This is a genomic window from Arthrobacter sp. 2MCAF14 (assembly GCF_052115645.1).
Lineage (GTDB): Bacteria > Actinomycetota > Actinomycetes > Actinomycetales > Micrococcaceae > Arthrobacter.
Map to the genome: position 1 here is coordinate 1 of NZ_JBFRHB010000019.1, position 56971 is coordinate 56971.

The following is a 56971-nucleotide window of genomic DNA, read 5'->3' on the forward strand; positions in this document are numbered from 1 at the left end:
GTGGGCTTGGTTCTGGAACCAAGCCCACGGGCCACACCCACGTTCTCAAGCAAAAATAAGGTCACTCCACCTAGTCAGCCAGCCACGACCGCAGCGCGCGGAGGCATTCACGGATGGCGTCGGCGTCGACGTGTTCGTTGTCTTTGTGCGCCAGAAGCGGATCGCCCGGCCCGAAGTTGACCGCGGGAACACCCAGCCCGCTGAAGCGCGCGACGTCGGTCCAACCGTATTTGGGTTTGGGTTCAGCACCGACGGCGGCAACGAACGACGCCGCAGCCGGGTGATTGAGGCCTGGCCGCGCTCCAGCGGCAGCATCGGTGCGGACGACGTCGAAGCCGTCCAACAGTTCGCGGACATGGGCTTCGGCCTGGTCCGGGGTCTTGTCCGGCGCGAAGCGGTAGTTGATCTCCACGACGCAGCGGTCCGGGATCACGTTGCCCGCGGTGCCGCCGTTGATCTTCACGGCATTGAGGCTTTCCCGGTAATCCAGCCCGTCCACGTTGACTGTGCGCGGTTCGTAGGCTGCCAAGCGACCCAGGATGGGTGCGGCTGCGTGAATGGCGTTGCTGCCCATCCATGCCCGGGCGGAGTGCGCCGCTTCACCGGTGGTTGTGGCCTCGAAGCGGCTGGTGCCGTTGCACCCGCCTTCCACCGTACCGTCGGTGGGTTCGAGCAGGATCGCGAAGTCCCCCTCCAGGAGATGGCCATGGTTCCGGACCAATCGGCCGAGGCCGCTCTTGACCGCTTCAACTTCCTCATGGTCGTAGAAGACGAAGGTGACGTCTTTGCCCGGCTCGGCGCCGCCGTCGAACATTGTCGCGGCGAGCGCAAGCTGAACCGCGACCCCACCCTTCATGTCCGTGGCTCCGCGTCCATAGAGGTTTCCCGTCCCGGGGACGCCGGACTCCCATGTGGACGGCACGGTGCCGAGTGAACCTTCCACAGTGGGCAACGGCACGGTGTCGAGGTGGCCGGCCAGGATCACCCGCTCAGGGCGTCCGAGCTCGGTCCGGGCAATGATGGCGTCGCCGTCCCGCACAAGCTGCAGGCCCGGGATGGTGCGAAGGGCGGATTCAACGGCGTCTGCAAGCGCGGCTTCGTTGCCGGACACGCTGTTGATGTCCATCAGCGCGGCGGTCAGCAGCGCAACGTCTTGCCTGATGTCAAGAAGGATTGGGGTAGTTTCAACGGTCACCTCTCCACTGTATCCGAGCCAATTGCGACCCCTTCGGTCCACACACGGTTTCAAGGGAAGCAGTGGCTCTCGATAGACTTGCGCCATGACTGAAACCGCTGCCTCTGCCGCTCTCGATAGCGCTTCTGACAACGATCGCTCCGCCCATGGCTTTGGCCTGGCCACCATCGCCACCTCCGACGCCGGCGAAGCGACAGTGCTGGACGTATGGTTTCCGGCACCGGCGCTGGGCGAAGCTGCCGCATCCCTGCGGACGGTGGAGCACGCCGACGGGTCGCTGACCGCTCTCGCGGCTGAAAGCCACGACCCCGACCGCCGGACCGAACAGAAGGTGGTCTTTGCCCAGATCAACCTGGACGAGGCCCCCGCGGACACGGTGGACGCCTACCTGCGCCTGCATTTGCTTTCGCACCGGCTGGTCAAGCCCAACAGCATCAACCTTGACGGCATCTTCGGCAAGCTCCCCAACGTTGTGTGGACGAACTTCGGCCCCGCCGCAGTGGACGGCTTCGAACTGACCCGTGCACGCCTGCGCAAGCGCGGCGCCGTCACGGTCTACGGAGTAGACAAGTTCCCGCGCATGGTGGACTACGTCGTCCCCACCGGCGTCAGGATCGCCGACGCCGACCGGGTCCGCTTGGGCGCCTACCTCTCCGAAGGCACCACGGTCATGCACGAGGGCTTCGTGAACTTCAACGCCGGCACGCTCGGCACGTCCATGGTGGAAGGCCGCATCTCGGCGGGCGTCGTTGCCGGTGACGGCACCGACGTCGGTGGCGGCGCGTCCATCATGGGCACCCTCTCCGGTGGCGGCAAGGAAAAGATCGCCCTGGGTGAGCGCGTGCTCCTGGGCGCCAACTCCGGCGTCGGCATTAGCATCGGCGACGACTCCGTGGTTGAAGCAGGCCTCTATGTCACGGCTGGAACCCGCGTGCGCATCCCGGGCCCGAAGGACGACAACGGTGAGGACACCAGCAGCATCATCAAGGCTGTTGAACTCTCCGGCGTGCCGAACCTGCTGTTCCGCCGCAACTCCACCACTGGTGAAGTCGAGGTCCTCCCCCGCAAGGGCCAGACGGTGGAACTCAACGAAGCCCTCCACGCCAACTAGCTGATACCTGGATGCGCCGTCTCCGACGCACCATCATCTTGTTGCTGGCGCTTGCCTTGGTGGCCGGCGCAATCTACGCCGTGGTGACCGTACTGCAGCGCTCCGAAACCTTGGTTACGGAGCGCTGCGTCGCCGTCGTCGGCTCCGACTCCTACGAGCTGGCGACGGACCAGGCCACGAACGCCGCCCTCATCACCGCCATTGCGGTACAGCGGGGGCTGCCTCCGCGCGCAGCCACGATCGCTGTGGCCACCGCCATGCAGGAATCCAAGCTTCGCAATATCGGCCACGGTGACGAAGTCGGCCCCGATTCGAGGGGATTGTTCCAGCAGCGCCCCTCCCAGGGCTGGGGCACCGAAGCCGAGGTCATGGATCCCGTCTACGCGACAAACGCTTTCTATGACCACCTGGTGAAAATACCCGGCTACGAAACCATGGCGATCACTGATGCCGCGCAAGCGGTCCAGCATTCCGCATACCCGCAGGCATACGCGCAGCAGGAACCCATGGGCCGGGCGTATGCCTCGGCGCTGACGGGACATTCCGAACGGGCTCTCGACTGCACGCTCCGGGCCGCGGACACTGCCGGTGACCCGAACGCCGTTGTAGCGGCCATGACGACGGCGTTCGGGTCCCTGCCGGCCGCGGCGCAGGGACGCGCGGTCCAGTTGAACGCGACGGGTGCGCAGGCGTGGGCTGTAGCCCAGTGGGCCGTGGCGAATGCCCAGGACCTCTCCGTGACGCAGGTCGACGTGGCCGGCGCCACCTGGAACCGGCAGGACCACAAGGGCTGGCAGGATTCAGCGGCGGCATCGGGAACCGTGACCATTACTGTTTCGGCTCCGAAGACGTAGTCCCTGGCTGGGGTTCAGACCGCGCGCCTCAGCCTGCGGGCCGCATACCGCGTGCGTCAGACCAGTAGTTCAACCACCGGCTGGACGTAGCTGCGGAAGACGTCGGGCTCGGACAGGAGCTGGTGGCTCATGATCATCTTGTCCGGTTCCAAGTACCAGGCCCTTGGCTCGCTGAGCGGTAGCTCGATGATCGTCAGCTCGAAGTCTCTGGAGCTCCGTCCGACTTCCAGCAGGCGGTCCTCCACCATGTCTCCGAGAAGTAGCATGGCGCCGCTGGCTACGCGCTCCGCTTCGAGCTTTTCGTAATCTTCAACGCGTTCACGCGCCCAACTCAGGGCGGCACCGAAATGGGCCTGCATCACCCGCCGTAGGGCAGGCGAGTTCCCGAACGCATTGAAGCCAGGCGGCGACAACTCGGGCGCGGCTTCCGGATATGCCCTCAGCAACTGCTCCCACCAGGCTTCCCACTCCGTCTTGAGCGCATTCACGCCACCCACCTCGGCAGTGAGATGCGTGTGGTCGGCATGCCTGACTTTGGGTGTGGCGTGGGACAGGGCTGGCGTTCCGGCTCCGTCCAGTCCAGCAACGTCTCTCAGATACAAGGCAATGAGCATCGGCCCGGAGGTGTCCATTGTGATCCGCCACCCCTGACCGCCTGTGTCATGCATCCGATTGCCTCCCTTGGCAGGTGCCCACTCAGAGTTCCAGTCTATTCCCGATGAGCCTTGACGTTAACGGTTGGACGGGAGCGCAACAAGAGTATCCAGATGCGCGGTCAGAACGTCACGGCAAACCTCCGCCGTCATCCACTCGGGCTGCAGGAGGGCATGCATGCACAGCCCGTCGAGGGTCGCCAGGAGGCGCTCGGCTTCGGTCACCAGACGCTCCTGGCCGGATCCGCCGTCGGGGATCAGCCGCATCACCAGGCGGCCGACGACGGCGGCCACGGCTCGGTGGCTGCGCGCGGCTTCGTGTTCGAGTACCGGCCGGATCCGGGCCGCGTGCCGGAATGCCATCCACACGCAGGCGTCGACGGCCAGTTCCTCGTCGAGCGGCAGGAATTGGCCCAGCAGGGTTAACACGGCGGCATCGTGTTCCGCGGAGCCCGGAGCCAAGGATTCGACGACGGCGAACGCTTCCTCAAGCCGCCCGGCGATCCTGTCGATGACCACCGCAAAGGAATGAACCAGCAGTTCGTCGCTGCTGGCAAAGTAGTGGCGGACCGAGCCAACGGCGAGAGCGGCTTCGTCGGCCACCTCCCGCAAGGAGGCGCGTTCCAGGCCATCCGAGGCGATGATCCTGAAGACGGCTTCGACTACTTCCTGGCGCCGGGCTTCGGCATCAACAATCTTGGGCACAAGTCTTTTTAGCACAAACGTGCTTGAACCGTCCCGTCCGGCGCACGGGACCACGTGACTGTGGCGTACGCAACACTGAGCGGGCAGGGACCAAGTTCGGATAGCGTTGCTTGCATGAGAATTCTTGTCACGGGTGGCACCGGCTACATCGGATCGCACACCGTCCTGTCCCTGTTGGAAACCGGACACGAAGTGGTCGTGGTGGACAACCTCGTGAATTCAAGCGAAGAATCCCTGCGCCGCGTTGGTGAATTGGCGGGAAAGACCGCAGAGTTCCATCAGGTGGACCTGGTGGACGAGGCCGCGCTTGAGGCCGTGTTCGACCAGCACAGCATCGACGCCGTCATCCATTTCGCCGGGCTCAAGGCGGTTGGGGAATCCGTCGAGGAACCCCTGAACTACTACTACAACAACATCGTGGGCACGTTGAACCTGCTGCGGGCCATGGACAAGCACGGAGTCCGCTCGATCGTTTTCAGTTCCTCCGCAACGGTATACGGCGAGCACAATCCCATCCCGTACATCGAGAAGATGGAGATCGGGGCGAACAACCCCTACGGCCGCACCAAGGAGCAGATCGAGGACATCCTCACGGACCTGGGAGCCGCCGACGAGCGCTGGCACATCGCCTTGTTGCGCTACTTCAACCCGGTGGGCGCACACCCCTCCGGCAGGATCGGCGAGGACCCGCAGGGTATCCCCAACAACCTGGTTCCGTACATCGCCCAGGTTGCCGTCGGCCGCCGCGAAAAGCTCATGGTCTTCGGTGGAGACTACGACACCCCGGACGGCACCTGCCTGCGGGACTACATCCACGTCGTCGACCTCGCCGATGGCCACGTCGCCGCCCTGGACTATGTTGCCGAGCGCCCCGGCGTGCACCGCTGGAACCTTGGCTCCGGAAAGGGCACGTCCGTGCTGGAGATGCTCCACGCCTTCGAACAAGCCGTGGGCCACCCCCTGCCGTACGAGATCACGGGACGCCGCGCCGGAGACCTGCCCGCGTTCTGGGCGGATGCCTCCTCCGCCCTCGCTGACCTGAGCTGGTCCACCACGAAGACCGTGGACCAGATGTGTGAAGACCACTGGCGCTGGCAGAAGAACAACCCGCTCGGCTACAGCTCTTAAAAGCAACGCGGGGTCACTTACGGCCCATGATGTCCCTTGGGACGGACCGTAAGTGACCCCGCGTTGGCAGGTTAGACCGCCGGGTAGTCGCGCTCCGGCTCTCCTGTGTAAAGCTGCCGCGGACGGCCGATCTTCGTCTGGGGATCGTTGATCATTTCGCGCCATTGGGCGATCCAGCCGGGGAGTCGGCCGATCGCGAACAGCACGGTGAACATCTTCTCCGGGAAGCCCATGGCCTTGTAGATCAGACCGGTGTAGAAGTCGACGTTCGGGTAGAGCTTGCGCTGGATGAAGTAGTCATCGGCCAGGGCCTTCTCTTCGAGGCGCATCGCGATGTCCAGGAGCTCGTCGTTGCCGCCGAGCTTGCCCAGGATCTCGTGTGCCGTCGCCTTGATGATCTTCGCGCGGGGGTCGTAGTTCTTGTAGACCCGGTGTCCGAAGCCCATGAGGCGGACGCCGTCCTCCTTGTTCTTGACCTTCTCCATGTATTCCTCGGGCTTGATGCCGTCGGCCTGGATCTGGCGCAGCATCTTCAGCACCGCTTCGTTGGCCCCACCGTGGGCGGGACCGAAGAGGGCGTTGATGCCTGCGGAAACGGAAGCGAAGAGGTTCGCGTTCGAGGAGCCCACAAGGCGGACGGTCGACGTCGAACAGTTCTGCTCGTGGTCCGCGTGCAGGATGAGCAGCAGGTCCAGCGCCTTGACGACGACGGGGTCCAGCTCGTACTGCTCTGCCGGCAGGCCGAAGCTCAGGCGCAGGAAGTTCTCCACGAGGTTCATGGAGTTGTCCGGGTACAGCATGGGCTGGCCGATGGACTTCTTGTGGGCGTAGGCCGCGATGACCGGGAGCTTCGCCATGAGGCGGATAGTGGAAACTTCCACGTGCTCCGGGTTGAAGGGGTCCAAGGAGTCCTGGTAGAACGTGGAGAGCGCGGAGACAGCCGAGGAAAGCACCGGCATCGGGTGCGCGTCGCGCGGGAAACCGCCGAAGAAGCCCTTGAGCTCTTCGTGGAGCAACGTGTGGTGGCGGATCCGCTGGTCAAACGCGTCCAGCTCGGTGGGCGTGGGAAGGTTGCCGTAGATCAGCAGGTAGGAAACTTCCAGGAAGCTTGAGTGCTGGGCAAGCTGCTCGATCGGGTAGCCGCGGTACCGCAGGATACCGGCGTCGCCATCGATGTAAGTGATCGCCGATGTGGTGGCGGCGGTGTTCATGAAGCCGGGGTCATAGGCGACGGCGCCCGTCTGCTTCAGCAGCTTGGAAACGTCGTATCCTTCGTTCCCTTCTACAACCTTTATCCGCGGGAGCTCGAGCTCTCCGCCGGCATGGCGCAGGGTAGCACTGGTGGTCTCAGTCATGGAGTCCCCTTCATGAGGCTCTTGGCCTCGGTCGAAAGCTTGATCCAACCAACATCTGGTGACTCCAGCCAGGAGTCTGCAGGTGCAGACACCATTGGCCGAACTGCCTTCGTGGAGAAAGCCACCATTGATAGTCAGTTAAAAGCTACCGCCAGTAAGCGGGACAAACTAATCCACAAGCTACGGTTACTGGCGGAATGACGCACCCTGTGCGGCAAGTCACAGGATTGTTACCGAGCGGTGTTCAAGCGTTCCACGGCCGCATCGATGCGTTCGTCCGTGCCCGTGAGCGCCACCCGGATAAAACCATTGCCGGCGTCTCCATAGAACACTCCGGGCCCGACGACGATCCCCAGGTCAGCGAAACGCTGGACCGTGTCCCACGTCGCCTCCCCTGCGGTGGACCATAAGTACAGGCCTGCTTTGGACTCCTGGATCTCCAGGCCGAAGTTTTGCAGTGCCGGCAGGAGTCGCTCACGGCGGCCGCGGTAGAGATCCTTCTGGGCGAGCACATGGCCGGCATCGCCCAGCGCGACCCGCATGGCTTCCTGGACCGGGTAAGGCACGATCATGCCTGCGTGCTTGCGGCTGTTGACCAGATTCGCCACGATCGACGGGTCGCCGGCAACGAAAGCAGCACGGTAGCCGGCCAGGTTCGACTGCTTGCTGAGGGAGTAGACGCACAACAGGCCATCCGTGGACCCTCCCGTGACACGCGGGTCAAGGACGCTCGGCACTGCCTCGCCGCCACGCTGGGCATCCCATTCGCCCCAGCCGAGCTCGGCATAGCATTCGTCCGACGCCACGACCGCGCCGGTTTCACGCGCCTGGGCCACGATCTGCCTGAGGGATTCGACGTCACGGACGCTGCCCGTGGGATTGCCCGGGGAATTGATCCAGATGAGCCGGACCCTGGAGTGGGTGGCCGAATCCAATTCGTCCAGGTTGTCCGCGGCGACAGCAGTGGCTCCTGCGAGCATGGCGCCGATGTCGTAGGTCGGGTATGCCACGGTGGGGCGGACTACGACGTCGCCTGCGCTGAGTCCCAGCAGGAACGGCAGCCAGGCCACCAATTCCTTGGAGCCGACGGTCGGCAGGACGTCCCTCGGGTCGATCCCCGGCACACCGCGGCGGCTAGCGAACCAGTTGGATACGGCCTCGCGAAGACCTTCCGTGCCGTGGACCGTCGGGTAACCATGGGCGTCAGCTGCCCGGGCGAGCGCCTCGCGGATCAGCTGCGGCGTAGGATCCACGGGGGTTCCGATGGAGAGATTGACTGCCCCGCCCGGGTGTTCTGAAGCCTTGGCCACGTACGGCGCCATCGCTTCCCAAGGGTAGTCGGGCAGGTTGAGGCCGAAAGCAGGAGCCGCAGAAATCAAAGGAAGCAACCGTTCTTAGTGGTCTTGGTTCTGTGGAGGCAGCGCGGCGATGAAGGGGTGGTCCTTGCCGGTGTTGCCGATCTTGGCAGCTCCGCCAGGGGAACCAAGGTCATCGAAGAACTCGACGTTGGCCTTGTAGTAGTCGGCCCATTCTTCCGGGGTGTCGTCCTCGTAGTAGATCGCTTCCACCGGGCACACGGGTTCGCAAGCCCCGCAGTCCACGCACTCATCCGGGTGGATATAGAGGGAACGCTCGCCTTCGTAGATGCAGTCAACAGGGCATTCTTCAATACACGCCTTGTCCTTGACGTCCACACACGGCTGCGCGATTACGTAGGTCACGTCCCTTGCCTCTCCACAGTTGTCCCGGACAAATTCCGGGTTGTACCACCGACCCTATGGCCGGTACATCGAATTCTGAGCCTATTATCCCCCAGCCGGAACTCAGCCACCTAGCCGGGCGTCATACTATGAACTGGTGAATCTGCCCCGGCCCCAGGATTTCCTGCTCAATACCGTACCCGGAACACGGGTAGTTGTCCGATACCGCCTGGACGACGGCTTCATCGATGCCCTCGGCTACCTGCTCTCCGTCAGCGACGGTGCGTGCACCATCCGCACCCGACAGTCCGACGTCGAGATCCCGCTGTCCCTTGTAGTGGCGGCAAAGGAGGTCCCCCCTCCGCCCCCACGCCGGGGTACTCGCGCAACCCGCGAGTAACCCCGCGCTCCCCTGCCTGCGCCCCCACTGGACATGCCCCCTGCCCACTCGAACCACAGGACATGCCCCCTGCCCACTCGAACCAATGGACATAATGCCAATATGCCCATTTCTGGTTCTCAGGGCAGAGCATGTCCCTCGGCGGCGCAGGCCCGTGAGAGGGGCATGTCCGTTCCAGATGAGCAGCGATGGGCATGTCCCTTCGGACACGAGCGGACTGTTGGCCTACGCGGAGGTCACGCGGCTCGGTCGAGAGACCTCAGAGTGTCCCGGACCATCGCCACAAATTCCCGGGGCCTGTTCTTCACCATCGAATAGCTCACAACCAAGGTGGGGACACCCAACCTGGTGGTGACATTCCACCGACGGCGGTCCTTTTCGAAGCTCGGCTTGTCCATGTGGAAACCTGCTCCGTCGGTTTCAATCCCCAGTCTTCCGTCCACCATCAGGTCCAGATGCCCCTTGCCCGGTATGTTCACTTGTGATTCAACGTGGAAGCCTGCTTCGCGCAGGAGGTACCGGGCGATGCACTCAATGATCGACTGTGACTGGGGAACGATCCGTGACACGAGCCTCCGCTCCCGTGCGTCGTTCCGCCCGCTCAGGCTCATCCTGATGGCCGTGAGCGGTAACCTGCCAAGGGCCACGGCAGATTCAGCGATGACCAAGCCATCCAGATCCGGCAGGCAACGCAGGGACTGAATGACTGAATCCATCAAGGTGGGCGGGGCTGCGGATCTGTGGCTGACAAAACCCTCGTACTTTCGGCTGTGAGGGACCGCTGCGTGGGGAAATTGAGGGGCGTCCATGACCCACAACCCGGACAGCTCGGCCGCGGAGAATCCGACCGCTCGCCAACGCCGACTTCAACTGGAAATGCGACACCCCAGCCGCAGCGAGATGCTTGGCCCGCGCCACGCCGTCGTACGCTGAAATGACGTCACTGATGTTCACCATGCGCCCCATCGTTCCGGCGAAAGCGGGAGGTGCGGAAGGGCAAACATTCGCTATGTGGAAAACATCCGGTCCACCCTTGCGGTCGAACATTGGACATGCGCCCCCAGCACCGCAGAGCATGCGCCACGTTGGGACCAAGGAATGAGCATGTTGCCATTATGTCCAGTGCTTCGGGCCAAGGCGGGGCATGTCCAGGGAGGGTCAGGCGCCGTGCACCTCGTCCGGTAGCCTGCGCATTCCCCACAGCGGGGAGAAGAGCACAGGCGCAACAAAAACAATGCTTCCGCCCAAGCCGATCCAGAGTGTCGGGACGAGGCCAAAGTTCTCGGCTAGGAGGCCCGAGGCAAGGGCTGCGATCGGCATGACTCCCCACACCACGAAGCGAATGGACGCATTCATGCGCCCCAGGAGCCGGGGCGGACACACGCGCTGCCTCATGCTCAACTGCATGATGTTGTACACCAGTACTCCGAAAGCGAACCCGAACTCGGAGACGATGAGCATCACGAGGGACATCCATCGTTCCGGGGCGAGCACGCACAACGGAACCAGGAGGAGGAAAAGCGAGCTGATCATCGACGCCACGGGAATGACAGTCCCCTCGCCGATCCAGGCCGCGAACCTGGGCGCGGCAATCGCCCCGATCAGTCCGCCGACCGCACCGACCGCCATGATGAGGCCCATGCCCTCTGGACCGAGTTGCAATTCACGAAGCACCAACACCGGCATCAGAGTAAAGGCAAGCGTGGTGAAGAAGTTGACCCCGCCCGTGCACGCCACAATCCTGCTGATCAACGGATGCCTGACCACGAAGACCAGGCCCTCCTTGATTTCGCTTGCAAGCGGCTGCCGATCCTTCGCGGGCACGGGCCGTTCCGCATCGCGTGTCCTGAGCAGGAAAAGGGCCGACAGCAGATACCCGATCGCTTCCCCGACGAAAAGCACCGGGGCCGACACAACAGTGAGCAACCCACCGCCCGCGGCAGGACCCCCGATCCGCGCGATCTGGGAGGTGGCTTCCAACTTGGAGTTGGCCTGCGGCACTTTCGGCGCATCCACGAGAACAGGCACGTAGCTCTGGTAGGAAACGTCGAAGAAGACCGTTGCGGCCCCGACGACGGCGGACACGGCGTACAGGTGCCAGATCTGCAGGATGCCGGACCACCAGAGGATTGGTACGGTAGCCATCGCCGCGGTCCGGACCAGGTCCGCCACAATCATAGTGCGGCGCTTGAGCCAGCGGTCAACCCACGCTCCCGCCGGCAGACCGATCAGCAGGAAAGCAGCAAGGCCTGCGGCATTGAGTGCCCCGACTTCGAACTCGCTGGCGCCCAGCAAAGTTACCGCGAGGACGGGAAACGCCAATTGCCCCAGCTGCGCCCCGAGCTGGCTGACGGCTTGGCCCGACCAAAAGGTGATGAAGTTCCGGTCCCGCCACAGCGAGGCCGATTGCTGGGCTGGCTCAGTCTGCTGGGCATTGTCTGTGGTCCCGGCATTCACCCGCCCAGTTTCCTTCAGTGATTGGTATATGTCAATCACTCAGGGATGGCTACACTGGCCACCATGACGGAACACGAGCGGGAGGACAGTGACCTGGTTGCCAAGGGCCGCGCCTTGAGCTCACCCCTGCGCCTGAGGATTCTCCGGCTCTGCCTGCACCACGCGCGCACCAACAAAGAGATTGCCGGGCTGTTGGGCATCAACCCGGCGTCGAGCCTGCACCATGTGAGGACCCTGGTGCGCACCGGTTTTCTCGTGCCGCAGGAAGGCCGGAAGGGGAAAAGGGGCGCCAAGGAGGTGCCATATATCGCCACCCGCACCTCGTGGAGCACTCCCGTGGACGATATTTCCCCGGTCCTGATCGAAACATTCGTCCAGGAAACCCGCGGGCTCGCGCCCGAGGACATCGACGTCTGGCGGCTTGGCGTGAAGTTCAATGCTGCACGGCAGCAGGAGATGATGGGCAAGCTGCGGGCGGTCATCGAGGAATACATGCGCCTTCCGGCAGACGACGACGGCGAGGCCACCTCGCTCTTGATCGCCCACCACCGGGACCCGAGCGCAGACTAGCTAGCCGCGCGGTGGACGCCCGTAGCGCCGGCACCACAAGAGCATCACGAAGGTAATGCCCGCACTCCCGTAGACCCAGACATTTCCAGGCACATCCGCGACGATCAGCTGCTTGCCCGTTCCGCCCGTCGAGAGCAGGCCTATGGTGGCGTAACAAACAATGCCCAATACCGCCGTCGGGATCAAAGACCGCGACCACGCACCCAGCAGAAGCTGGAGCGATGCGAGCAGGAGCAATGCCGCTGCGGTGCCCCAATAGACGTCGACGCCGGCAATGAGGAGCACCTGCCGGTGCAGTGCGGTGCCCGCAAGGGCAGCAAAAAGAGCCACCGGAACAGCAACGGCAATGCCGCGTGCTGTTCCGGTGGCTCCCTTATTCAATGCGTTGTCCGTTCAGCGCGTCAGTACGCGATCAGCGCAGGATCAGACTTTGGCGCGTGCGCGGGTAGCCTTGGCGCGCTCGTTGGCGTCCAGGATCAGCTTGCGGATACGGATGGACTCCGGGGTCACCTCAACGCACTCGTCTTCACGGGCGAATTCGAGGGACTCTTCGAGGGTCAGGTCGCGCGGCGGCGTCAAGTTCTCGAAGGTGTCGGAGGAAGCGGCACGCATGTTGGTGAGCTTCTTTTCCTTCGTGATGTTGACGTCCATGTCGTCGGCGCGCGAGTTCTCGCCGACGATCATGCCTTCGTAGACCTCGGACGTGGGCTTCACGAAGAAGGAGCCGCGTTCCTGCAGGTTGATCATGGCGAAGGGGGTGACGACGCCGGCGCGGTCGGCAACCATCGAACCGTTGGTGCGGTATTCGATGGGGCCGGCCCACGGCTCGTAGCCTTCGGAGATCGAAGAGGCGATGCCGGCGCCACGGGTGTCCGTGAGGAACTTGGTGCGGAAGCCGATGAGGCCACGTGCCGGAACGATGAATTCCATGCGGCACCAGCCCGTACCGTGGTTGGCCATGTTGGTCATGCGGCCCTTGCGGGCGGCCATGAGCTGCGTGACCGCGCCGAGGTACTCTTCAGGCACGTCGATGGTCATGTGTTCCATCGGCTCGTGGATCTTGCCGTCGATGGTCCGGGTGACAACCTGCGGCTTGCCGACCGTCAGTTCGAAGCCTTCGCGTCGCATCTGCTCCACGAGGATGGCCAGTGCGAGCTCGCCACGGCCCTGGACTTCCCAGGCATCCGGACGCTCGGTGGGCAGAACCTTGATGGAGACGTTACCGATCAGTTCCTTGTCCAGGCGATCCTTCACCTGGCGGGCCGTGACCTTGGCGCCCTTGACCTTGCCGGCCAGCGGGGAGGTGTTGATACCGATGGTCATGGAGATCGCGGGGTCATCCACCGTGATGAGGGGCAGCGGCTGCGGGTTCTCGGCGTCGGTCAGGGTCTCACCAATGGTGATTTCCTCGATGCCGGCAACAGCAACGATCTCGCCCGGGCCGGCCGAGTCGGTCGGAACTCGGTCGAGGGCCTTGGTGGCGAGGAGCTCGGTGATCTTCACGTTCTTCAGTTCGCCGTTGGCGCGCGCCCAAGCGACGGTCTGGCCCTTGCGGAGGGTGCCGTTGTAGATGCGCAGGAGGGCGAGGCGGCCGAGGAACGGGGAAGCGTCCAGGTTGGTGACGTGCGCCTGCAGGACACCGTTCGGGTTGTAGGTCGGCGCAGGGATGTGCTCGATGATCGTCTTGAAGAGAGGTTCGAGATCTTCGTTGTCCGGTGCCGAGCCATCAGCCGGCTGGTCCAGGGACGCACGCCCGACCTTGGCTGCGGCGTAGACCACGGGAACTTCCAGGATCTTGTCCAGGTCCAGGTCCGGAACTTCGTCCGCGAGGTCGGAGGCCAGGCCAAGGAGCAGGTCCATGGACTCGTGGACAACCTCTTCGATGCGGGCGTCGGGGCGGTCGGTCTTGTTGACCAGCAGGATGACGGGCAGGTGTGCGGCAAGGGCCTTGCGGAGCACGAAGCGGGTCTGCGGCAGCGGACCTTCGGAAGCGTCGACGAGGAGGACCACGCCGTCAACCATGGACAGGCCTCGCTCCACCTCGCCACCGAAGTCGGCGTGGCCGGGGGTGTCGATCACGTTGATGGTGATGGTTTCGCCGTTGGACGACGGGCCGTTGTAGGCAACCGTGGTGTTCTTGGCGAGGATGGTGATGCCCTTTTCGCGCTCCAGGTCACCGGAGTCCATGACGCGGTCTTCCAGGTGGTTGTGCTCGGCGAAGGAGTTGGTCTGCTTGAGCATGGCGTCGACCAGGGTGGTCTTGCCGTGGTCAACGTGGGCCACAATCGCGACGTTGCGCAGATCACTGCGCGATGCAGTGGCCGCGGCGGTGTTGGTGGTGGTTTCAGACATGCGTAATGGCTCGATTCAGTGGTGAAGTCAGCTGTTGTATCGCGACATTTCCAACCGGAACGCACGACGGATTAGCCCCTTTGACACAGGGCACCTTCCTAGAGTCTAAGCGCTGTGGTATTTATTGGCCTAAAAATCACCCTCCAGGCCGCCGAATTGTGCCCTTCATCACAATCGGCAGCGAACTCCGGGACGAGCCGGGAACAGCAAAAGAGCCGGGACCACTTCCCCCCACGGAAGTGGTACCGGCTCTTCTGCCCGCCAAGCTGGCACTCAGCGGACGGGCGTCAAGCCCGTCAAGCCACCACAGGCGGCAGCATGAGGCTGGCACCCGGGATCGCGTGAAGCAGGGCCTTGGTGTAGTCCTGCTGCGGCGAATCGAACACGTCATCAGTGCTGCCCGTTTCCACGAGCTTGCCCTTCTGCATGACGCAAACGTGGTCGGCGATCTGCCGTACGACGGCGAGGTCGTGCGTGATGAACAAGTACGTCAGTCCAAGATTGGACTGGAGGTCGGCCAGGAGGTTCAGTACCTGGGCCTGCACCAAAACGTCCAGGGCGGAAACCGCCTCGTCGCAGATGATCACTTCGGGGTCGAGGGCCAGGGCCCGCGCGATCGCGACGCGCTGCCTTTGCCCGCCGGAGAGCTCGTTCGGGTACCGCTGCATGGTGGACTGCGGCAGCGCCACCTGGTCCAGGAGTTCCCGGACCTTCTTCTCGCGGCTGGCCTTGTCACCGATCTTGTGGGTCCGGAGCGGTTCCTCGATGGTCCTGAAGATGTTGTACATCGGGTCGAGTGAACCGTACGGGTCCTGGAAAATCGGCTGGACGCGGCGCCGGAATTTGAAGATCTCCCGGCTGTTCAGGGTCGAGGTGTCCACACCGTCGAACACGATCCGTCCCGACGTCGGCGCGAGCAGGTTGAGGACCATCTGGGCCACTGTTGACTTGCCGGAACCCGACTCCCCCACGATCGCCGTCGTCGTCCCGCGTTTGACGTTGAACGAGACGTTGTCCACCGCTTTGAAGTCCGTTGCCTTGCCTATTCCGGAGCGCAGCTTGAAGACCTTGCTGAGGCTCTCGACCTTCAGAACGTCCTCCGCCAATGCCTTTTCGACCACAGCTTCGGTGGGCGCCAGGAGTTCTTCCGTCTGGATTCCTTCGGCCTTGGCGGCCTGGATCCTCCGGGAAGCGAGGGATGGCGCCGAGGCGACCAACCGCTGGGTGTACGGGTGTTGCGGGTTACGGAGCAATTCGAGCGAAGGGCCGGCCTCCACCACGTTGCCGCGGTACATGACCACCACTTTGTCCGCACGCTCGGCAGCCAGGCCAAGATCGTGGGTGATGAGCAAGACCGCCGTGCCGAGCTCCGCCGTCATGGTTTCGAGGTGGTCCAGGATCTGCCGCTGCACCGTGACGTCCAGGGCCGACGTCGGCTCGTCGGCGATCAGGAGCCGCGGCTGGCAAGACAGGCCGATGGCGATCAGGGCCCGCTGGCGCATGCCGCCGGAGAATTCGTGCGGGTACTGCTTGGCACGGCGTGCGGAGTCCGGCAGGCCGGCTTCCCCGAGGACGCGGGCGACGTCGTCAGGACCGCTGGGCTTGCCGTTGGCGCGCAGTGTCTCGCGGACCTGGTAGCCGATCTTCCAGACCGGGTTGAGGTTGGACATCGGATCCTGCGGAACCATGCCGATCGTGTTGCCGCGCAGCTCGATCATGCGCCGTTCCGGAGCATGCGAGATGTCCTCGCCGTCGAGCAGGATCTGGCCGCCGGAGACCCTGCCGTTCTCCGGGAGGAGACCAATCGCGGCAAGCGCCGTCGTCGACTTGCCCGAACCGGACTCGCCCACAATGGCGACAGTCTCACCGGGCATGATGGTCAGGTGGGCGTTCTTGACGGCCTGGAATTCGCCGCTCGCAGTCTGGAAGGAGATGGCGAGATCGCGGATTTCCAGGAGCGGACGCTCTTCGGATCCGGCTTCGTCGATGGTGATGTTGGACGTTGTCATGATTGCCTCCTTCATCGCTTGCGGCTCTTGGGATCAAGGGCGTCACGCAGCGCGTCGCCAAGCATGATGAAGCTCAGGACCGTGATGGACAGTGCTGTTGCGGGGAACATCAGCACCTCGGGGTTGGTGCGCAACGTGTCTTTCGCCGCGGAAATGTCGTTACCCCAGGACATGATGCTGCCGGGCAGCCCGATGCCAAGGAAGGAAAGCGTTGCTTCCGTCACGATAAAGACGCCAAGCTCCATGGTGGCCAGGACGATGATCGGCGCGAGCGCGTTCGGAACGACGTGCCGGACCAGCGTGCCGATCTTGGAGACACCGAGCGAGCGTGCGGCGGTGACGAAATCCGCGTTGCGGACCTCGATCACGGCACCGCGGGTGATGCGGGCCATTTGCGGCCAGCCGAGCATCACGATGACCATGACCACCGTGAACACGCTCTTGTTCTCGCGGAAGAAGGGGAGCTGGGTGACAACCAGCGCACCGAGGACCAAGGGCAACGCGAAGAAGATGTCGCCGATGCGGGCAATGATGGTGTCAACCCAGCCGCCGAAGAAGCCTGCCAGCGCACCGAGGGTGACCCCGATGATCAGGACGAAGATGACGGAGACGACGCCGACAGTCAAAGATGCCTGCGTGCCGTGGATGACGCGGGAGTAGATGTCACAGCCCTGGAAGGTGAATCCCAGGGGGTGGCCGGCCGAGGGGCCCGCGAGGGAGTCGCCCAGTTGGCAGTTGTCGTTCGGTGCTGTCTGTGTGAACAGGCCAGGGAAGAACGCGACCACGAGGAGCAGCAGAATCATGAGCGCCGAGATGATGAAGAGCGGCCGACGGCGGAGCTTCCGCCAAGCATCCGCCCACAGGCTCAGGGGTGCTGCGTCGACCTTGAGGGTATCGGTCGCCAGCAGCGGTGTCTCGTCGATGGGGGCAACAAAGTGCTCGATCTGACGGTTACTTTTCATAACGGATCTACTTTTCATAGCGAATCCTGGGGTCAAGCCAGGCGTAAAGGAGGTCCACCAAAAGGTTGGCGGCAACGAAGACCAGTACCAGCACGCTCACAATGGCGACGACGGTGGGGCCTTCGCTGCGGATCACGGCTTGGTAGAGCTTCTGGCCGACGCCGGGCACGTTGAAAATGCCTTCGGTGACGATCGCGCCGCCCATCAAGCCACCCAGGTTCGCGCCCAGGTAGGTGACCACGGGAATCATGGAGTTTCGCAGGATGTGGGCCAGCACCACGCGGGGGCGGGAGAGGCCTTTCGCGGTTGCGGTCCGGACGTAGTCGGCGTTCATGTTTTCAATGACCGAGGCGCGGGTCAGGCGCAGCACGTAGGCAAAGGACACGAGGCCAAGGACCGTGGCCGGAAGGATCAGGGTGCCCCAATCCGCGTTGGATCCAACGGTCGGCTTCGCCCAGCCGAGCTGTACGCCAACGACGAGCTGAAGGACGAAGCCCAGGACGAACGTCGGGACGGCAATGACCACGAGGGAGGCGACCAGCACGGTGGAGTCGAAGATCTTCCCCTTGCGCAGGCCGGCAATCAGGCCGAAGGCCACACCGAAGACAGCCTGGATGGCCAGGGCCTCGACGGCGAGCATGGCGGTGACCGGGAAAACCCGGCCAAGGGTGGCTGCGATTGGCTGGCCGGTGAAGTCCACCCCGAGGTTGAACGTGAAGAGGTTCTTGAGGAACAGGCCGTACTGGACCCAGAACGGCTGGTCGAGGTTGTATTGCTGGCGCAGCGCCGCAATGACGGACTCGCTGGGCGGTCGGTCGCCGAACAGGGCGCGGATGGGGTCGCCCGGGAGGGCAAAGACCATGAAGTACACGAGCAGGGTGGTTCCCAGGAACACGGGAATGACCTGCAGCAAACGCCGGAGGATGTACTGGGTCACAGCAACGGTTCCTTAGCGCTCATGAAAATGTGGGGATTCATTAGGGACAGCTTTCGTGCCGAATCAAGGCATGGGGGCCCGGTTTTTGGCCGGACCCCCATACGCTAACGAGCTTGGAACAAGTCCAGTAGGACTACTTTGCGGTGATGTTGTAGTACAGCAGGACGCCGTTCCAGCCGGAGTCAACGTTGCTAACGTTCTGGCTCCATACAGCCTGGCGTGCCTGGTACCACAGGGGCAGGTTCGGAAGGTCCTTGAAGAGGATTTCCTGCGCCTGGGTGAACTTCTTGTTGGCGTCGTCCGTGGACTTGGAAGCCAAGCCCTCGGTCAGCAGCTTGTCGAACTCAGGGTTGCTGTAACCCTCGTAGTTGGCGCTGGCTCCGGTCTTCAGCAGCGGGCCGAGGAAGTTGAACAGCGACGGGTAGTCTGCCTGCCAACCGGCGCGGGTGAAGCCCGGAAGGGTCTTGGCCGTGCGGAGGTTCAGGATCTCGGCGAACTTGGCGAACGGCTGGCCTTCTGCCTTGATGCCGAGGTTGTTCTTCAGATTGTTGGCAACGGCGTCAATCCATTCCTTGTTGCCACCATCGGTGTTGTACGCGAGCTGAAGAACCTTGTCGGCGGGCCACGGGCTCATGGCGTTTGCCTTGGTCCAGAGGTCCTTGGCCTTCGCGGCGTCGAACTTCAGAACGTCCGAGCCGGTCACGTTGGCGTTGTAGCCATCGATGGACGGGGACGTGAAGTCCTTCGCAGGAATGCGCGTGCCGTTGAAGACAACCTTGGTGATCTCATCGCGGTTGATCGCCATGGAGATGGCCTGGCGGCGCAGCTGGCCGGCGGGTCCCTGGAACTCAGGCAGGTAGTTCGGGATGTTCAGGGTTGCGTTGCCGGCGTAAGCCTTGTTGAGGCTGTGGTCCGGGAAGTCCGTGGTGTAGGTCTTCAGCGCGTTCGTCGGCAGGACGTCGGTAACGTCAAGGTTGTTGGCCTGGACGTCCGTGTAAGCCGGAGCCGGGTCGGTGTAGAACTTGAAGGTCACGCCGCCGTTCTTGGCCATACGCGTGCCCTGGTAGTCCGGGTTCTTGACGAGGGCGATCTGGCTGTCGTGCTGCCAGGCACCCTTGGCGGCCATCTTGTACGGGCCGTTGCCGATCGGGTTTTCGCCGAAGGCCTTCGGGTCCTTGAGGGCGTCGGCCGGAAGCGGCATGAAGGCGGAGTAGCCGAGGCGCTGCGGCCAGTCGGCCTCCGGCTGGGCCAGCTTGACCGTGATGGTCGAGTCGTCCTTCAGCACCAGGCCGGACATGGTCTGGGCGGTCGGGGCGGGAGTCGACGTTGACTTTCCGTCCGCGCCCTTGGTCTTCGTAACGGCGCTGACTGCGTCGTAGCCTTCGATGGATTCGAAGAAGCTGCTGCTGGACTGGGCGTTCGTGCTCAGTGCGGCGAAGTTCCAAGCATCAACGAAGCTCTTGGCGGTGACTGCCTCGCCGTTGGTGAACTTGGCGCCCTTCTTGACCTTGATGGTGTAGTTCTGGCCGTCGCTCGTGTCAATGGATTCCGCGAGTGCGTTCACGGATTTGCCATTGGCGTCGTAGCTGGTCAAGCCTTCGAACAGGAGGTCGACAACGCGGCCACCGTACACCTCGTTGGTGTTGGAAGGGATCAGGGGGTGCTGGGGTTCATTGCTGTATGCGGTGATGATTTTGTTCGGATCGCCGGCAGCGGTCGGGCCACTGCTTCCGGAGCCAGAGCTGCCGCATCCGGTGAGGGCAAGTGCGGCGACTGCCAGCAAGCCAAGAGCTTTGGAAGTGCGCGAAAAACGCATTCCGCCTCCTATGGATTCAGGGGGATGGGTCGGGGCAACTCTTAGCTGCCCCCGGGGCCGGACACAGAATTATCCTGTGACGCGGCCTACATGGATGTGTAATCCTAACCACACCTTGTCCGAAATATGGAATCCCATTGGCATGAACAGCGAAGTGTGCACTTGACAGTTTCAGTAATGAAGCAGTCATTTCAAGTAAATGAAGCAGTCATTTCACGCAATGGGCGTTCCCTTGCTACACTCGACATACCTGTCCCCTATCTTTCCCCGGAATGTAGGGATATTTCTGGCACCCCAAAGGGGTACAACAGACACACCCGGCGCCTCAAACAACCACGAAAACAACCACGAAAAAGAGCCCCCGCCGGCCAATGGCCACAGGGACTCTTTTGCGGTTGCGGCAGCCGCCGCGAACTGCTCCGGGCTGCTACTCGATGCCGGCGGCCATGAGCTGGGCGCGCAGTTCCCGACGCTCGCGCTGCTTCTCGGGGTCCGGAAGCGGCACCGCTGCCAGCAGCCTCTGCGTGTATGGCTCCTGCGGATTGCGAAGGATCTGCTCCCGGGTCCCCTGCTCCACGATCCGGCCCCGCTGCATCACGCAGATCCTGTCTGCGAGCACATCAACCACGGCGAGGTCGTGCGTGACGAACAGGCACGCGAATCCCAGCTCCCTCTGCAGGTTCTGGAAGAGTTCCAGGACCTTTGCCTGCACCGAAACGTCGAGCGCCGACGTCGGCTCATCCGCGACCATGAGCTTGGGCTGCAGGGACAGCGCCCGGGCAATGCCGACGCGCTGCTTCTGGCCACCTGACAATTCATGCGGATACCGGTTGCGGTAGCCACGCGGCAGTTCCACCTGGTCCAGGAGGGTCTCAATCCGTTTCTGCAGATCGACGCCCTTGGCGACCCCGGCGAGGTACATCGGTTCGCCGATGCTTTCGCCGATGGGCAGTCGCGGGTTCAACGACGACGACGGGTCCTGGAACACCATGCCGATGTCCCGCCGCACTTCGTGCAGTTGCTTTCCGTTCCGCTTCGCGGCGGAAATGTCCTGCCCCACCACACGCATGCTGCCCGCGGCTACAGGCAAGAGCCCGACGGCGGCGCGTCCAATGGTCGTTTTGCCCGACCCGGACTCGCCGACTAGGCCTACCACCTGGCCGGGGTAGATCACGAGGTTGGCTCCCTCGACAGCGCGGAACGCGGGAACCCGGCCCTGCTTGGGGTACTCGATGGCGACGTCGACCAGCTCAAGCACCGGCTCACCCTTGGGCTTGGCTGCTTCTTCCGCCGCCGCCTTCAGAGCGGCCTGGTTCTCAAGTTCCCGGCGAACCAGCTCATCGTGATCGACCGATTCCAGCTCGGAGTGGGTAGCGGCAGCCAATGCCGCGGTGACGTCGACGTCGGCGCTGTCAGCACCCTGTCCCAAGTGGGGAACAGCAGCGAGAAGAGCTTGCGTGTATTCGTGCTGCGGGTTACTGAAGATCTGCTGGGCAGTGCCGCTCTCCACGATGACGCCCTGGCGCATCACGGCAATTCGATCGGCGAGGTCGGCCACAACGCCCATGTCGTGCGTGATCAGCACGATAGCGCTGTCCAGCTTGTTGCGCAGGTTCCGCATCAGATCCAGGATTTCAGCCTGGACAGTCACATCCAAGGCAGTGGTGGGTTCGTCTGCGATCAGGAGTTTGGGATCACAGGACAATGACTGCGCGATCATGGCTCGCTGCCGCTGGCCGCCGGAGAGCTGGTGCGGATACGACTTGAACGCCTTCTCCGGGTCCGGCAGCTCCACCAGCTCGAGCATGCGCAAGGCCCGCTGCCTGGCTTCATCGGGGGAAATCGAGTTGTGCAGCCGTATCGTCTCCACTATCTGTGTACCCACGGTGTACACAGGGTTGAGCGCCGTCATGGGCTCCTGAAAGATGACCGCGACATCCTTGCCGCGGACTTCCCGGATGTTGCCTGACTTCTCACCCAGCAGCTCCTTGCCCGAGAGCTTGACGCTCCCCCGGACACGGCTGTTGCTGGGCAACAAGCCAAGCAGTGCCATGGAGCTTGCGCTCTTGCCGGAACCGGACTCACCGACGATCGCGAGGACCTCGCCGGCCCTGACCTCGTAGTTCAGTCCAATGGCGGCAGGGACCCATTTCTTGTCCACGCCGAAGTCGACGCTGAGGTCCCGTACTTCCAGGACCATGGCCCCGCGCGCGCTCTTATCCGACTCGGTCTCGAGGTGGGTGGCCTCCGGTTCGGGGCTGGCGTTGTCAGTCATGTTGGGTCTTCCCTTCCGACCGGGCCACCCTCCAAGGGGTGATTAGTGAAGTAGCCCGGAATCCTGAATTATTAGGGGCATGAGCAGAGCGCCGTATGCCGGAAATGTAGAAATCTTCAAGGCCCGCACCAGCAAGATTTTTGCTTGGATCTGCTGGGCAGTTGCCGTTTTCGGAGTGGTCATTACTCTCGTGGCAGCCGGACCGCGAGCCCTTCCCGGAACCACTCCCCTGCTCTTCGTAGCGTTTCTTGGCTGGTTGCTCTTCTGGCGCCCGGTTGTGGTGGTACGGGATTCCGGCGTCGCGCTGGAGAATCCCTTCCGGACCATCGATGTTCCGTGGGATGCCCTGGTGCAGGTTGATACCCGCTATGCCCTCACTCTGGTGACACCCCGTAAGAAGTATCCTGCGTGGGCTGCTCCCGCGCCGGGAATCTGGGGCGGGCGCAATGCCCGCCCAGAGCACCTCAAAGGACTTCCGGGCACCACCTACGGCCCCAGCAGCTCGGTTCGCCCCGGAGATCTCAAGAACACCGATTCCGGCGCCGCGGCGATCCTCGTGCGCACCCGTTGGCAGGACCTCGTAGAGGCCGGACGCGTGGAACCCGGACGGGCTGAAGACGCTTCGGTGACCGTTGCCATCGGATGGTTCCGGATAGCAGCCACGGTAGTCTTGGCCGCGGCCAGTTACTGGGCGGTCTTCATCTAGGAGGTTTCCCTGGACGGGTAGCACTCAGCTGCCCTTCGAGGCGTCGGCAAGCGGCGCCGTCGTGCTCGAGTGGCGCGTGGTTTCGACGGCGGTCTTGGCTTTGAACTTCTTCTGCCGCGGATCGAAGGCGTCCCGCAGGCCGTCTCCGATGAAGTTGATGCTCAAGCAGATGAGGATGATGAATAGGCCTGGGAACCAGAACAGCCACGGCCGTGTGGCGAACGCTTCTTGGTTCTGGGCAACCAGCAGTCCGAGCGAGGTGTCGGGAGCCTTCACGCCGAGGCCCAGGTAGCTGAGTGCCGTCTCGAGCAGGATCGCAGCCGACATGGTCAGCGTCACGTTGACGATCAGCACACCGACGGCGTTGGGGAGGATGTGCTTGAAGATGATCCTTGCGTTGGACGCTCCGGAGATCCTGGCTGCGTCTACGAACTCCCGCTCGCGCAGGGTCAGGAACTCACCGCGGACCAGGCGGGCGAGGCCCACCCAGCTCACAAAGCCGAGAAAGATGCCGAGGACGACGACGCCGTTGTTGGCGGCAAATCCGGTCAGCCAGCTTCCCTCATCCCTGCGGTTGGCTATCTGGCCAACAACGGCCGCGAGGAGCAGCAACGGAATGATGATGATGACATCGGTGAGGCGCATGAGGATGGCTTCGACCCAGCCGCGGAAATAGCCGGCGAGTCCCCCGACGATTGCGCCGACCGCGCCCGCGATGCCGCCGATCAGGACCATGACCGTAATGGACTGTTGCGCACCGCGCATGGTCATGGCAAACAGATCGCGTCCAATGCGGTCCTGGCCAAAGGGGTGCTCTCCCCAAGCGAGCGGCCAAAACGAGGAGGTGGGGACGCCGTCATTGACCAAGGGCGAAACATCCACATGGTTGTACTTCCACCATCCGGGAATCCCGAATGCGCCTACCGAGGTGAAAGCGAGCAGGAAGATCACTGCAAAAACCGCGAGCCCGATCAGGGCGCCGGTGTGGCCGAAGAACCTCTTGCGGACAATCTGGCCTTGGCTCAGGCCGCTGGTAACTTCGCTGCTTGCGTGGGTGGCTGCAGCTTCGGCAAGCGCCTGTTGCGCGAGGAGTTCTTCCTCTTGAGTTGGCTGGCTCATGCTTTGATCCTTACGCGTGGGTCGAGCGCGGAGTACGCGAGGTCCGCTATCAGGTTGAAGACCATGGCGGTGATTGCAACACAAAGGAACACGCCCATGACCGGGTTCGGGTCCGTGTGCAGCAATCCGTCGATGAACAGGAAACCCATGCCCCGAACGGAGAAGACCGTTTCCGTGATGACGGCACCACCGATCAACGCACCGATGTCAAAGGCAACGATCGTTGCAATCGGGATCAGGGCGTTCCGGAAGGCGTGGCCCATGATCACGGAGCGTTCGCTCAGGCCCTTTGCCCGCGCAGTCCGGATGTAGTCCATGTTCATGATTTCGAGCATCGACGAGCGTGTGAACCGGGTGTAGCTGGCCAACGACACAAGGATCAGGGCAATCGTCGGCAAGATGAGGTGGGTCAAGGTGTCTGTCGACATGATCCAGAAATCGCCCTGGATGTTCGGGGTTCCGGCCCCGATCGTGGCGATCGGACGCCCGCGCACCCGGCTGTTGTTGAAGTAGGACGGCCAAGCCTGCATGAATTTGTCCACGACCACCAGGAACCCGACCAGGAAGGCGGTCAGTCCTGCCGCGCGCATGGACTGGCCGCGGTCGTAACCGCCCATAAAGTACCCCACCGCGACGCCAACCAAGATGGTGGCGATTGCCAGGATGAAGATCATCAGCCCGGTCGCGTCATTGAGCAGCGGTTGCACAGCGAAGTAGGCAACCACGCCGATGCCCACCACGATAAGGCTCGATTGCAGGGCCTTGCGGTTTTTGAGTCCGGAAACCAATATCGTGATTCCGAAGGCGATTCCCACGCCCATGATGGCGATGATGACCGGCCCCAGACCCGGATTGCGGAACCATTGGGTAAGCGAGAAGTAGAAGAGAATAAGCGAAACGGCCACAAAGACCGAGCCTCCGACGATCAGTCGACGCTTCACCGCGCCGCCGACGACGACGGCCCCGATGACGCCCAGGACGGCCCCGATTCCAAGAGCCACGGCCGGCGGTATTTCCGGATTTCGCAGGAAATCATTAAAGCCGATGGCACCGAATTCCTTGAGGAGAACGGCTACCCAGAAGATCGGCAAGGAGAAGAAGAGGAACGCCATGAAGGTTACGCCATAGTCCAACGCGCTGTACTGGCGGAGTGCCGTCACGATGCCGAGCGAAATGCCGATGAGGATCGCAAGAATTGTCGCACCGGTAACGAGCGTCAGGGTTTGGACCAGCGCGAAGCCGAGCGCCTCCGTGATTGGCTGCCCAGCGATGTTCTTACCGAGATTGCAGGCGTTGCCGAAGGGAACCAGACACTGGGCGGCGCCTCCCAACCACTTGAAATAGCGCAGCGGCGCCGGTGTGTCGAGATCTAGGAGATTGATTCGCGCATCCATCAGTGCTTGCCGGTTCGGCGCGCTGCTGGTGCGAAGCTCTTCCAAGGGGTCTCCGGACAACGCCGTCAGGAGATACACCAGGAAGGATGCTCCAAGGAGTATGAATGCGGCGGTTACGAGCCGCCGGACGATATAGGTCACCATGGTGAAGAACCTCGAAATCCAGGCCCGGGGTCTCCGGCGCCTATCGCAGAATCGTGCCCCTTCCCTGCTTGAGGTCGGTGGGGAAGCAGACAATGTGCCGGTTCGCCAACCCGAAGGCGCCGGGACCATGTTACGTCGGTCCCGGCGCCTCGGCTGGCGATATTGCGCGCTAGTTGGGCCTTACTTCTGAGCCCACTCCCAGAAGTTCCACCAAACGCCAGTCTGGTTCGGCATGAGCTTCACACCGGTGATGCGGTCGCTGTAGGCGTCCACGTTCACGGACTGGAAGAGCGGCACACCGTAAGAGCTGTCCCAGATCTTCTTGTCGATCTGCTTTTGGAGATCGTCCTGCTTGCTGCGGTCGGTGGTGACCACGAGTTCTTCCATCAACTTGTCAGCGTCAGTGTTGCTGAACTGGTTGAAGTTGTTGCCACCAGCGGTCTTGAAGATCTGCGGAACGCCGGAGACACCGACGCCCGGGTTGATCCAACCGAAGATGGTGGCATCGTAGCCGCCCTTGCCCAAGGCCTTGCCCCAGTCGGACTTGCCCAGGCCGCCGTCGACGATCTTGAAGCCCGCCTTGGTGGCGGATTCGCGGATCAGCGAGAAAGCGTCAACACGGTTGGGGTTGTCCTTGTTGTACATGATGCGGATTTCCGGAGTAGCGCCGTTCAGGAGCTTCTTGGCGCCATCAATGTCCACGTCCTGGTAGGCCGAGGAGCCATTGTTCTTGGCGGAGTCAGCGTAGGCAGCCTGCTGGGGAACGAAGATCTGCGAGTCCAGCGGCTTCGCGTTCGGGTCAAGCTTGCCGATGATCTTGCTGACGATGTCCTTGCGGGGCACCGTCTTCATGAAGGCGGTACGTACGTTTTGGTCGGCCAGCGGACCCGAGAAGTTCAAGTCCAAGTGGTCGAAGGCCAGCTGGTTGCCCTGATCGACAGTGACGCCCTGGCTGGAGAGTGCCTTCAACTGTTCGAGAGTGTCCGCGGAAGCCTGCGGGGCAATGATGTCCGCCTCGCCGTTCTTGAGGGCCTGCACTTGGGCAGGTGCCGAACCGATGTACCTGACGGTGATTTCGTCAAGGTTTGGAGTCGGTCCCCAGTTGTAGTCCTTGTTGCGGACCATCGTGAGGGACTGGTCCTGGTTCATGCTCTTGACGATGTAAGGACCGTTTGAGAGGAACAGGGTCGGGTCAGCGGGAAGCGTCTTCGTGTCGAAGCCGGTGTTCCACATGTCCGACATTGCCTTCAGCTTCGCGTCGGCGGGAAGCGGGGCCTTGGAGTCTCCGCGCGGCTTGCTCTTGAAGAAGTCAATCAAGGCCTGGGTGTCCTTCAGGCCGGCCTTCTGCGCGAGGACGTGGGCAGGAACGTCAATGCCGGGACCACCAAGCACGATCTCCCAGTCAGCGAACGGCTTGGAGTACTTGAGCGTGAGGGTCTTGTTGTTGTTACTGATCTCCGGGAAGTCCGTCAGGCTGAGGCCCGTGTTGTCACCAGCATAGGAGAAATAGGACGTACCCGTCTTTGCCTTGGGATCGGCGTCGTCGTAGTAGCCGGAGAAGGCCGCCCACTGGAGGAGGAGGTCAGCTGCGGAGACCGGGGTGCCGTCAGACCACTTCACACCATCGTTGATGGTGTACTTGACGGTCAGCGGGTTGTCCGAGACCTTCTCCATCTTGCCGAACTTGTCGTTGTGAACGACGTTCAGCTTATTGTCGATGTAGTAGAAGCCCGAGTGCGTTGCGTAACTGACCTTGGAGTTGATGTCAGTGTTGCCGTCGGCTGTGTTGGGGTTGAACGTGTTGAAAGCGTTGACCTCGACCACAGTGGCCGTGCCACCCGTCTTGGCTGCTCCGGTGGATGGGGTATTGCCACCGGAATTGCCGGCACAGGCGCTCAGTGCGATCGCGGCGATTGCCGCAATACCCACTGCTTTGGAAGTACGTCCGAAACGCATTCCGCCTCCTATTTTTTTGAGTGGAAAAAGCCGGCGCTGTTGACTCCGGCAGACTGCCACAACCCCCTCAGCAGGCTTGTGGCTCGTCTCACATGAGCAGTAGCCTAGCGCCCGGAACGGATCTTTGGGTCTAAAGTTTCCCGCCGGTAAAGTTTGTTATCGAGATGCAATCATTGAAGGACGTCCTAGTGGTTCCGTGATCCGCGCCAATATGAGAAGAGCCCCGATTGACGGCGAATCGGGGCTCTTGTCAGTTAATTCCCCATCACTGAAGCGTGTTTGGCGCGAGCTCCGGCCCGGGGCCGCCTGCCGCGCTAGCCGATCCAGGTCCCTCGAGTGGAGGACCAATAAACGGTCCCATGGTCAAAAGATTGGGCCCAGACTCCGAATCCGGAATAATATTCGCCCGTTCGAGGCAGTCCCAACCGTCCGTTAGGCCCGCCGTTGTTCCACCAAGCGGAGCCGATGCCACCGTCCACACCGAATGCGTTGCCCACCGCACCGTTCCACACGACGGTGCCGGCCTCGAAAAGCTGGTAGGTGCCACCGGGCGTCCAGATTTCTTCGGTCCGCGGATATCCGTACTGGTAGAGGCCACCCATGGCGTCCCAGCGTCCGAGGATGCCACCCCGCACTGAATGTGTTCCTGTTCCGGCAGACCAGTAGTAGTATCCCCGCTGGAACTTCTGGCTCGCGCCGTTGCGGTATGCGTAGCCTTCTGCTTCCAGGGGATAGCCGAGGGCTGACGATGGACCGCCCGCATTCCACCATGAACCGGCGATGCCACCGCGGACCGGGTGGGCGCCCGACCATGGCGACCAAAGGATCCAGCCACTGGTGAAGTCCTGGACGCGGCCGCCAGGAACGTCGTGCTCCTCGGTCTTCGGCAGGCCTGCGTGCGCAAAGTAGGCGCCTCCATCCCCGCTCCAGTCCTGGTAAATGGCTCCCCGCACGCCGTACGTCCCGAACCGCGGGCTCCAGACGATCGTGCCCTGCTCGAAGTCCTGGGCGCTCCAGCCGCTTCCGTCCCAGGCGCCGTACTCGGAGTTTGTCGGCTGACCGTACCAGTACCAGCCCGAGTTCGTGTTCCAGTAGTCTCCAATGGCGCCGCTCGGGCCGTAGATAGATGCGGCCACCTGGGCATTACGTGACGCTTCGACGGATTGCGGAGGCGCTGCCTGCGCTTCCGACCCGACGAGCGCCAGCGCTAACGTGACTGCCGCAGCGATTACTGTCGATTTCAGCTTCATGAAGTTGTCCCCCTATTTGATTTTTCGGATCATTCCGGCCGGCTCGAGCTTCGTCGCGCGGCCTGCAAAATGGCGGCACGATTGCTCGCGTCAAGCCATCCTTGGCAAACGATAATCGAAACTGGCGGTGGTGGCCCGGTTTGACCCGCCACGGGGTATCCACGCATCGGATTGGGGTCTACGTTGGGGTTTATGGGCGAAAAATTCACGTATGAGGGCGGTCCCCGCGACAAAGAACGCAGCGAGGGCGAGGTATCGGACTTCCCTGAGATTCTCCCCGGCGGAGAGTACCAATGGTCTGGTTTGACGCATGGCCAACCGCTAACCGACGAACCTGCTATTGAGTCCGATGACGGCGAGCCCGCGACCGTAGTCTGGTACCCGAAAACCGACTAACCCGGCCTGTGTGTGGACTTCTATAGGCGCCGTTTCAGCCCTACGTGGGCGGTCCGATATCCGAGGCGGGTGTAGAAGGCTCGAGCCTGTTCCCGCGCTTCGTCGGTTGTCACCTGTGCCAGTTGCGCCCCGCGCGCACGTCCAAAATTGTGTGCCCACTCAAGCATCGCGGTGCCCAAGCCATGTGAACGCTCCGCGGCCGCAACTCGCAGTCCCTCGATCTGCAGCCGGGAAGAACCACCGCGGGAAAGACCTGGGATGACGGTCAATTGCATCGTGGCAACTATGCGATCGGAATCATTGCGGACAACCCCCAGATAATTGGATTTGTCGCGAGCAACCAGGTTGTAGGCCGCCTCATATTGTTCGAGCTTGACGCACTCGCGGTCGGGACCGAACTGATCATCCGACAGCAGCGCGGCGATGGCCTCAACATCATCGCGACTCGCCCGTTCCAGCCTGAAGGTTCGGCCCGCCACCCGCAGCAGTCCTCGAACCGATGACCGCGCATCTGCCTGCAAACGAGCGACCAGCAGATCAAGCCATCCTCCGACGTTGGCTCGAGCCTCAACGGTGTCGGGATAACGGCATCTCAAGTGCAGGCCGGACTCGTCCAGGATGAACCAAAGCATGACGCCGTCGGTGTCGATTGTCGCGCTCACATATTGGGCGTCGAGTCCCACGGAGTCGATTCGCACCGGGAGTCTGCGCAGGTCCAGCCAGGAGATAGCGAACATACCGGGAGCTACGGGCATGCCGCCCCATGGAGCCAGCACGTCCGCGAGCGGCCACGAGCCAAGCTGCACAGCCTCTTTTACCGCGGCAGCTGCAGCGCGCGGCTCGGCGACCGCGGACTCAAGCACCGAATTAGTAATGAACCAACCAACCGAATCATGCCATTTGTCGTCGAAGCGGCTGTGCACGGGAAAAACGGCCCGAAGCGAGGTTCCCGCCAACTCGCGGGTCACTGCTGTCATCGCCACAACGGCGAGTGCGAGAGTTGAGACACCCTCGTTTCGGGCCTGTGCTGCAAATGCTGCCCCGTCGTCGAGGTCGAACACATCGCGAACTTCCACACGCTCGCGCTGCGGATCGGGCGCACCCAGGGGCAGCGGGAATTGCGGCATGACGCCGCCGCTGTCCCCGATGATTTGTTCCCACCGGTGGCGCACGTGGTCCGGCGCCGCATTCCGATCCTGCAATGCTTGCGTGTGTTCAACAAATGCCGGCGCCGGCTCGGGCAACGGTTCACGGCCTGCCTTCCCAGCATCGAGCGCCGACAGCAGGTCCCGCGCGATCACCAGCATCGACCACATGTCGACGTGTGCGTGGTCGGCTGCAATCACAACCGTGAGTCCAGCAGCAGTCTCCAATACGCACAGCCGGTGTGAGGGCTGTTGGTATGGCGAACATGCGGCGTCGAGAATGTCCCGCACGGCGTCATTGACCGCCTGGCCAGGAGACACCTGATGCTCCACCCAGGTTCCAGGAGCAATATCAATTTCGTGAAGCTCCGGATCACCATCCGCACCGGGCACGAAGGCGGTTCGCAGTGTGCCGTGACGGGCGATGACAGCCAGCCAGGCTTCGGCAATTGACTCGCGACGAGTTGGCGTAGGCAGTCGAAAGGACATTGCCATCCAGGAGCCGGGCCGGGAGCCCGCTCCCACATGGAGCCGCTGGTCAAAGGACACCGGAAGACGATGGCCGAGCGCCGACACACTGATGTCGTAGCCCCAAAGTCGTCCGAATGGTAGGCGCAGGTGCGTGACGTTGGTCAGCCGCATGGCAGCATCCTATCGCCCCCGATAGCCTGAATGTTCAACGCGACCGCTCGACAGGACGCGGTCAGTCACGAAACGAGGAGCCTGATGCCCACTTTCGAGGTTCCCGGAGCCGAGCTTGCGGTTGCGTTGAGCGACGAAGGCGGACACCCGGTTGTCCAACTGCATGGCCTCACCTCAAGCCGGGCGCACGATCGGCTGCTCAACCTCGACCTCGGCCGAGGGCTCAGCGGAACTCGACTGCTGCGGTACGACGCACGCGGCCATGGCCGGTCCACGGGCCGGAAGGTTCCTGACGAATATCAATGGCAAAACCTCGCCGACGACCTCCTGCGGCTGCTCGACCACTGGTTCCCTGGCGAACGTGTCCACGGAGTCGGTCCCTCCATGGGTACAGGCACACTCTTGCACGCCGCTTCCCGCGAGCCAGACCGCTTTACCGGGCTCACGCTCATGGTGCCACCCACCGCGTGGGAAACCCGAGCTGCACAGGCCGCAAACTACCGGGTTGCCGCGGCGCTCATCGAGTCTGTTGGTGTCGAGGCATTCCTCGCCACCACCCGCGGTGCAACTCCGCCGCCGGCCACAATCGGTGCGCCGGAGACGCGGCCCGACGTCGGTGACGCCCTCTTGCCGTCGGTGTTTCGAGGCGCAGCACTCAGCGATCTTCCTGCCCGTGAGGACGTCGCGCGAATCGACGTACCGACGACGATCCTGGCGTGGGTCGATGATCCGGGCCACCCGCTGTCAACCGCGGAATCCCTTGCCGCACTGCTCCCCCAAGCAACACTGACGGTGGCCCGCACCCCGGGAGATGTCGAAACCTGGCCTAATATCCTGAGCCAGGATGTCGCCGGTTCGGGTTAAGACAGGATGATAGTTACCCGATCAGGTAGACCATGCCGCGCCCCTCGTCGGCGAGATTGGTGGCGAAGACCCGAGCCCGTCGAAGATAGCCAACGGCATACTCGACGTCAAGGTCCCGATCGACACATGGCGAATCCGGCAACCGCAGCCTCACCTCCGCATCAGAGATATCGTCCAAGTCCTGAGCAATCGCCAAAACCTCGGACGGAGTCAAGGCCCTTACCCACGGATCCCAACCTTCGCCATGCATGGTCACGTTGCCTTCAAACATACGAAAAGCGGGTCGCGCCGCCATGGCCGCCCCCAATGGGGCCGTGAGAACCTGCAGATGCCGCCATGCCTTGTCCAGATAGAGCATGTCGCGCTCAGATATCAATTGCTCGAACGTGGTACCACTGGACCCGACACCAGGGTCAAGGCCCCAAGCATCAGCAAGCGGATCGACCGACACGAAGGTCATCGGGTCGGAAAGCACCTGTTCAGTGAGGTCGCCGTCGAATGCATATGCGTAATATCTGATTCCCATTCACCAAGTATTGCCAAAGCGCAAGCTGCGCAGGACGGCTGAGTTGCGTTATGTGGATAACTCGCGAGATGAACTGTACCGGCATGTCGATGACCAGCCGCACCGATTTGTTCACGCGACCTTGAGAGGCGTGATGGCCGCGATCTGCCCAGCCGCACGATCTTCGGCAACGTCGAGATCGTAATGCGTCTGCAGGTTGAGCCAGAACTGAGCCGACGTTCCAAAATACTTGCCGAGACGTAGTGCCGTGTCGGCTGTGATCGCACGCTTGCCGTGCACTATCTCATTGATTCGGCGCGGCGGCACATGGATCGCCACGGCGAGCTTGTTCTGCGTGATGCCGAAACCCTCAATGAAATCCTCCATGAGAACTTCACCCGGGTGAATCGGCGCAAGATAGTCAATGGTAGTCAACGATCTCCACCTCCTCTGGTCCAGCGTCTGTCCACCTGAAGCAGATCCGCCACTGGTCGTTTATCCTGATGCTGTATTGACCCGCCCGGTCACCTTTCAGTGCTTCGAGCCGGTTCCCCGGCGGAACGCGGAGATCCTCGATCGACTCCGCGGACCCCACCTGGCGAAGCTTGCGGAGGGCGGACCGAAGGATCCGTGAATCCATCGAAGCCACATGCTCACGACGCCACAGTCGTTCGGTGTCTTTGCTTCCGAACGACCTGATCATGACATCAGGATATAACGCACAGCGTTAATAACGCTAGACGTTAAATCGGAGCCCCGCCACGTTCCGTCACAGGGAAGCGTCTCGGCACGACGTTGGGCTGCGCGCACGATCCGGAGGAGGAAAGCGGTTCGCTGTGGACCGTCCGAGCCCGCGATTGCCCGCCGGCTGAATGCTGGGGCTCGGCCATCGACGAAGGACCGGGCACCTGACCAGGATGTAAACGCCGTGCTCGCCGTGGGCAGCAGGCGTCCGGCCGGCGAAGTCGCCCTGATCTAACCCGTGCCGGATAGGACGGCGTAAATATCGGCGCCACCGCAGCGAGCGGGTGGTTAGGCTGGGTGGATGGCGACAGTTATTCTCGTGCGGCACGGCCGCACCACAGCCAATGCCACTGGGCTGCTGGCGGGTCGGGCCGTCGGCGTCAGCCTGGACGAGATCGGGCGCGACCAGGCGGCTCTGACCGGAGACCGGCTCGCGGCCGTGCCCTTGGTCGCGGTGGTGTCGAGCCCTCTTGAGCGTTGTCAGCAGACCGCCCAGCTCATCCTCGATCGCCAGGTTGGCACGCCGTACGCGCCGGTCGATCCCGATCTCACCGAGTGCGATTACGGCCAGTGGCAGGGCCGCACGCTCAGTGATCTCGCGACCGAGGAACTGTGGCCGGTGGTGCAGTCCCAACCGTCCGCCGTCGTCTTTCCCGGCGGTGAATCCATGGCCGGGATGCAGGCTCGGTCGGTGGCAGCGATTCGATGCCACGATGCAGCCTTTGAAGCCGAGTACGGGCCAGGGGCGGTGTGGGTGGCGGTGAGTCACGGTGACATCATCAAGTCAATCCTTGCCGACGCGCTCGGCATGCACCTTGACCTGTTCCAGCGTATTACCGTAGGCCCCGGCTCCGTATCGATCGTGCGCTACGGCGCTAGCCGGCCGAGCGTCTACGCAACCAACACCGACGCGGGTGATCTGTCGTGGCTGTCGAACGGCATCCCGTCTGGCGATGCACCGGTGGGCGGCGGTGCAGGGCAAAAGGCGCCCTGAACCTCATGTGCCTAGAATACTGACATGCCTACACGTGTTCACGAGTTTGCCTGGCCTGATCGGGTCGTCGTCGGCACCATTGGCCTTCCGGGGGCGCGCACGTTCTACCTGCAGGTGCGCGCAGGGACGCAGATCGTGAGTGTCGCCCTGGAGAAACAGCAGTCGGCCCTGCTCGCGGAGAAGATCGACGAAATTCTCGACCAGCTGATCACCGTCGAGGGCAACCCTTTCAGCGTTCCCACAGGTACCCCCATTGAACTTGTCGACAATGACCAGCTCGACGCCGTTCAGGAGCAGTTCCGCACCGGTGCCATGAGCTTGGGTTGGGACCCGTCCACCGCCCAGGTCGTACTCGAGGCCTACCCCATCACCGATATCGATGCTGATGACAACGACGCATCGCTTGATGAGGACGGCGCTAACGAGTCCGAAATGCTGCTGGTGCGAATGCCGGTCGGCACCGCCCGCGCATTCGCCAAGCGCACCCGTGAGATCGTGGGAGCCGGGCGTCCGACGTGCCCGCTCTGCGGTTACCCCATAGACACCGACGGGCACATCTGCACCCTTCCCGAGGTCTGATGCCAACGCCGGACCTAGTGACCGCCGAGCTGACGCTCACCGGCCGCATCACGACGGCTTCAAACGCTACATTTCTGGGACGCATCGGCGACGTGGTGGTCGTCTATAAGCCGATAGCAGGCGAAACTCCGCTGTGGGACTTTCCCCACGGCACCCTGGCACACCGGGAGGTGGCCGCCTACCTTGTCTCGCAGGCCTTCGGCTGGGACATCGTGCCGCAAACCTGGCTGCGCGATGGTCCGATGGGCGAAGGAATGGTGCAGCTCTGGCAGGAACAAGACCCCGCCCAAAATGCCGTGAACCTGGTCGCGACAGACCACGTGCCCGAGACGGGCTGGAAACACGTTCTCGATGGACGAGATGAGAACGGACGGATGGTCGCCCTCGTTCACGAAGACTCGCCAGCGCTCAGACGCATGGCGGTGTTCGACACGGTCGTCAACAACGCCGACCGCAAGGGGGACCACATTCTTGCCATGACGGACGGACACCGGCACGGCGTGGACCATGGGCTCACCTTTCACCGTGACCACAAGCTGCGCACGGTGCTGTGGGGATGGCTGGGAGACCCCCTGACCCCCGAGGAATGCGAGGGCATCGATCGTGTCAGCGAAGGACTCCACGGCAGGCTGGGCCGAAACCTGGCGGAATTGCTCAGCGCCGAAGAAATCGCATCCCTAGCCGCGCGTTGCGCCCGGTTGCGCTTGGCAGGGCGGTTTCCGGCTCCGAGCGGCGAGATGTCAGCGGTGCCCTGGCCGCTGTTCTAAGGGAATTGGGCCGGCATGGAGCTTTCGGCTTGGGGCGGGGGTCGATTCGCCGATGTGTGGGTGGGCCTGGCCGGGGTCAGGGCCCATCGGCCGTCGGCCGCCGAGGAAGCCTTCGACAACTGCGCCCTCGGGATCCACAAAAATCGCGCCTCGAAGCCCTGGTCCGGGTTCCGCAGGATTTACCAAGGTTTTCCCCACATCACCGTAAATCGTGCATTCAGCCGTTGATGTTCGGGCAGACTTATACCGTCTCCCGGCATTCCCACCCGGCACCCAATCTAGGGACCCATGAAATCACGTTCTACCCGCATGTCCGCGGTGACCCTCGGCCTGCTGCTCTCACTGCCCGGCGGCCTTATCGGCGCCACCACCTCCACCGCCGCTCGGGTTCCCGTGGCCGTGCCGGCCTCCACCTACTCTGACGCCTTCGCTAAGAAGACTTTGGACCTGATGAATGCAGAGCGCGCCAAGGTCGGCGCCAGGCCCCTGGTGTGGAACCAGCGGATCGCTGACGTTTCGCAGGACTGGGCAAACCATCTTGGCGTCGCCACGATGGACCCCGCCTTCAACTTCGCCACCATCCACCGGGCGGACGCCGGCGGCTCGCTCATCCCCGCGGATGCCAGCATGTATCGGGAGATAATCGGCTTCAATTTCACGCCGGAACAGATCGTCGGCTGGTGGATTAACTCTCCTAGCCACAAGGCCGCCATGCTGGATCCACGGCTTACCGACGGCGGGCTCGGCTACGTCGTCCCCACCTCCGGACCGTACCAGGGCTGGCACTTAGTAGTCTCCAACATGGCTGCCTACCCGATGACCAACCCTCCTGCCGCGCCGGCGTCGAAGTCCCCGATCGGGGCCAAGGCTGCCTCGTACAACGGTTCGATCGGGGCCGCGACCAGCCCGGAGGTTTCCGGGCTCAAGTACGGCGGCTCCTTCCAGTGCTACCAGGTCGGCTGCATCCTGTACTCCCCAGCTTCCGGGGCGCACCTGACCATGGGTGCCATCCGCAGCAAATGGGCTGAAACCGGATTCGAGAACGGGCGCCTGGGCTACCCGGTCACCGACGAGGTGCCGGGACTCCGGAACGGCGGTATCTACCAGGAGTACCAGAGCGGAGCCATTCTCTGGTCCCCGGCCACGGGTGCCCACATCTCGTTCGGCGGCATCCGCACGGTGTGGGCCGCGACCGGGTTTCAGGACGGACGCCTGGGCTACCCGGTCACCGACGAGATCGCCGGGCTTCGGAACGGCGGCGTGTACCAGAACTACCAGAACGGGGCCATCATCTGGTCCCCCGCGACCGGTGGCTTCGCCTCCTCCGGCGGGACCCGCTCCATCTGGGGCTCCACCGGTTTCGAGAACGGCAGGCTCGGGTACCCGACCAGCAATGAGTACGCGACCGGCCCGGGAGGTGCTGTAGCCCAGAACTACGAGGGCGGCGTGATCCACTGGACGCCGACGGGATGGTGGGTCACCTACATCTAGGCCCGTCTGTAAAAGTCTCCTCGCTTCACCGGCACGGGCGTTCGGCGCTCACCGGGCAGTACGAGGAACCCGATGAGAAAATCTCAGTAGTACGTGACCGTTGTGCCATAGCCGCTGGTCCAGGTGAGGTAGCCGTGCTCGAAGTACTGGCGGGTGCCCCAGTAGTACCTCGGGTAGGCGGTGTAATCGTTCCACCAGAGCTCTTCGGTCGTCGGGTACCCAAGGCGTCCCCATGCCCACTTGAGGGACTCATATACCTTCTTGTCGCCATTCATGAGGCGCTGGGCGCCGGTGGTGGGAGACCACCAGATGATGCCATTCTCGAACCACTGGTAACACCCGCCTCCGGGCCCTGTGCAATTTTCGTCGCTGATCGGGTAGCCGATCATCTGCATGGGGTAGCCCGACGAGTTGTAGTCAGGCCACACCCAGTTGGCGCGCTCGTAGGCGCGCATGATCGCGCCCCACACGACGTGAGTTCCCGAGGTCGGGGACCACCAGATGATCCCACCTTGGAACCACTGATAACAGCCCGATTTGTCGACGTTGTCGACGATCCACGAAAAGCATGTCTCGGGTCCCGTCGGGTAGCCGAGACGACTCGCCTCCGCTCCCATGTACCGCCACTTGTCCCGTATTGCCCCCTTGACGGTCTGGATTCCGAGGCCAGCGGTCCACGTCAGGCTGAGGCCGGGGAAATCCTGTTTGCACCCGTTTTGCGCGAGCCCGCACCTCTCGTCGCCGAGCGGTATCCCCACGCTGTTGGGGCCGATTGACATTTTCCACCACTGGAGGATCGCACCTCTCATGGTGACGGCGCTCGATGCGTTCGCGAGCATGACCCCGTTCTGGAACGGCGTCTCGCAATAACCGGCCGGTAGTTGCCAGGAACATCCGACGCTCTGCGGGGCACCCAGCCAGCTGTTTTCGGCTCCGAGGGCGTTCCAACGCTTCCAGACTTGGCCGGGGAGGTCGATGTGGCTGAGGTTCATGGCGGGGTATTCATAGTTACGGCGGACGACGGGTGCTGAGGGGTCGTTTGGTGCGGCCAGAGTTTGTGCCGCGCAGCCTCCTTTGGGGGGCAGGCCGCACGTGATCGGGGAGACCCATTGAGGGCTCGGGGAACTGCCCTGGGAGTCGAGGCTCATAACGATCTCTGTATGGCGACTCAGGGTGAATGCGGCCGCGCCGTTCGGCACCACGATGATCGCGTTTTCGAAGCCTTGCTGGTCCGACTCCGGAATTCCGATGGAGGAGGCCCCGTCAAAGTGGATGTTGTCACGGTCTGGCATCCCGTATGTTGCATACCCGCCGTCGGCGAAATATTTCAAACCGACAGGAGACGATTTGAGGACTCCGTGAGGTCCGAAACTCGGCTGCCAATACGCGGTCCCGTTCTGGAATTCCTGCGAGCAGAAATCGACCGTCGGGCAAACTTGTTCCGCGATGGGCTGACCGTAGCCCGCGGCGGCTGAAGTCGAGTACCACGTCCCGAAAACGCTGCCGACCACGAAACCAGCCAGCGCGGAAGTCGTCGCCGCTGGGTTCGGCGCTGAAGCGGTCGGCGTCGTCGTCGACAGCGGAGGCGTGGATGTGAGCGTCGTGGTTCCAGCAGAGGCCTGAGAAGACGCAGGGCTCACGGGTGGGGCCGGCGGCGTGGTTGCGGCCGGCGATTGTGTCGGTGGCGTTGTCGCTGGGGGCGACGACGCGGCGACCGCGGGGGGCGTCACGCCACCCCAGATGACCGCACTAGCGGTTAACGCAGACAGGAGGATACGGGCCGTCCTCCGATTGTGGAACCGAATAGCGCGCACGCGTGATCCTCCCCCTGATACGCCCCTCTGTCGGGTGGCACTTAGGGGAGGATATCCTGCGCGAGGCAGTCGACGGAGGTAGACACGTCCTTCATGGGTTTTCGGGGATGAGGTCCATCCGGACGGAACCGGACCGATCTGACGAGCGCGGGCACCTGATGGGCCGCAACGGCACCGGGCCCGCCGCCAGTACCCCGCACCGTGACAGGGACCCAGGTCAGAGGAAGCATCATTTTCGACCAGGCGAGCGGTCATAAAAACGGACAGCCGCTAAGAACACGTGTTCTTAGCGGCTATCGCAAAACGTTTCAGGGAGATCAGAAACTAGACATTGAATCTAAATTCCACCACGTCGCCGTCGGCCATGACGTATTCCTTGCCTTCAATGCGGACCTTGCCGCGGGACTTGGCCTCGGCCATGGATCCGGCGGCGATGAGGTCATCGAAGGAGACAACTTCGGCCTTGATGAATCCGCGCTGGAAATCCGTGTGGATGACCCCTGCGGCCTGCGGCGCGGTGTCGCCTCGGTGGATCGTCCAGGCTCGTGCTTCCTTGGGACCGGCAGTCAGGTAGGTCTGCAGTCCAAGCGTGTGGAAACCGACGCGTGCCAGCTGGTCGAGGCCGGATTCGTCCTGGCCGTTCATCTCGAGCATCTCGCGGGCTTCTTCCTCATCGAGTTCGACGAGATCCGATTCCAGCTTGGCGTCAAGGAAAATGCAGTCCGCCGGCGCCACCATGGCGCGCAGTTCCTCTTGCTTTTCCGGGTTGCCCAGGATGCCTTCGTCCGAGTTGAAGACGTAGATGAAGGGCTTGGCCGTGAGGAGGCTGAGCTCCTTGAGGTGCTCCATCTCGAGCTTGTCGCTCTTGACCGATGAGAAGATCGTGTCGCCGCGTTCCAGCACGGCCTGGGCAGCCAGGATTGCTGCGAGTTCCGCGGCTTCCCGCTTCTTGATCTTGACTTCTTTTTCGACCCGGGGAATGGCCTTTTCGATCGTCTGGAGATCGGCCAGAATCAGTTCGGTGTTGATCGTCTCGATGTCCGAACGCGGATCGACTTTGCCGTCGACGTGGACAACGTCGGGGTCGTCGAAGACGCGGATGACCTGGGCGATGGCTTCTGCTTCGCGGATGTTCGCAAGGAACTTGTTGCCCAGGCCTTCGCCTTCAGAGGCGCCTTTGACGATTCCCGCGATGTCAACAAACGAGACGACGGCGGGCAGGAGGCGCTGCGATCCGAAGACCTCCGCCAACTTCTGCAGGCGCGGGTCCGGGAGGTTGACGACGCCGACGTTTGGCTCGATGGTGGCGAACGGGTAGTTCGCGGCCAGCACCTGGTTCCGGGTCAGTGCGTTGAAAAGAGTTGATTTGCCGACGTTGGGCAGTCCGACGATGCCAATAGTAAGAGCCACGAGCACTGATTCTACCCGCTGAGGTCACTTCTCCGCTTTGAGGGGAGAACCCAGGACCGGACGCCCGGGTGCCGTGAGCCGGCTTCGCTATATTGTCCGACCCCTATGCCAAGGTTGGAGACATGGATGGTTTTGCAGTAATACTCGCTTTGTTCATGCTTCTTCTGGGAGCGGCCGCCGGGGTGGTGGCAGGCTTCCTCCTGTTTAGGCGCCGCGCTGCCGCGCTTGAAGAAGATTTCGACGGCGTCTCCGCCCGGCTTGCCGCGGTGAACGCCCAGTATGCCGCCGCCGACGCCGAACGGCGGCTTCTGTTGTCACAGAACCGTGAACTGAACGATTCCAGGAACCAGGATGGCAGCGTGTTGCGCGCGCTCGCCCCGGTTGCCGAGAAGCTGACGGCCGTACAACAACAGGTCTCACTTCTGGAGCGGGATCGTTTGGAGCAGTACGGCCAGCTTGCCCAGCAGCTCCAGGAAGCCCGGCTGTCCGATGAACAACTCCTGCGCTCCACCCATGCCCTGGCGTCTGCCCTTCGGTCCAACAGCGCCAGGGGCCAGTGGGGAGAAGTCCAGCTGCGCCGGGTAGTGGAAGCCGCCGGGATGCTGCGCCACGTCGATTTTCACGAGCAGGTGCATTCCGCTTCCGTCGACAACGCCATCCGGCCGGACCTCGTGGTCCAGTTGCCGGGTGGAAAGCAGCTCGTGGTGGACGCAAAGGTCCCGTTGGCCTCCTACCTCGCCGCCCAGGAACAGGGCAGCTCTACCCAGAGGGTCAACGGCCTTCAGTCTGTGGGCAATGGCGCGGATGCCTTGCTGCTCGCACACGCGAAGGCCCTCAAATCCCACGTTGATGCCCTGGGGTCGAAAAAGTACTGGGACATCCCAGGCAACTCGCCCGAGCTGGTGATCTGCTTCCTGCCAGCGGAATCCATCCTGGCCGCTGCGCTCGAAGCGGACCCCGCGCTCTTGGATCATGCCTTGTCCCGGAACGTAGTGCTCGCGTCCCCCGGCACATTGTTGGCAGTACTTAAGTCCGTCGCCTTCACCTGGCGCCAGGACGTCCTGACGGACAACGCCCGGGAGCTCTTCGAGCTCGCCCGGCAGCTGTACGAACGCATGGGAACCCTCGGTGACAACGTGGGCAAGCTGGGTTCGTCGTTGAAGACCTCGGTGGATCGCTACAACGCACTCGTGGGAACGCTCGAAGCACGCGTTTTGCCGACGGCGCGGAAGCTCAACTCCATGGACACAGACGGCCTGGTGTCACCGTCCGCAGTGGAAGCAGTGCCGCGGACCCTTGCCGCACCCGAACTGATCGAAGGAGAGTCGGCGGCCTAGGGCCGGCCCCGCAGTGGACCGGGCCCGGCAAAACGGGCCCGGACCGGACTACGAAGTCGGCCGGTTCCCGCGTCCGCCCAAGGCGCGTGTGACGTCTCCGGCCTCTTTGAGGGTGGCGCGCAGTTCCTTCGGCAAGGAGAACAGCAGGTCTTCCTCCGCCGTCACCACCTCTTCAACCGCACCGTAGCCGTAGTCGGCCAGTAAACGGAGAACGTCCTGGACCAGGACTTCGGGAACGGAAGCGCCGGAGGTGACGCCCACGGTGGCCACGCCTTCGAACCAGCTCTCGTCGACCTCGTTCGCGAAATCGACCCGGTAGGAGGCCTTGGCGCCATACTCGAGCGCCACTTCGACGAGCCGTACGGAGTTGGAAGAATTCGCAGATCCCACCACGATCACGAGGTCAGCCTGCGGGGCAATCTTCTTAATGGCCACTTGGCGGTTGGTGGTGGCATAGCAAATGTCGTCGCTGGGCGGATCCTGCAACGTGGGGAACCGCTCCTTAAGCATCCGGACGGTCTCCATGGTCTCGTCGACGCTCAGGGTGGTCTGCGAAAGCCAGATCGTCTTCTCCGGATTGCGCACCTTGACCTTGTCCACTTCGTGCGGACCATTGATGATCTGGATGTGGTCCGGGGCTTCGCCCGCCGTTCCTTCCACTTCCTCGTGACCGTCATGGCCGATGAGGAGAATGTCGTAATCTTCCTTGGCGAAGCGGACGGCTTCGCGGTGCACCTTCGTGACGAGGGGGCAGGTGGCATCGATGGTGCGCAGGCCGCGGTCTTCGGCCGACTGCACGACAGCCGGGGACACGCCATGGGCTGAGAAGATCACGAGCGCGCCTTCGGGTACCTCGTCCGTCTCTTCGACGAAGATGGCACCCTTCTCCTCCAGCGAGGTGACCACGTGCACGTTATGCACGATCTGCTTACGCACGTATACCGGCGGCCCGTAGTGTTCCAGTGCCTTCTCCACTGCGATGACTGCGCGGTCGACGCCTGCGCAATATCCGCGGGGGGCCGCGAGCAAGACTCGTTTGGGGCCGGAGACCGGAGCGGCGGCCAGCACCTCTTCCGGCGTCCGACGCCTACGCGGGATAGAGGGCATCGGAATGGAAACTGCTGAGCTGGTCATCCCTCCATGCTACCGGCAGCGTTCGCCCGCACGCTCGGCCTGGCTTTGCGCGAGAAGATCGCACCGAGCAGGCCGAGAAGTGCAAACACTCCCGCGGCAATCCAGGCGATGGTGATCCAACCGGTGAAATTGTCGACGGAAGCTGCCACCAACTCCCGCGCAAAGAGGCCGCCCGTGGCGGTTCCGCCCAGTCCTGCATCGCCTGCGCCCTTGAGTACCGTCGTGGCCACTTGCCACAGCGCAGCGACTGCGGCCAAGCCCAATCCGGTGAACAAGAGAAGCACCCCCCTGCGCTTCGCGGAAAGCAAGCCCAGGGCAAACAGCAGGACGGCGCCGAGGCCGGCAATCCACCACATTGGCGCATACGCGGCGATGGCATCTACCTGCTGGCGCTGAGCGGGGCCGCCGATGTTGATCAGGGTGGATTCCGGCGTCGCAACGGGGAGGCCGGTTGCCGCGTGCAGCCGGTCAGCGGCGAGCTTGACCAGAGGCCCGACGTCGAGCACCAAGGACGTCCCCGCGGTCGAGTTCCCGGGCCCGGCAGTGCCTGCGAAATTCAGTTGGTGGCTCCGGCGTACGGTTTCGTCCCATGCTTGCGGGTATTCAGGCCACGTTGACATCGCGGTGGCGGCGTCCTTGAGGAACGAAGCGCCAAGTTGTTCCACGGGCGCCGGTAGATTGATTTTGGATTCAAGGCTTGCGACGGCGGTAGCCGCCAGCCGCGCCTGGAACGCCTGGTCCTTCCCGATCGGAGAGGTGAGAGCCACAAACCCGTCTTCCCGGACGACGTTGGCGTCCGTCCATGCCATCGGGACGGCGATTCCTGTGAGCAGAAGGGCAAAGATCACTGCGATTGCAGAGACGAACGTGCGCAATGGATTCCTCAAGTTTGGACTGCAGCAGTTCCGGTCGGGGCGACGACGAGTAAATGTCGGTCATGCATGCTACAAGGTATGGATAGAGTTGGAAGCCTGCCACCGTCTTTTCGATAGCAAAATCTTTTCGGTAGCAAAAATCCAGTAGCACTGAGAGCAGCGGTGCTTCCGGCACCCCTTAGCAACGTACCAGCGAGGACGGAACCATGCACCAGCCACCAGCAGGAGGCTACCCGCGTGTCCTATGATGCCGTACCCGGCGGCGCGCCACAGGCGTTGCCGATTTCAGGACTCCCGAACCCGGGAGCCCAGGGCGAAGGGTCCTCCCGAGAAGAGTCCACGAAGGCAGAGTCAACCCTGCCCGCGACGGCGTCGGAGACAAGTCCCGACAATCCTTGGCCGCTGCAGCTGCTATCCCGCAAGCTCAAGTCCCACATAGAACGGGCCCCGGCTGCGTGGATCGAAGGCCAGGTCATCGAACTCAACCGTCGAGGCGGCAGTGCCTTCGTGACGCTGCGGGACACCGACGCCGAAATCTCCTTGCCCGCATCGCTGTGGTCCAACGTCCTGGACCGCCAGAAGATGCCACTTGAGCGTGGCTCACGCGTCGTGGCCTTGGTGAAACCCGAATTCTGGCTCAAGACCGGTCGGCTCAACATGTCGATCAAGGACATCCGCCCGGTCGGCCTCGGCGATCTCCTCGCGAGAATCGAGCGCTTGCGCCAGGCCCTTGGCGCCGAAGGGCTGTTTTCAGACTCGCGGAAGAAGCGGCTGCCCCTGCTCCCGCACCGGATCGGGCTCATCACCGGCCGCGATTCCGACGCCAAGAAAGACGTCCTGCGCAACGCGGCGCTTCGCTGGCCCGCCGTCGAATTCGCCGTCCGGGAGGTCGCAGTCCAAGGAGTTACCGCGGTGAGCCAGATCCTGGCGGCGCTCAAGGAACTCGACGCCGATCCGCACGTCGATGTGATCGTGATCGCCCGTGGTGGCGGAGCCCTGGAAGATCTGCTTCCGTTCAGCAACGAAGATCTGGTCCGGGCGGTATCCGCAGCGGCCACCCCTGTGGTCAGCGCGATCGGCCATGAAGCCGACCATCCCATCCTGGACGATGTCGCCGACCTTCGCGCATCCACACCCACCGACGCCGCAAAGAGGATCGTCCCTGATGTCGTCGAGGAATTGGCGAGGGTACGGCAGGCCCGCGAGCAGCTACGTCGCGGCGTTGGACGCCTGGTGGACCGCGAAACGGATCGACTCCACGCCCTAAGATCGCGTCCTGTGCTGGCGTCCCCCGAAGTAATGGTCAAGATACGGGAGGACGATGTCGAACGGCTCCGGAAACATGCCCACACCGCGGTGAGCTCCGCTGTTATCCGCGCACTTGATCAGGTGCACCATCTCCGCGCCCAGGTAAGGGCATTGTCGCCCCAAAAAACGTTGGACCGCGGGTACGCCGTGGTCCAGGTTGCCGGAGCGGATGGGGTCGGCCACGACGTCGTCCGGAGCCCTGACCAGGCCCCTGACGGCACGGAGCTGACCCTCCGGTTGGCGGAAGGCCGCCTTGCCGCCGTATCTTCCGGAGCCCCCGCTGCAGCCGGACAACCCAGCAAGCACCAGCAATGAGGACTAAGAAATGACAGCAGAAAACACATCCCCTGCGGCCAAGGGATCCCCTGAGGACCTGGACACTCTCAGCTATGAGGAAGCCCGCGAGCAGCTCATGGCCGTGGTTGGCCGCCTTGAAGCCGGCGGAGCAAGCCTTGAGGAATCCCTCGCGCTCTGGGAACGCGGCGAGGCTTTGGCGAAGCGCTGCGAAGAGTGGCTGGAGGGTGCCCGCAGGAGGCTGGCCGCGGCCCGAAGCAACGGCGAGGACGGCCCGGCGGCCAGCTAGGATTGGACGGCCAGAGCCCGCTCCGCCGGTACGTCAAAGTCTGCTTTCGGCCAGCTCAGGTCCAGCTTCCCGAGGGCCTCGAGCAGAAGCTCCTGGACAGCGATCCTCGCAAACCACTTCTTGTTCGCCGGAACCACGTACCACGGCGCTACCTCGGTTGAGGTCTTCTCGAAGACCCGCTGATAGGCGTCCATATAGGAATCCCAAAACGCGCGTTCCTTGAGATCGCCCGTGCTGTACTTCCAGTGCTTGGACGGGTCATCCAATCGTGACAGCAGGCGCGCTTTTTGTTCATCGCGGCTGATGTTGAGCATGACCTTGACGATCGCCGTACCTTGTTCGGTGAGGCGTGCCTCGAACTCGTTGATGGCGGCATAGCGCCGTTCCAGTTCAGCTTCATTCGCCCAACCGTGCACTCGGTGTATCAGCACGTCCTCATAGTGGGATCGGTCAAAAACCCCGACGAACCCGGCGTCGGGCAGGGCCCTCTCGATCCGCCAGAGGAAATCGTGGGTCTTCTCCTCATCAGTCGGCGCCTTGAACGGAGCAACCTTGACACCTTGGGGATCCATTGATCCGACGACGTGCTCAACGATCCCGCCTTTGCCTGCGGTGTCCATGGCTTGCAGGATCAACAGCACCCGTTTGGAGCTGCCGAATTTTCCCTCGGCAAAGAGCATCTCCTGCAGCACGTCCAAGCGACCATCCTGCGCTGCCAGCAAAGCGACGCCGTCAGACTTCTTTCCCTTGTAGCCGGGCGTCGATCCGGGGTCTACTGCGTCCAGCGAGAATCCCGGACCGGCCTTCAAGATCGTGGATACCTGCTTGGTGAATTCCTTGGTCCCGGCCATTTCGACGTCCCCTCTGGTCCGGCCGCATGCGTCGCGGCTTGCACAACAGGCTAGTTGCCTTGGTACCGCCCGAGGAAGTCCGCCATGCGGCCAATCGCTTCTTCAATATCCTTGACGTTCGGCAGGGTCACCATGCGGAAGTGGTCAGGACGCACCCAGTTGAAGGCCCGTCCATGTGAGACGAGGATCTTTTGTTCCTTGAGAAGGTCGAGGACGAACTTCTCGTCGTCGCGGATGTGATAGACCTCGGGGTCCAACTTCGGGAACAGATAGAGCGCACCCCGGGCCTGTTGCGTGCTGACGCCGGGGATGGCGTTGAGCAGATCGTAGGCCTTGTTCCGCTGTTCAAGGAGCCTGCCGCCGGGCAGGATGAGATCGTTGATGCTTTGGTGGCCACCGAGGGCGGTCTGGATGGCATGCTGTGCCGGCACGTTGGCGCACAGACGCATGTTGGCCAGCAGGTTGATGCCCTCGAGGTAGTCTGCGGCGTCTTTCTTGGGACCGGAGATGGCCATCCAACCGGCGCGGTAGCCACACACCCGGTATGCCTTGGACAATCCGCTGAACGTCAGGCAGAGCACGTCGTCGCCGGTGAGTGCGGCAAGATTCACGTGGACAGCGTCTTCGTAGAGGATCTTCTCGTAGATCTCGTCGGCGAACACTACAAGGTCATGCTTTTCGGCGAGGGCCACGATCTTCTTGAGGGTTTCCTCCGGGTACACGGCACCGGTGGGGTTGTTGGGGTTGATGACCACGATGCCCTTGGTTTGAGCCGTGATCTTCGATTCCATGTCCTCAAGGTCCGGCTGCCAGCCCGATTCTTCGTCGCACAGATAGTGGACAGGGCGGCCGCCGGCCAGCGCCACCGAGGCGGTCCAGAGCGGGTAGTCGGGGGTGGGGATGAGAATCTCATCTCCCACTTCCAGCAAAGCCATGAGCGACATGGTGATGAGCTCGCTGACGCCGTTGCCAAGGTAGATGTCGTCAACGTGGATGTTTTGGATACCGCGGGTCTGGTAGTACTGCGAGACGGCGGTGCGGGCCGAGAAAATTCCGCGCGAATCGCTGTATCCCTGGGCATGGGGCAGATGGCGGATCATGTCCACCAAAATCGCGTCCGGCGCTTCAAATCCGAACGGTGCCGGGTTTCCGATATTCAGTTTGAGGATGCGGTGACCCTCTGCCTCCATCTGCTGGGCGGCCTGAAGAATCGGTCCACGGATGTCGTAAAGGACATTATGAAGCTTGGTGGACTGCTTGAATTCTGCCATTCATCAAATATGCCATATCGGGGATGTACTTCTGTTGAGACATCACTCACATTAACGACGACGGCGGCGAGGCCCCCAAAAGGGTTCCTCGCCGCCGTCGTCCTTGGCAGGGGCCTCCGCCGCCGAGGGTTCCCTGGACGAGCGGAGCGAGGCGAGGGAGGCGGTGGGGACTTACTTCACAATCCCTTTGTCCTTGAGCCAAGCGGCAGCAGCGTCCTTGGGATTCTGCTTTTGGTTGCCGCTGACTGCGCGGTTGAGGTTGATGAGGTCGTCTGTGGTGAGGATCTTGGATACGTTGTTGAGGGCTGCCTTCGCCTTGTCCGTCATCTTGGCCATGTTGTACAGCGGGAGGACCTGCTGGGCCTTGAAGTTGTTCTTGGGATCATCCAGGACCACCAGGGCGTTGTCCTGGATGGACGGCGTGGTGGTGTAGATGTCGGCAACCTGGACGTCGTTGGACAGCAGGGCCTGCAGCGTAAGGTTACCGCCGCCGTCGCTGAACGGCTTCAGGCCCTTGAGCACGCAGTTGTAGTTGGCCTTGAGGCCCGGGAAACCGTAGGCGCGGGTCTCAAAGGTTGCCGGTGCCGCCATCGTGAAGTCCCCACAGACCTTGGCGAGGTCTTCGATGGACTTGAGCTGGTACTTCTCCGCCGTGGCCTTCGTGACAACCATGGCGTCCTTGTCCTCAGCCTTGGCGGGGTCGAGCACTCCCAGGCCCTGTGGAAGCTTGCCGGGCAGCGCCTTGTAGACGTCATCGGCCGAGACCTGCGTGGCGTTGGCGTCCAGGTAGGACAGCAAGTTGCCGGAATAGTCAGGGGCGAGGTCGATCGAACCGTCCTGTACCGCCTTGAAGTAGATTTCACGGGATCCGATATTGGGCTTGGTGGTAGCAGTGACGCCCGCGGCGTTCAGTGCTCCGGCGTAGATTTCGGCGATGACCTGGCTTTCGGGGAAATCCGCCGAGCCCACAGTGAGCGAGCCGCCCGCCCCGGAGGGAGCGTTGGTGGACGGGGTGGACAGCGGGCTGCCGCCACACGCGCTCAGTGCAAGCGCAATGCCGACTCCGGCCGCCAGGCCGCCGAGCCCGCGGCGGGTCAGGGTGACGGGTTGCTTCATGCGGTACCTCCTTGAACGGCAGCCCCTGCTGGTGCGGCGGCTGCGAGATCTCCGGCGGCCTTGTGGCCGCCGTTGGAATCGATGGAAAGTCCGGGCGGGAGGAGGACCCTCTGCGCCATGGCCAGAATGAGGTCGACGGCGATTGCCAACGCCGCGATGAGCAGTGACCCGCCGAGCATGCGGGGGAAGTCCTGAAGAACCAATCCGTCAAAAAGATAACGCCCCAAGCCTCCCAGCGGAAGGTACGCCACCACGGAAACCGTCGCGATGACCTGGAGGACCGCCGTGCGGATGCCGCCGAACATGACCTGGAGTCCGTTGGGCAGCTCTACGCGGAACAAGATCTGGAGTTCTGTCATGCCCATGGCCCGGGCTCCGTCAACCACCGTTGGATCCACGCTGGAAATCCCGGCGTAGGTTCCGGCCAGGAGAGGCGGCACTGTCAAGATGACCAGGGCCCAGACGGGAGGCATGAGTCCGCTTCCAGCCAACAGGGCGAAGAGGACAAGCAGGCCGAGGGTGGGGAGTGCCCGCAAGGCCCCGGCGAACGCCACGGCAACGACGCGTCCATGTCCCGTGTGGCCGATGAAGAGACCCACCGGCACGGCGATGGCCGCGGCAATCACCAGGACCAGCCCGGAATACTGCAGGTGTTCCAGGAGCCTCGTGGCGATTCCTCCGCTTCCTGACCAGTGAGCCGGATCCGTGAGCCACGCGAGGGTGTCAACGAAGATATTGCTCATCGACCTGCCTCCGCATGCATCCGGGCATCTGCGATGAACTCCCCTGATTTGGCATCTTGCTTGGCGGTGACCACACCGGCCCGAGTCCAGGGTGTCAGCAGCTTCTCCAGCAGGACCAAGAACGTGTCCATGATGAGGGCCAGCAGGAGAATCGCGATGATGCCGACCACCACCTCAGTGACGAACGAGCGCTGCAGCCCGTCCGTGAACAGCATTCCCAGGTTCCCGACCCCCAGGAGCGCGGCGACGCTCACGAGGGAGATATTGCTGACGGACACCACGCGCAGGCCAGCAAAAAGAACGGGCAAGGAAAGCGGAAGGTCGATTTGCAGGAACCGCGCGGTCGGCTTGAACCCCATCGAGACTGCCGCCATGCGGAGGTCGTCGTCGACGGAATCGAAGGCGTCCATGGCAGCCCGCACCAGCAAGGCGACGGCATACATGGTGAGGGCAACCACGACATTGAGCGGATCCAGGATCCGGGTTCCCAAGATCGGCGGCAGGATGATGAAAAGCGCCAAGGAAGGAATGGTGTACAGCAGGGAACTTCCCGTGGTGACCACGGCCCTGAGGGTACGGTTCCGGCGGGCCAATTGCCCCAAGGGCACCGCGATGAGCAGACCCAAAACCATGGGAATCAAAGCCAGGACAAGGTGCTCACCGGCCCGCTCGAAGACCATGCCACTGTTCGCCAGGAACCATTCCATCAGGGGGCGTCCTCCCGGTTGTGCCGGGTCTGTTCGATGAGCGCCAGCACTTCGTCGGCTTTGAGGACGCCCGCGAGCCTACCGTCGTCGTCCACCACGACGCCAAGGCCCGAAGGCGAGGACAAAGCGGCATCCAGCGCTCGGCGGAGCGTATCCCCGCGCCGGAACAAGGAGCCTCCGGGAATCAGCCCGGCGCCGTCGCGCGGCGAGGCCCATCCCATGGGCCGGGAATCGCCGTCGAGCACCAAGGCCCATTCGCTGCTGCCCGCCGCAACTTGCGGGGCGTCCACCGTCTTGACCGGATGCACCGGAACCGCATTGGCGCCGTTGAAGGCAAGGTGCCGGAATCCCCTGTCGCGGCCCACGAACGAGGCTACGAAGTCATTGGCAGGTGCCCGGAGGATCTCTTCGGGTGCCGCGTATTGCGCCAGTTTGCCCCCGACGGCGAAGACGGCCACTTTGTCGCCGAGAACGGTGGCCTCATCGATGTCGTGGGTGACGAAGACAATGGTCTTGGCCAGTTCACGCTGGAGCCGGAGGAGTTCCTGCTGGAGTTCGTCGCGGACAACCGGGTCCACCGCGCTGAAGGGCTCATCCATGAGCAGCACGGGCGGGTCCGCTGCGAGCGCGCGGGCCACCCCGACGCGCTGCTGCTGGCCGCCGGACAATTGGGAGGGGTACCGCTTGCCGAGCACCGAAGCCAGCCCGACGACGTCGAGCAGCTCTTCCGCGCGTTTGCGGGCTGCCGCCCTGGAAACGCCGTTGAGCCGCGGAACGGTGGCGATGTTGTCCAGCACGGAACGGTGCGGCATGAGTCCCGAAGACTGCATGACGTAGCCCATGGAGCGGCGCAACTGGGCGGCCGGCTCGTTCGAAACATCCTTGCCGGCCACGGTGATGGTGCCCGAGGTGGGCTCTACCATACGGTTGATCATCCGCAGGGAAGTGGTCTTTCCGCAGCCCGAGGGTCCGACGAATACGGTGATGGCACCCTTGTCGATCGACATGCTCAATCCATCAACAGCGGGCTGCCCGCCCTGATACTGCTTGGTGACGCTCTGGAACTCAATCATGGCTTCAGCCATTCCGGGGCTTACCTAACTTTTCGGGCCGCAAATATCAACGATGGAAAATCAATCAACAGCGAACTGATGTTCTACAGCCTAACCAGCACCACCGACGATGTCAGCGCAGGCGCGAAGACCGTAATGAATCGGCAATGCTCAGGGCGTCGGCAGTTTTCCGTTGAGGGGCCGCTCACTGTGCAGGCGGAGGCCGATGTCCACCAAGGAAACCCTGTTCAATCCGGAAACTTTGCCCAGCGGCACCCAGGCGGCGTGGGTCGTGCTGCCGTCTATCTCGTGGGTCAATTCGCCGCCCGTGATGCTTGCCTCGTAGACCAGCCGGATTGCCTGGAAGTCACGGTCAGATCCGTCCAGCCGCTCCTCACCCGGCCAGTGGCCGACGTCGATGCCGAGCATCGCTCCGATATCGGCGTCGTACCCGGTTTCCTCCTGGATTTCGCGGCGGCAGCCGTCCACGGGATGCTCCCCCAGGTCCAGGCCTCCCCCGGGAAGGGTCCAGCCTTCTTTGCCGTCTTGCTTCCAATACGCGAGAAGGATTGCTCCCTCGCGGATGACCACTCCGTACGCGGCCGGGCGGGTGTCGAACTGCATGCTCATGGAGCCAGCCTAGGCCTAAGCTGGAGGGAACACTGTTCAGCACATGGAGTTGTATTGTGACCAACTTGGAAACGGCCCCGTCCCAGGAAGTCTGCCCGGCCGGACATCCCGGGCAGGGACCTTTTGTACAGCTTTGGCCGGCCCGCGAAGTTCCCTTGGGCGGCGTCCGGGCCATGAATGTCTCGCGCACCCTCCCCCAACGCGGAATGCCGACGGTTGGAGCCTGGTGCTTCCTGGACAGCTTCGGCCCGGACCGCGTCGCGATGAGCGTCCTTCCCCACCCGCACATGGGACTGCAGACGGTCACGTGGCCCCTCCAAGGCGAGGTGCGGCACCGCGACAGCGTCGGCAGCGACGTCGTGGTCCGTCCCGGGCAGTTGAACATCATGACGGCCGGGCGCGGCATTTCGCATTCCGAGTTCGGCGTCCTGCCGGCAGGACTTCACCCCGACGCGCCCGACGGCGGCGCCCTCCTGCCGCTGTCCCGCGGCCTTCAGTTGTGGGTCGCTTTGCCCGACGCCGTGAGGCACCGCGCGCCGTCGTTCCAGCAGATCGTCGACCTGCCGGTGGTCGCCGCGGACGGTTTCAGGGGCACGGTGCTCGTGGGCGAATTCGCCGGTGAGCGCTCCCCCGCGATCATGTACAGCCCGATTGTCGGCGTCGAAATCTCAGCCTCCGGCCCGATCGAGCTGCCGCTGAACCCTGAATTCGAGCATGCCGTCCTGGTCCTGGACGGCTCAGCAGTGATCGACGGCCAAGAAGTCGACCCCGGCCCCTTGGCGTTCCTTGGGATGGGCCGGGAATCGCTCCACCTCGACGCGGCTCCTGGAACCCGCTTCATGCTGCTGGGCGGCGAACCCTTCGAAGAGGACATCCTGATGTGGTGGAACTTCGTGGGCCGCACTCACGAGGAAGTCGAGCAGGCCCGCGAAGACTGGGAAGCCCAGGCGCTCCTGAACGACGAAGACGCCCGTACCGGGCGGTTCGGCTGGATCCATGGCCACGGTCCCGACGCCGGAGCTGAAGCCGGGCGCATCCCCGCACCGCCCATGCCGGGGGTCCAGCTCAAGCCGAGGTCCCGGAACAGGGCTGCTGACTAGGCCCCGCGGCACCCAAAAAGTTTGGCGTCACGCTGCCGGACTCAGGACACCGGTATCCGAGGGTCGCCGGTCTTTCTCCGTATCCGCCACCCATCTGCGCGTCGCCAGTGAGTCAGCGCAGTAACCGCCTACGGAAGCTCAGCAACGATCCGCAGCACACCGAAGACCGGTTCCTGGTCCAGGACCCGCACATCGGTGATCCCGTGTGCGGCCAGTCCCGCCCGGAAGGCGGACTGCAAGGGCTCCACGTTCATGCCGAGCCCGCCGCCCAGAATCACCGGTCCGGGGAGGCCAAGCTGGCGAACAGCCTGTGCCGCCAGCTCCGCGAGATCCCGTCCTGCCTGGTCCAGCAATTGGCGGCTGATCTCGAGCCCTTCGCGTGCGGTCTCGACTACGGCGCTTGCGCGCTGGGCCCAGTACCGCCGGTCGGTGTCCTCCGAATGGAACAGTGCGATGAGTTTGTTGGGATCGTCTAACCCGCAGGACTCCAAGAGGGCCGCTGTGAGACCATCGGGTTCCAGTCCTTTGTTCATGCGCCTCAGGCTGTGACGCACTGCCTCCCGGCCCAGCCAGTAACCGCTTCCCTCATCGCCCAGGAGAAAGCCCCAGCCGCCGGCACGGGCTTCTTCCCCTTCGGCATTCTTTCCCCAGGCCGCGGATCCGGTCCCCGCGATGACAGCCACTCCCGTGCTGGCCCTGCCTGCCGCCAGCAGCAGGCGGGAATCGTGGACAACCGTGACCTGCGCGCCCGGAACATGGGGTTCGATCAGCTCGGCGAGGGCGCGGGCATCGGCGTCGGTATCGATTCCGCCCGCCCCGGCGAGGACGCGGTCCACGTCGCCCCCACCGATCATGGCGAAGAGCTCGGCGAGATTCTTGGCCGCCGTCTCCCGGCTCACGTTCTGGACGTTGGAGCTGCCGGTGCTTTCGTCGCGGACCGGTTTGCCGTCCTCGAAGCGGACACCGCGGGTCTTCGTGCCGCCGATGTCGAGCCCGATGACCGTTGCGTCGGGCCGGGGGGTCGTGTTTTCTGCAGTCTCCACGTCCAAAAGCCTAGCGTGGGCGCACCGGGTGGATCTATTGGGTCGCGGATCGCGCTTTGACAAGGCCTGCGAGCAGCCCCGGCCCTTCGGAAAGCACCATTTCGCGGAAAAGCCTGACGGGGTCGGGTTCCTTGCGCCGTTCACGCCAGGCAAACCCTATCTCCCGGTATGCGAGCTCCGAGTCGAGCGATACCTCCACCCACCCCAGGTCCGTGGAATCCAGGACCCCTTGAGGTCCCGGCCCAAGTCCTCCTGGCGGCAGGATGCTGTAGCCCAATCCGGCAGACACGAGCCCGCGGATGGTATGCGAGTCCTGGCTCTCGAAAGCAACCCTTGGGCGAAAGCCCGCATCCCGGAAGATCGCGTCGGTCAGCGAACGCAGGCCGAAGCCTGGCCCCATGGAAACGAACGGCTCGTGTCTGAGCTCTGCAAGCCGCACGCTGGCACGCCGGGCAACGGGATGGCGGTGATGGACCACCAGCCGCAACGGCTCGCGATACAGCGCCGCAGAGCCGAGGTTCCTGCCCGGAGCCGCCACGGGTGCCGTCAAGGCGAAGTCGGCGTCACCGGCAACGAGCGATTCAAGGCAGGCGGCACGCGCTCCTTGGCTGAGCTCGAAAGCCGTGGAGGGGTGCCGGCTCCGGAACGCGCTCATGAGCAGCGGCAACGTGGCCTCGCCGAAAGTGTGCTGGAAGGTCACCGCGATTCGGCCGCGGACAACATCGGATTCGTGCCGGACCACGTCCAGTCCCGCCTGGAATTCCGCGAGCGCCGCTTCGATGTAGGGAAGCAGCGTTTTCGCAGCCGGAGTCAGGCGGACGCCGCGGCCTTCACGGATAAGGAGTTCGGTCCCGACGACGGCGCTAGCCCGGGCCAGCGCCCGGCTCACCGACGATTGGGGTACTCCGAGCAGCTCGGCCGTCTCAGTGACATGTTCTGTCCGGCCAAGCTCAGCCAGCAGTGGGAGCAACGGCAGCAGTTGGACCAGTTGCTTGTGTTCGATGTCCATATCTGTCCATCCTCAGATCGACTACGCGCGAAATTATCCAAAACCGCTATCAATCTTAGGTGAATCATGCATTGGAATCATCACTTCTGCTCGCCCTACTGTGGAAAGGTGAGTACAAGCGCAGCATCCCCGAGCCCCGCCGAGTCCGATTGGGAAGGCCACCTGAAGGGCTCCATTGCGTACCGGCGGATCCTCGCCGGTCTGGGCCTCGCCGGAGTGGCCACTTTCGCGCAGCTGTACTCCACCCAAGCCGTCTTGCCGCTCATGGCAAACGAACTGCACATCACGGCAGCAGAGGCAGCGCTCACCATTTCCTTGGCCACGGTAGGCCTCGCGGCAACGGTGTTGCCTTGGTCCTTCGTCGCCGACAAGATCGGCCGGGTACGTGCGATGGCGGTCGGAATCGCGGCGGCCACCGTCCTGGGCCTGCTCGTCCCCCTGGCCCCCACCTTTCCGCTTGTCCTGGCTTTGAGGGCGCTCGAGGGCATGGCCCTCGGCGGCATTCCAGCGATCGCCATCGCTTACTTGAATGAAGAGGTCAACAAAGTCCACGCCGCACTGGCTGCCGGCAGCTACGTAGCCGGAACCACCCTCGGCGGACTTGCCGGGCGTTTGCTCGCCGGACCCATCGGTGAATTGTGGGGTTGGCGGGCCGCCGCCTTCGCAGTCTCCATCCTTGCGACAGCATCGGCAGCCCTGTTCCTGCTCCTGGTTCCGAAGCCGCGCCGCTTCACTCCAAGTTCCGCCGGAGGTTTCCGTGGGGCCATGAAGACGCTGGCGGGCCATTCTTCCAATCCGCGGCTGCTGGCTCTGTATATTCAAGCGTTCCTGTTGATGGGTGGCTTCGTGGCCGTCTACAACTACCTCGGCTTCCGCCTCCATGCCGCGCCCTTCGGACTGCCGGCCACCGTGGTCAGCCTGATTTTCCTGGCGTATTTGTCCGGCACCGTGAGCTCCCGCTGGGGTGCCGGATTGTCCATGCGCTTCGGCCGCCGCACAGTCATGCTCGCCGGGATAGCGACCATGACGGCCGGCCTTGGGCTCACTCTGTGGGACAACATCGCCGCGGTTTTGGCGGGCTTGGTGGTCTTCACCGGCGGCTTCTTCGCCGCGCACAGCATCGGAGCAGGCTGGACCGGGACCATCGCGACGAGCGGCCGCGCGCAAGCCGCGTCGCTGTACAACCTCTCCTACTACCTGGGTTCCAGCATTATCGGCTGGGCCGGCGGACTCGCCTTCCAGTCGTTCGGCTGGACCGCACTCGCCTGGGCGGTCATGGCACTGGGGTGCACGACGGCGGTGATCACCGCCGTCGTGCACCGGTCCCCGGCGCCGCAGCTCGCCGTCGTCGGCTCCTTGGAACCGGCCGGACAGGGAAAGTAGCAGCCGCTAGCGGGTCGACTCGATTGCCTGGACCAGGTCATCGATGATGTCGGCCGGATCTTCCAAGCCGATGGAAAGCCTGAGCATGCGCGCCTGGGGCTTGGCCTCCGGGGCAACCGGGCGGTGGGTCAATCCGGCGGGGTGTTGGATCAGCGTGTCGATTCCGCCCAGAGACACCGCGTGCGTGATGAGGCGGACCGCGCCGGGAATGCGCTCCGCATGCTCGGCTGATTCAAGGTCGAACGAGATCAACGAGCCCGGACCTCCCATCTGCGTACCGACCAAATGCAGAGGATCGCACTCGGGAAGCCCCGGGTAGTACACCTTTGCGACGAGTTCGTGACTTGCGAGCGCCGCCGCGATCTTGTGGGCGTGGTCCTGCTGGGCACGCACTCGGATGGGAAGGGTGGCCAGACCCCGGTGCAACAGG

The 56971-nt window shown here is 63.2% G+C and carries 54 protein-coding genes and 1 pseudogene (1 of these 55 cut by a window edge); 17 read left to right on the forward strand and 38 right to left on the reverse strand.

Going from position 1 to position 56971, the window contains the following annotated elements:
- Positions 1-70: 70 nt before the first annotated feature.
- Positions 71-1195: a succinyl-diaminopimelate desuccinylase gene (gene dapE / locus AB4074_RS13805; protein WP_441413888.1), complete on the reverse strand. Its 1125-nt coding sequence runs from the start codon at positions 1193-1195 to the stop codon at positions 71-73.
- Positions 1196-1280: 85 nt separating this feature from the next.
- On the opposite strand from dapE, the gene dapD reads away from it, so the two are divergent.
- Together dapD and AB4074_RS13815 are read left to right on the forward strand one after the other, a co-directional pair.
- On the forward strand, positions 1281-2306 hold the full coding sequence (dapD, locus tag AB4074_RS13810; protein ID WP_441413889.1) for a 2,3,4,5-tetrahydropyridine-2,6-dicarboxylate N-succinyltransferase: 1026 nt from the start codon (positions 1281-1283) through the stop codon (positions 2304-2306).
- A gap of 11 nt (positions 2307-2317) precedes the next feature.
- Positions 2318-3160, forward strand: a complete 843-nt coding sequence (locus AB4074_RS13815) for a hypothetical protein (RefSeq protein ID WP_441413890.1) — start codon at positions 2318-2320, stop codon at positions 3158-3160.
- A gap of 56 nt (positions 3161-3216) precedes the next feature.
- Here the strand turns inward: AB4074_RS13815 and AB4074_RS13820 are convergent, their stop codons facing one another.
- Together AB4074_RS13820 and AB4074_RS13825 are read right to left on the reverse strand one after the other, a co-directional pair.
- Positions 3217-3828: a hypothetical protein gene (locus tag AB4074_RS13820; RefSeq protein ID WP_441413891.1), complete on the reverse strand. Its 612-nt coding sequence runs from the start codon at positions 3826-3828 to the stop codon at positions 3217-3219.
- 63 nt (positions 3829-3891) lie between these two features.
- The gene (locus tag AB4074_RS13825; RefSeq protein WP_441413892.1) at positions 3892-4518 is read right to left on the reverse strand and encodes a TetR/AcrR family transcriptional regulator; all 627 of its coding nucleotides are present in this window, start codon (positions 4516-4518) and stop codon (positions 3892-3894) included.
- Between the two features lie 114 nt (positions 4519-4632).
- Here AB4074_RS13825 and galE point away from each other — a divergent pair, with 114 nt between their 5' ends.
- Positions 4633-5646 carry a UDP-glucose 4-epimerase GalE gene (gene galE, locus AB4074_RS13830; RefSeq protein ID WP_441413893.1) on the forward strand — a complete coding sequence of 338 codons (1014 nt, stop codon included), beginning with the start codon at positions 4633-4635 and terminating at the stop codon, positions 5644-5646.
- Positions 5647-5717: 71 nt separating this feature from the next.
- Here the strand turns inward: galE and AB4074_RS13835 are convergent, their stop codons facing one another.
- From AB4074_RS13835 to fdxA, 3 genes are all read right to left on the reverse strand, one after another.
- Positions 5718-7001 carry a citrate synthase gene (locus AB4074_RS13835; RefSeq protein ID WP_059387479.1) on the reverse strand — a complete coding sequence of 428 codons (1284 nt, stop codon included), beginning with the start codon at positions 6999-7001 and terminating at the stop codon, positions 5718-5720.
- A gap of 230 nt (positions 7002-7231) precedes the next feature.
- Positions 7232-8380, reverse strand: a complete 1149-nt coding sequence (dapC, locus tag AB4074_RS13840; RefSeq protein ID WP_441413955.1) for a succinyldiaminopimelate transaminase — start codon at positions 8378-8380, stop codon at positions 7232-7234.
- A gap of 15 nt (positions 8381-8395) precedes the next feature.
- Complete coding sequence (gene fdxA / locus AB4074_RS13845; RefSeq protein WP_018776555.1) at positions 8396-8722, reverse strand: ferredoxin; 327 nt, start codon at positions 8720-8722, stop codon at positions 8396-8398.
- A gap of 136 nt (positions 8723-8858) precedes the next feature.
- Between fdxA and AB4074_RS13850 the strand changes: the two genes are divergently transcribed.
- A complete protein-coding gene (locus AB4074_RS13850) occupies positions 8859-9101 on the forward strand; it encodes a putative acetyltransferase (protein ID WP_441413894.1) in 243 nt (80 codons plus the stop codon).
- Positions 9102-9337: 236 nt separating this feature from the next.
- Here AB4074_RS13850 and AB4074_RS13855 read toward each other — a convergent pair whose 3' ends face one another.
- Positions 9338-9817 carry an endonuclease domain-containing protein gene (locus AB4074_RS13855; protein ID WP_441413895.1) on the reverse strand — a complete coding sequence of 160 codons (480 nt, stop codon included), beginning with the start codon at positions 9815-9817 and terminating at the stop codon, positions 9338-9340.
- A gap of 91 nt (positions 9818-9908) precedes the next feature.
- On the opposite strand from AB4074_RS13855, the gene AB4074_RS13860 reads away from it, so the two are divergent.
- The gene (locus AB4074_RS13860; RefSeq protein ID WP_441413896.1) at positions 9909-10034 is read left to right on the forward strand and encodes a hypothetical protein; all 126 of its coding nucleotides are present in this window, start codon (positions 9909-9911) and stop codon (positions 10032-10034) included.
- Between the two features lie 225 nt (positions 10035-10259).
- On the opposite strand, the gene AB4074_RS13865 is transcribed toward AB4074_RS13860, so the two are convergent.
- Positions 10260-11597 (reverse strand): MFS transporter, encoded by a 1338-nt coding sequence (locus tag AB4074_RS13865; protein ID WP_441413897.1) that lies wholly within the window; start codon positions 11595-11597, stop codon positions 10260-10262.
- A gap of 24 nt (positions 11598-11621) precedes the next feature.
- On the opposite strand from AB4074_RS13865, the gene AB4074_RS13870 reads away from it, so the two are divergent.
- Complete coding sequence (locus AB4074_RS13870) at positions 11622-12128, forward strand: ArsR family transcriptional regulator (RefSeq protein ID WP_441413898.1); 507 nt, start codon at positions 11622-11624, stop codon at positions 12126-12128.
- Here AB4074_RS13870 and AB4074_RS13875 read toward each other — a convergent pair whose 3' ends face one another.
- The 7 genes from AB4074_RS13875 to AB4074_RS13905 form a co-directional block, all read right to left on the reverse strand.
- On the reverse strand, positions 12129-12509 hold the full coding sequence (locus tag AB4074_RS13875; RefSeq protein ID WP_441413899.1) for a hypothetical protein: 381 nt from the start codon (positions 12507-12509) through the stop codon (positions 12129-12131). It lies immediately after the preceding gene.
- A gap of 42 nt (positions 12510-12551) precedes the next feature.
- The gene (gene typA, locus AB4074_RS13880; protein ID WP_284980702.1) at positions 12552-14480 is read right to left on the reverse strand and encodes a translational GTPase TypA; all 1929 of its coding nucleotides are present in this window, start codon (positions 14478-14480) and stop codon (positions 12552-12554) included.
- 296 nt (positions 14481-14776) lie between these two features.
- A complete protein-coding gene (locus tag AB4074_RS13885; RefSeq protein WP_441413900.1) occupies positions 14777-16489 on the reverse strand; it encodes an ABC transporter ATP-binding protein in 1713 nt (570 codons plus the stop codon).
- A gap of 11 nt (positions 16490-16500) precedes the next feature.
- Positions 16501-17451 (reverse strand): ABC transporter permease, encoded by a 951-nt coding sequence (locus AB4074_RS13890; RefSeq protein WP_236812066.1) that lies wholly within the window; start codon positions 17449-17451, stop codon positions 16501-16503.
- Between the two features lie 7 nt (positions 17452-17458).
- The gene (locus tag AB4074_RS13895) at positions 17459-18388 is read right to left on the reverse strand and encodes an ABC transporter permease (protein WP_059387472.1); all 930 of its coding nucleotides are present in this window, start codon (positions 18386-18388) and stop codon (positions 17459-17461) included.
- 133 nt (positions 18389-18521) lie between these two features.
- Positions 18522-20204, reverse strand: a complete 1683-nt coding sequence (locus AB4074_RS13900) for a peptide ABC transporter substrate-binding protein (RefSeq protein WP_345449146.1) — start codon at positions 20202-20204, stop codon at positions 18522-18524.
- Positions 20205-20631: 427 nt separating this feature from the next.
- Entirely contained in the window at positions 20632-22479 is a 1848-nt protein-coding gene (locus tag AB4074_RS13905) for an ABC transporter ATP-binding protein (protein ID WP_441413901.1), read from the reverse strand.
- Between the two features lie 79 nt (positions 22480-22558).
- On the opposite strand from AB4074_RS13905, the gene AB4074_RS13910 reads away from it, so the two are divergent.
- Entirely contained in the window at positions 22559-23185 is a 627-nt protein-coding gene (locus tag AB4074_RS13910; RefSeq protein ID WP_441413902.1) for a PH domain-containing protein, read from the forward strand.
- Positions 23186-23209: 24 nt separating this feature from the next.
- Here the strand turns inward: AB4074_RS13910 and AB4074_RS13915 are convergent, their stop codons facing one another.
- The 5 genes from AB4074_RS13915 to AB4074_RS13935 form a co-directional block, all read right to left on the reverse strand.
- Positions 23210-24304, reverse strand: coding sequence for an ABC transporter permease (locus AB4074_RS13915; protein WP_437770930.1), 1095 nt, complete (start codon positions 24302-24304; stop codon positions 23210-23212).
- Positions 24301-25842: an ABC transporter permease gene (locus AB4074_RS13920; RefSeq protein WP_441413903.1), complete on the reverse strand. Its 1542-nt coding sequence runs from the start codon at positions 25840-25842 to the stop codon at positions 24301-24303. Before AB4074_RS13920 ends, AB4074_RS13915 begins: the two co-directional genes overlap by 4 nt.
- A gap of 180 nt (positions 25843-26022) precedes the next feature.
- Complete coding sequence (locus AB4074_RS13925) at positions 26023-27798, reverse strand: ABC transporter family substrate-binding protein (protein WP_441413904.1); 1776 nt, start codon at positions 27796-27798, stop codon at positions 26023-26025.
- A 314-nt stretch (positions 27799-28112) separates the two neighbouring features.
- A complete protein-coding gene (locus AB4074_RS13930; RefSeq protein ID WP_441413905.1) occupies positions 28113-29048 on the reverse strand; it encodes a hypothetical protein in 936 nt (311 codons plus the stop codon).
- Positions 29049-29464: 416 nt separating this feature from the next.
- A complete protein-coding gene (locus AB4074_RS13935) occupies positions 29465-31231 on the reverse strand; it encodes a GNAT family N-acetyltransferase (protein WP_441413906.1) in 1767 nt (588 codons plus the stop codon).
- Positions 31232-31315: 84 nt separating this feature from the next.
- On the opposite strand from AB4074_RS13935, the gene AB4074_RS13940 reads away from it, so the two are divergent.
- Entirely contained in the window at positions 31316-32095 is a 780-nt protein-coding gene (locus AB4074_RS13940; protein WP_441413907.1) for an alpha/beta fold hydrolase, read from the forward strand.
- A gap of 13 nt (positions 32096-32108) precedes the next feature.
- Here AB4074_RS13940 and AB4074_RS13945 read toward each other — a convergent pair whose 3' ends face one another.
- The 3 genes from AB4074_RS13945 to AB4074_RS13955 form a co-directional block, all read right to left on the reverse strand.
- Positions 32109-32621 carry a hypothetical protein gene (locus AB4074_RS13945; RefSeq protein WP_441413908.1) on the reverse strand — a complete coding sequence of 171 codons (513 nt, stop codon included), beginning with the start codon at positions 32619-32621 and terminating at the stop codon, positions 32109-32111.
- 111 nt (positions 32622-32732) lie between these two features.
- Entirely contained in the window at positions 32733-33035 is a 303-nt protein-coding gene (locus AB4074_RS13950) for a HigA family addiction module antitoxin (protein WP_234748386.1), read from the reverse strand.
- Positions 33022-33303 carry a type II toxin-antitoxin system RelE/ParE family toxin gene (locus tag AB4074_RS13955; RefSeq protein WP_234748389.1) on the reverse strand — a complete coding sequence of 94 codons (282 nt, stop codon included), beginning with the start codon at positions 33301-33303 and terminating at the stop codon, positions 33022-33024. The genes AB4074_RS13950 and AB4074_RS13955 overlap by 14 nt, the downstream gene beginning before the upstream one ends.
- Before the next feature lie 342 nt (positions 33304-33645).
- On the opposite strand from AB4074_RS13955, the gene AB4074_RS13960 reads away from it, so the two are divergent.
- The 4 genes from AB4074_RS13960 (at position 33646) to AB4074_RS13975 (ending at position 37175) form a co-directional block, all read left to right on the forward strand.
- A complete protein-coding gene (locus AB4074_RS13960) occupies positions 33646-34338 on the forward strand; it encodes a histidine phosphatase family protein (protein ID WP_441413909.1) in 693 nt (230 codons plus the stop codon).
- A 24-nt stretch (positions 34339-34362) separates the two neighbouring features.
- Complete coding sequence (locus AB4074_RS13965) at positions 34363-34917, forward strand: DUF3090 domain-containing protein (RefSeq protein ID WP_441413910.1); 555 nt, start codon at positions 34363-34365, stop codon at positions 34915-34917.
- A complete protein-coding gene (locus AB4074_RS13970; RefSeq protein WP_441413911.1) occupies positions 34917-35684 on the forward strand; it encodes an SCO1664 family protein in 768 nt (255 codons plus the stop codon). Before AB4074_RS13965 ends, AB4074_RS13970 begins: the two co-directional genes overlap by 1 nt.
- A 288-nt stretch (positions 35685-35972) precedes the next feature.
- Positions 35973-37175 carry a CAP domain-containing protein gene (locus AB4074_RS13975; protein ID WP_441413912.1) on the forward strand — a complete coding sequence of 401 codons (1203 nt, stop codon included), beginning with the start codon at positions 35973-35975 and terminating at the stop codon, positions 37173-37175.
- An 83-nt stretch (positions 37176-37258) separates the two neighbouring features.
- Here AB4074_RS13975 and AB4074_RS13980 read toward each other — a convergent pair whose 3' ends face one another.
- The 3 genes and pseudogenes from AB4074_RS13980 to ychF all read right to left on the reverse strand — a co-directional run bounded on the left by AB4074_RS13980 (position 37259) and on the right by ychF (position 40399).
- Positions 37259-38467 (reverse strand): LGFP repeat-containing protein, encoded by a 1209-nt coding sequence (locus AB4074_RS13980; protein WP_441413956.1) that lies wholly within the window; start codon positions 38465-38467, stop codon positions 37259-37261.
- A gap of 30 nt (positions 38468-38497) precedes the next feature.
- Positions 38498-39244, reverse strand: a pseudogene (locus AB4074_RS13985) (hypothetical protein); the annotation flags it as partial.
- 69 nt (positions 39245-39313) lie between these two features.
- Positions 39314-40399 carry a redox-regulated ATPase YchF gene (gene ychF, locus AB4074_RS13990; RefSeq protein ID WP_441413913.1) on the reverse strand — a complete coding sequence of 362 codons (1086 nt, stop codon included), beginning with the start codon at positions 40397-40399 and terminating at the stop codon, positions 39314-39316.
- Between the two features lie 122 nt (positions 40400-40521).
- Between ychF and rmuC the strand changes: the two genes are divergently transcribed.
- A complete protein-coding gene (gene rmuC / locus AB4074_RS13995) occupies positions 40522-41736 on the forward strand; it encodes a DNA recombination protein RmuC (protein ID WP_437770943.1) in 1215 nt (404 codons plus the stop codon).
- Between the two features lie 48 nt (positions 41737-41784).
- On the opposite strand, the gene AB4074_RS14000 is transcribed toward rmuC, so the two are convergent.
- On the reverse strand, positions 41785-42870 hold the full coding sequence (locus tag AB4074_RS14000) for a 4-hydroxy-3-methylbut-2-enyl diphosphate reductase (protein WP_236812092.1): 1086 nt from the start codon (positions 42868-42870) through the stop codon (positions 41785-41787).
- Positions 42867-43745 carry a hypothetical protein gene (locus AB4074_RS14005; protein ID WP_441413914.1) on the reverse strand — a complete coding sequence of 293 codons (879 nt, stop codon included), beginning with the start codon at positions 43743-43745 and terminating at the stop codon, positions 42867-42869. The genes AB4074_RS14000 and AB4074_RS14005 overlap by 4 nt, the downstream gene beginning before the upstream one ends.
- Before the next feature lie 357 nt (positions 43746-44102).
- Between AB4074_RS14005 and xseA the strand changes: the two genes are divergently transcribed.
- Both xseA and AB4074_RS14015 read left to right on the forward strand, forming a co-directional pair.
- Positions 44103-45368, forward strand: coding sequence for an exodeoxyribonuclease VII large subunit (xseA, locus tag AB4074_RS14010; protein ID WP_441413957.1), 1266 nt, complete (start codon positions 44103-44105; stop codon positions 45366-45368).
- A gap of 10 nt (positions 45369-45378) precedes the next feature.
- Positions 45379-45636 carry an exodeoxyribonuclease VII small subunit gene (locus AB4074_RS14015; RefSeq protein WP_345449168.1) on the forward strand — a complete coding sequence of 86 codons (258 nt, stop codon included), beginning with the start codon at positions 45379-45381 and terminating at the stop codon, positions 45634-45636.
- Here the strand turns inward: AB4074_RS14015 and AB4074_RS14020 are convergent.
- From AB4074_RS14020 to AB4074_RS14050, 7 genes are all read right to left on the reverse strand, one after another.
- On the reverse strand, positions 45633-46487 hold the full coding sequence (locus AB4074_RS14020; RefSeq protein WP_441413915.1) for a polyphosphate kinase 2 family protein: 855 nt from the start codon (positions 46485-46487) through the stop codon (positions 45633-45635). The two genes, AB4074_RS14015 and AB4074_RS14020, sit on opposite strands and share 4 nt — an antisense overlap.
- Positions 46488-46537: 50 nt before the next feature.
- Positions 46538-47758 carry a pyridoxal phosphate-dependent aminotransferase gene (locus AB4074_RS14025; RefSeq protein ID WP_441413916.1) on the reverse strand — a complete coding sequence of 407 codons (1221 nt, stop codon included), beginning with the start codon at positions 47756-47758 and terminating at the stop codon, positions 46538-46540.
- Positions 47759-47929: 171 nt separating this feature from the next.
- Complete coding sequence (locus tag AB4074_RS14030; protein ID WP_441413917.1) at positions 47930-48874, reverse strand: ABC transporter substrate-binding protein; 945 nt, start codon at positions 48872-48874, stop codon at positions 47930-47932.
- Entirely contained in the window at positions 48871-49617 is a 747-nt protein-coding gene (locus tag AB4074_RS14035; protein ID WP_441413918.1) for an ABC transporter permease, read from the reverse strand. Before AB4074_RS14035 ends, AB4074_RS14030 begins: the two co-directional genes overlap by 4 nt.
- Positions 49614-50324 carry an ABC transporter permease gene (locus AB4074_RS14040; RefSeq protein ID WP_441413919.1) on the reverse strand — a complete coding sequence of 237 codons (711 nt, stop codon included), beginning with the start codon at positions 50322-50324 and terminating at the stop codon, positions 49614-49616. The genes AB4074_RS14035 and AB4074_RS14040 overlap by 4 nt, the downstream gene beginning before the upstream one ends.
- Positions 50324-51409 carry an ABC transporter ATP-binding protein gene (locus AB4074_RS14045; protein WP_441413920.1) on the reverse strand — a complete coding sequence of 362 codons (1086 nt, stop codon included), beginning with the start codon at positions 51407-51409 and terminating at the stop codon, positions 50324-50326. The genes AB4074_RS14040 and AB4074_RS14045 overlap by 1 nt, the downstream gene beginning before the upstream one ends.
- Positions 51410-51547: 138 nt before the next feature.
- Positions 51548-52006 (reverse strand): NUDIX hydrolase, encoded by a 459-nt coding sequence (locus AB4074_RS14050; RefSeq protein WP_441413921.1) that lies wholly within the window; start codon positions 52004-52006, stop codon positions 51548-51550.
- Between the two features lie 56 nt (positions 52007-52062).
- On the opposite strand from AB4074_RS14050, the gene AB4074_RS14055 reads away from it, so the two are divergent.
- A complete protein-coding gene (locus AB4074_RS14055) occupies positions 52063-53106 on the forward strand; it encodes a pirin family protein (RefSeq protein ID WP_441413922.1) in 1044 nt (347 codons plus the stop codon).
- 128 nt (positions 53107-53234) lie between these two features.
- Here the strand turns inward: AB4074_RS14055 and AB4074_RS14060 are convergent, their stop codons facing one another.
- Together AB4074_RS14060 and AB4074_RS14065 are read right to left on the reverse strand one after the other, a co-directional pair.
- Positions 53235-54149, reverse strand: coding sequence for an N-acetylglucosamine kinase (locus AB4074_RS14060; protein WP_441413923.1), 915 nt, complete (start codon positions 54147-54149; stop codon positions 53235-53237).
- A gap of 34 nt (positions 54150-54183) precedes the next feature.
- Positions 54184-55158 (reverse strand): LysR substrate-binding domain-containing protein, encoded by a 975-nt coding sequence (locus tag AB4074_RS14065; RefSeq protein ID WP_441413924.1) that lies wholly within the window; start codon positions 55156-55158, stop codon positions 54184-54186.
- A gap of 108 nt (positions 55159-55266) precedes the next feature.
- Here AB4074_RS14065 and AB4074_RS14070 point away from each other — a divergent pair, with 108 nt between their 5' ends.
- On the forward strand, positions 55267-56541 hold the full coding sequence (locus tag AB4074_RS14070; RefSeq protein WP_441413925.1) for an MFS transporter: 1275 nt from the start codon (positions 55267-55269) through the stop codon (positions 56539-56541).
- Between the two features lie 6 nt (positions 56542-56547).
- On the opposite strand, the gene AB4074_RS14075 is transcribed toward AB4074_RS14070, so the two are convergent.
- Positions 56548-56971 carry the 3' portion of a trans-sulfuration enzyme family protein gene (locus AB4074_RS14075; protein ID WP_441413926.1) on the reverse strand. It continues 740 nt past the right edge of the window, so the window shows 424 of its 1164 coding nt (coding positions 741-1164); the start codon falls outside the window, past its right edge; the stop codon is at positions 56548-56550.

Excerpts from the sequence above, each read along its gene's own strand:
- AB4074_RS14030 (WP_441413917.1), bottom strand. The coding sequence starts at position 48,874 with ATGAAGCAACCCGTCACCCTGACCCGCCGCGGGCTCGGCGGCCTGGCG.
- AB4074_RS13910 (WP_441413902.1), top strand. The coding sequence starts at position 22,559 with ATGAGCAGAGCGCCGTATGCCGGAAATGTAGAAATCTTCAAGGCCCGC.
- AB4074_RS13930 (WP_441413905.1), bottom strand. The coding sequence starts at position 29,048 with ATGAAGCTGAAATCGACAGTAATCGCTGCGGCAGTCACGTTAGCGCTG.
- AB4074_RS13860 (WP_441413896.1), top strand. The coding sequence starts at position 9,909 with ATGACCCACAACCCGGACAGCTCGGCCGCGGAGAATCCGACCGCTCGC.
- AB4074_RS13915 (WP_437770930.1), bottom strand. The coding sequence starts at position 24,304 with ATGAGCCAGCCAACTCAAGAGGAAGAACTCCTCGCGCAACAGGCGCTT.
- AB4074_RS14025 (WP_441413916.1), bottom strand. The coding sequence starts at position 47,758 with ATGGCAGAATTCAAGCAGTCCACCAAGCTTCATAATGTCCTTTACGAC.
- rmuC (WP_437770943.1), top strand. The coding sequence starts at position 40,522 with ATGGATGGTTTTGCAGTAATACTCGCTTTGTTCATGCTTCTTCTGGGA.
- AB4074_RS13820 (WP_441413891.1), bottom strand. The coding sequence starts at position 3,828 with ATGCATGACACAGGCGGTCAGGGGTGGCGGATCACAATGGACACCTCC.
- AB4074_RS13890 (WP_236812066.1), bottom strand. The coding sequence starts at position 17,451 with ATGAAAAGTAACCGTCAGATCGAGCACTTTGTTGCCCCCATCGACGAG.
- AB4074_RS14020 (WP_441413915.1), bottom strand. The coding sequence starts at position 46,487 with ATGGCCGGGACCAAGGAATTCACCAAGCAGGTATCCACGATCTTGAAG.
- AB4074_RS13960 (WP_441413909.1), top strand. The coding sequence starts at position 33,646 with ATGGCGACAGTTATTCTCGTGCGGCACGGCCGCACCACAGCCAATGCC.
- AB4074_RS13885 (WP_441413900.1), bottom strand. The coding sequence starts at position 16,489 with ATGACAACGTCCAACATCACCATCGACGAAGCCGGATCCGAAGAGCGT.
- AB4074_RS13855 (WP_441413895.1), bottom strand. The coding sequence starts at position 9,817 with ATGGATTCAGTCATTCAGTCCCTGCGTTGCCTGCCGGATCTGGATGGC.
- AB4074_RS14000 (WP_236812092.1), bottom strand. The coding sequence starts at position 42,870 with ATGACCAGCTCAGCAGTTTCCATTCCGATGCCCTCTATCCCGCGTAGG.
- dapD (WP_441413889.1), top strand. The coding sequence starts at position 1,281 with ATGACTGAAACCGCTGCCTCTGCCGCTCTCGATAGCGCTTCTGACAAC.
- AB4074_RS13945 (WP_441413908.1), bottom strand. The coding sequence starts at position 32,621 with ATGGGAATCAGATATTACGCATATGCATTCGACGGCGACCTCACTGAA.
- AB4074_RS13975 (WP_441413912.1), top strand. The coding sequence starts at position 35,973 with ATGAAATCACGTTCTACCCGCATGTCCGCGGTGACCCTCGGCCTGCTG.
- AB4074_RS13955 (WP_234748389.1), bottom strand. The coding sequence starts at position 33,303 with ATGATCAGGTCGTTCGGAAGCAAAGACACCGAACGACTGTGGCGTCGT.
- AB4074_RS13965 (WP_441413910.1), top strand. The coding sequence starts at position 34,363 with ATGCCTACACGTGTTCACGAGTTTGCCTGGCCTGATCGGGTCGTCGTC.
- AB4074_RS14015 (WP_345449168.1), top strand. The coding sequence starts at position 45,379 with ATGACAGCAGAAAACACATCCCCTGCGGCCAAGGGATCCCCTGAGGAC.
- AB4074_RS13925 (WP_441413904.1), bottom strand. The coding sequence starts at position 27,798 with ATGCGTTTCGGACGTACTTCCAAAGCAGTGGGTATTGCGGCAATCGCC.
- galE (WP_441413893.1), top strand. The coding sequence starts at position 4,633 with ATGAGAATTCTTGTCACGGGTGGCACCGGCTACATCGGATCGCACACC.
- AB4074_RS14045 (WP_441413920.1), bottom strand. The coding sequence starts at position 51,409 with ATGGCTGAAGCCATGATTGAGTTCCAGAGCGTCACCAAGCAGTATCAG.
- AB4074_RS13935 (WP_441413906.1), bottom strand. The coding sequence starts at position 31,231 with ATGCGGCTGACCAACGTCACGCACCTGCGCCTACCATTCGGACGACTT.
- AB4074_RS13905 (WP_441413901.1), bottom strand. The coding sequence starts at position 22,479 with ATGACTGACAACGCCAGCCCCGAACCGGAGGCCACCCACCTCGAGACC.
- AB4074_RS13870 (WP_441413898.1), top strand. The coding sequence starts at position 11,622 with ATGACGGAACACGAGCGGGAGGACAGTGACCTGGTTGCCAAGGGCCGC.
- AB4074_RS13900 (WP_345449146.1), bottom strand. The coding sequence starts at position 20,204 with ATGCGTTTTTCGCGCACTTCCAAAGCTCTTGGCTTGCTGGCAGTCGCC.
- AB4074_RS13835 (WP_059387479.1), bottom strand. The coding sequence starts at position 7,001 with ATGACTGAGACCACCAGTGCTACCCTGCGCCATGCCGGCGGAGAGCTC.
- AB4074_RS13980 (WP_441413956.1), bottom strand. The coding sequence starts at position 38,467 with ATGCCAGACCGTGACAACATCCACTTTGACGGGGCCTCCTCCATCGGA.
- AB4074_RS14050 (WP_441413921.1), bottom strand. The coding sequence starts at position 52,006 with ATGAGCATGCAGTTCGACACCCGCCCGGCCGCGTACGGAGTGGTCATC.
- AB4074_RS13940 (WP_441413907.1), top strand. The coding sequence starts at position 31,316 with ATGCCCACTTTCGAGGTTCCCGGAGCCGAGCTTGCGGTTGCGTTGAGC.
- AB4074_RS14040 (WP_441413919.1), bottom strand. The coding sequence starts at position 50,324 with ATGGAATGGTTCCTGGCGAACAGTGGCATGGTCTTCGAGCGGGCCGGT.
- AB4074_RS14035 (WP_441413918.1), bottom strand. The coding sequence starts at position 49,617 with ATGAGCAATATCTTCGTTGACACCCTCGCGTGGCTCACGGATCCGGCT.
- AB4074_RS13920 (WP_441413903.1), bottom strand. The coding sequence starts at position 25,842 with ATGGTGACCTATATCGTCCGGCGGCTCGTAACCGCCGCATTCATACTC.
- AB4074_RS14065 (WP_441413924.1), bottom strand. The coding sequence starts at position 55,158 with ATGGACATCGAACACAAGCAACTGGTCCAACTGCTGCCGTTGCTCCCA.
- AB4074_RS13815 (WP_441413890.1), top strand. The coding sequence starts at position 2,318 with ATGCGCCGTCTCCGACGCACCATCATCTTGTTGCTGGCGCTTGCCTTG.
- AB4074_RS13970 (WP_441413911.1), top strand. The coding sequence starts at position 34,917 with ATGCCAACGCCGGACCTAGTGACCGCCGAGCTGACGCTCACCGGCCGC.
- typA (WP_284980702.1), bottom strand. The coding sequence starts at position 14,480 with ATGTCTGAAACCACCACCAACACCGCCGCGGCCACTGCATCGCGCAGT.